44 protein-coding genes and 1 pseudogene (2 of these 45 cut by a window edge) are annotated in these 57671 nt (G+C 49.3%); 36 read left to right on the plus strand and 9 right to left on the minus strand.

Features of this window, described 5'->3' with window-relative positions; translation table 11 throughout:
• The 13 genes from dgt to ACO4R2_RS04005 form a co-directional block, all read left to right on the plus strand.
• On the plus strand, positions 1-1174 hold the 3' portion of the coding sequence (gene dgt, locus ACO4R2_RS03945; RefSeq protein WP_484769260.1) for a dGTP triphosphohydrolase. The gene continues 158 nt to the left of window position 1, outside the view; 1174 of the gene's 1332 nt are visible here — the last part of the coding sequence; its start codon lies off the left edge, out of view; it ends in the stop codon at positions 1172-1174.
• A 16-nt stretch (positions 1175-1190) separates the two neighbouring features.
• Positions 1191-2672, plus strand: coding sequence for an oligosaccharide flippase family protein (locus ACO4R2_RS03950; RefSeq protein ID WP_484769261.1), 1482 nt, complete (start codon positions 1191-1193; stop codon positions 2670-2672).
• 530 nt (positions 2673-3202) lie between these two features.
• Positions 3203-5017 carry an arginine--tRNA ligase gene (gene argS, locus ACO4R2_RS03955; RefSeq protein ID WP_484769262.1) on the plus strand — a complete coding sequence of 605 codons (1815 nt, stop codon included), beginning with the start codon at positions 3203-3205 and terminating at the stop codon, positions 5015-5017.
• Positions 5018-5038: 21 nt separating this feature from the next.
• On the plus strand, positions 5039-5716 hold the full coding sequence (locus ACO4R2_RS03960) for a ribonuclease H1 domain-containing protein (protein WP_484769315.1): 678 nt from the start codon (positions 5039-5041) through the stop codon (positions 5714-5716).
• Between the two features lie 70 nt (positions 5717-5786).
• A complete protein-coding gene (locus ACO4R2_RS03965; RefSeq protein ID WP_484769263.1) occupies positions 5787-7625 on the plus strand; it encodes an ABC transporter ATP-binding protein in 1839 nt (612 codons plus the stop codon).
• 115 nt (positions 7626-7740) lie between these two features.
• Positions 7741-8769, plus strand: a complete 1029-nt coding sequence (locus ACO4R2_RS03970) for an NAD-dependent epimerase/dehydratase family protein (RefSeq protein ID WP_484769264.1) — start codon at positions 7741-7743, stop codon at positions 8767-8769.
• A gap of 44 nt (positions 8770-8813) precedes the next feature.
• On the plus strand, positions 8814-9791 hold the full coding sequence (locus ACO4R2_RS03975; protein WP_484769265.1) for a phosphatase PAP2 family protein: 978 nt from the start codon (positions 8814-8816) through the stop codon (positions 9789-9791).
• Between the two features lie 85 nt (positions 9792-9876).
• The gene (locus tag ACO4R2_RS03980) at positions 9877-11265 is read left to right on the plus strand and encodes a C1 family peptidase (RefSeq protein WP_484769266.1); all 1389 of its coding nucleotides are present in this window, start codon (positions 9877-9879) and stop codon (positions 11263-11265) included.
• 81 nt (positions 11266-11346) lie between these two features.
• Entirely contained in the window at positions 11347-13176 is a 1830-nt protein-coding gene (locus ACO4R2_RS03985; RefSeq protein ID WP_484769267.1) for an ATP-dependent DNA helicase, read from the plus strand.
• A gap of 811 nt (positions 13177-13987) precedes the next feature.
• Complete coding sequence (locus ACO4R2_RS03990) at positions 13988-14752, plus strand: glycosyltransferase family 2 protein (RefSeq protein ID WP_484769268.1); 765 nt, start codon at positions 13988-13990, stop codon at positions 14750-14752.
• 98 nt (positions 14753-14850) lie between these two features.
• Positions 14851-15954, plus strand: a complete 1104-nt coding sequence (locus ACO4R2_RS03995; RefSeq protein ID WP_484769269.1) for a Wzz/FepE/Etk N-terminal domain-containing protein — start codon at positions 14851-14853, stop codon at positions 15952-15954.
• Positions 15955-16011: 57 nt separating this feature from the next.
• The gene (locus ACO4R2_RS04000; RefSeq protein WP_484769270.1) at positions 16012-17361 is read left to right on the plus strand and encodes a lipopolysaccharide biosynthesis protein; all 1350 of its coding nucleotides are present in this window, start codon (positions 16012-16014) and stop codon (positions 17359-17361) included.
• A gap of 75 nt (positions 17362-17436) precedes the next feature.
• Complete coding sequence (locus ACO4R2_RS04005) at positions 17437-18705, plus strand: glycosyltransferase (protein ID WP_484769271.1); 1269 nt, start codon at positions 17437-17439, stop codon at positions 18703-18705.
• A 287-nt stretch (positions 18706-18992) separates the two neighbouring features.
• On the opposite strand, the gene ACO4R2_RS04010 is transcribed toward ACO4R2_RS04005, so the two are convergent.
• The 4 genes from ACO4R2_RS04010 to ACO4R2_RS04025 all read right to left on the minus strand — a co-directional run bounded on the left by ACO4R2_RS04010 (position 18993) and on the right by ACO4R2_RS04025 (position 23127).
• Positions 18993-19802: a glycosyltransferase family 2 protein gene (locus tag ACO4R2_RS04010; RefSeq protein ID WP_484769272.1), complete on the minus strand. Its 810-nt coding sequence runs from the start codon at positions 19800-19802 to the stop codon at positions 18993-18995.
• Positions 19803-19808: 6 nt separating this feature from the next.
• A complete protein-coding gene (locus ACO4R2_RS04015; protein WP_484769273.1) occupies positions 19809-20861 on the minus strand; it encodes a hypothetical protein in 1053 nt (350 codons plus the stop codon).
• Positions 20862-20923: 62 nt separating this feature from the next.
• Positions 20924-22075, minus strand: coding sequence for an EpsG family protein (locus ACO4R2_RS04020; RefSeq protein WP_484769274.1), 1152 nt, complete (start codon positions 22073-22075; stop codon positions 20924-20926).
• Positions 22075-23127: a hypothetical protein gene (locus tag ACO4R2_RS04025; protein ID WP_484769275.1), complete on the minus strand. Its 1053-nt coding sequence runs from the start codon at positions 23125-23127 to the stop codon at positions 22075-22077. The genes ACO4R2_RS04020 and ACO4R2_RS04025 overlap by 1 nt, the downstream gene beginning before the upstream one ends.
• Positions 23128-24225: 1098 nt before the next feature.
• On the opposite strand from ACO4R2_RS04025, the gene secDF reads away from it, so the two are divergent.
• The 3 genes from secDF to ACO4R2_RS04040 all read left to right on the plus strand — a co-directional run bounded on the left by secDF (position 24226) and on the right by ACO4R2_RS04040 (position 32697).
• On the plus strand, positions 24226-27144 hold the full coding sequence (secDF, locus tag ACO4R2_RS04030) for a protein translocase subunit SecDF (RefSeq protein WP_484769276.1): 2919 nt from the start codon (positions 24226-24228) through the stop codon (positions 27142-27144).
• A gap of 142 nt (positions 27145-27286) precedes the next feature.
• Positions 27287-30211, plus strand: coding sequence for an excinuclease ABC subunit UvrA (uvrA, locus tag ACO4R2_RS04035; RefSeq protein ID WP_484769277.1), 2925 nt, complete (start codon positions 27287-27289; stop codon positions 30209-30211).
• 278 nt (positions 30212-30489) lie between these two features.
• Entirely contained in the window at positions 30490-32697 is a 2208-nt protein-coding gene (locus ACO4R2_RS04040) for a sodium-translocating pyrophosphatase (RefSeq protein WP_484769278.1), read from the plus strand.
• Positions 32698-32846: 149 nt separating this feature from the next.
• Here ACO4R2_RS04040 and ACO4R2_RS04045 read toward each other — a convergent pair whose 3' ends face one another.
• A complete protein-coding gene (locus ACO4R2_RS04045; RefSeq protein ID WP_484769279.1) occupies positions 32847-33626 on the minus strand; it encodes an Lcl C-terminal domain-containing protein in 780 nt (259 codons plus the stop codon).
• Positions 33627-33911: 285 nt separating this feature from the next.
• The gene (locus ACO4R2_RS04050; RefSeq protein ID WP_484769280.1) at positions 33912-35156 is read right to left on the minus strand and encodes an alpha/beta hydrolase; all 1245 of its coding nucleotides are present in this window, start codon (positions 35154-35156) and stop codon (positions 33912-33914) included.
• An 823-nt stretch (positions 35157-35979) separates the two neighbouring features.
• Here ACO4R2_RS04050 and ACO4R2_RS04055 point away from each other — a divergent pair.
• Positions 35980-36909, plus strand: a complete 930-nt coding sequence (locus ACO4R2_RS04055; RefSeq protein WP_484769281.1) for an acyltransferase family protein — start codon at positions 35980-35982, stop codon at positions 36907-36909.
• A gap of 124 nt (positions 36910-37033) precedes the next feature.
• Positions 37034-38479 (plus strand): lipopolysaccharide biosynthesis protein, encoded by a 1446-nt coding sequence (locus ACO4R2_RS04060; protein WP_484769316.1) that lies wholly within the window; start codon positions 37034-37036, stop codon positions 38477-38479.
• A gap of 50 nt (positions 38480-38529) precedes the next feature.
• On the opposite strand, the gene ACO4R2_RS04065 is transcribed toward ACO4R2_RS04060, so the two are convergent.
• Entirely contained in the window at positions 38530-39576 is a 1047-nt protein-coding gene (locus ACO4R2_RS04065; protein ID WP_484769282.1) for an acyltransferase, read from the minus strand.
• 215 nt (positions 39577-39791) lie between these two features.
• Here ACO4R2_RS04065 and ACO4R2_RS04070 point away from each other — a divergent pair, with 215 nt between their 5' ends.
• The 3 genes from ACO4R2_RS04070 to ispD all read left to right on the plus strand — a co-directional run bounded on the left by ACO4R2_RS04070 (position 39792) and on the right by ispD (position 44204).
• Positions 39792-41456: a uridine kinase family protein gene (locus ACO4R2_RS04070; RefSeq protein WP_484769283.1), complete on the plus strand. Its 1665-nt coding sequence runs from the start codon at positions 39792-39794 to the stop codon at positions 41454-41456.
• A gap of 168 nt (positions 41457-41624) precedes the next feature.
• Positions 41625-42596, plus strand: a complete 972-nt coding sequence (locus tag ACO4R2_RS04075) for a YqiA/YcfP family alpha/beta fold hydrolase (RefSeq protein WP_484769284.1) — start codon at positions 41625-41627, stop codon at positions 42594-42596.
• A gap of 72 nt (positions 42597-42668) precedes the next feature.
• Complete coding sequence (gene ispD, locus ACO4R2_RS04080) at positions 42669-44204, plus strand: 2-C-methyl-D-erythritol 4-phosphate cytidylyltransferase (protein WP_484769285.1); 1536 nt, start codon at positions 42669-42671, stop codon at positions 44202-44204.
• Between the two features lie 24 nt (positions 44205-44228).
• Here ispD and ACO4R2_RS04085 read toward each other — a convergent pair whose 3' ends face one another.
• Entirely contained in the window at positions 44229-44492 is a 264-nt protein-coding gene (locus ACO4R2_RS04085) for a hypothetical protein (protein ID WP_484769286.1), read from the minus strand.
• A gap of 35 nt (positions 44493-44527) precedes the next feature.
• Entirely contained in the window at positions 44528-44662 is a 135-nt protein-coding gene (locus ACO4R2_RS04090; RefSeq protein ID WP_484769287.1) for a hypothetical protein, read from the minus strand.
• A gap of 757 nt (positions 44663-45419) precedes the next feature.
• Here ACO4R2_RS04090 and ACO4R2_RS04095 point away from each other — a divergent pair.
• The 15 genes and pseudogenes from ACO4R2_RS04095 to hcp all read left to right on the plus strand — a co-directional run.
• Positions 45420-46931 carry a leucine-rich repeat domain-containing protein gene (locus ACO4R2_RS04095; protein ID WP_484769288.1) on the plus strand — a complete coding sequence of 504 codons (1512 nt, stop codon included), beginning with the start codon at positions 45420-45422 and terminating at the stop codon, positions 46929-46931.
• A 177-nt stretch (positions 46932-47108) separates the two neighbouring features.
• Positions 47109-48431, plus strand: a complete 1323-nt coding sequence (gene miaB / locus ACO4R2_RS04100) for a tRNA (N6-isopentenyl adenosine(37)-C2)-methylthiotransferase MiaB (protein ID WP_484769289.1) — start codon at positions 47109-47111, stop codon at positions 48429-48431.
• Positions 48432-48554: 123 nt separating this feature from the next.
• On the plus strand, positions 48555-49397 hold the full coding sequence (locus tag ACO4R2_RS04105) for a BRO-N domain-containing protein (RefSeq protein WP_484769290.1): 843 nt from the start codon (positions 48555-48557) through the stop codon (positions 49395-49397).
• Between the two features lie 140 nt (positions 49398-49537).
• Positions 49538-50410 (plus strand): cell division protein FtsX, encoded by an 873-nt coding sequence (locus ACO4R2_RS04110; RefSeq protein WP_484769291.1) that lies wholly within the window; start codon positions 49538-49540, stop codon positions 50408-50410.
• A gap of 35 nt (positions 50411-50445) precedes the next feature.
• A complete protein-coding gene (locus ACO4R2_RS04115; protein ID WP_484769292.1) occupies positions 50446-50703 on the plus strand; it encodes a DUF3098 domain-containing protein in 258 nt (85 codons plus the stop codon).
• A 20-nt stretch (positions 50704-50723) separates the two neighbouring features.
• On the plus strand, positions 50724-51605 hold the full coding sequence (locus tag ACO4R2_RS04120; protein ID WP_484769293.1) for an undecaprenyl-diphosphate phosphatase: 882 nt from the start codon (positions 50724-50726) through the stop codon (positions 51603-51605).
• Positions 51606-51674: 69 nt separating this feature from the next.
• Positions 51675-52460 (plus strand): tRNA pseudouridine(55) synthase TruB, encoded by a 786-nt coding sequence (gene truB / locus ACO4R2_RS04125; protein ID WP_484769294.1) that lies wholly within the window; start codon positions 51675-51677, stop codon positions 52458-52460.
• 83 nt (positions 52461-52543) lie between these two features.
• Positions 52544-53608: a tRNA preQ1(34) S-adenosylmethionine ribosyltransferase-isomerase QueA gene (gene queA, locus ACO4R2_RS04130; protein WP_484769295.1), complete on the plus strand. Its 1065-nt coding sequence runs from the start codon at positions 52544-52546 to the stop codon at positions 53606-53608.
• A gap of 33 nt (positions 53609-53641) precedes the next feature.
• Positions 53642-54052: pseudogene (gene folK, locus ACO4R2_RS04135) on the plus strand (2-amino-4-hydroxy-6-hydroxymethyldihydropteridine diphosphokinase); the annotation flags it as partial.
• Positions 54053-54184: 132 nt separating this feature from the next.
• Positions 54185-54553, plus strand: coding sequence for a GNAT family N-acetyltransferase (locus tag ACO4R2_RS04140; protein ID WP_484769317.1), 369 nt, complete (start codon positions 54185-54187; stop codon positions 54551-54553).
• Positions 54554-54563: 10 nt separating this feature from the next.
• Positions 54564-55145 carry a helix-turn-helix domain-containing protein gene (locus ACO4R2_RS04145; RefSeq protein ID WP_484769296.1) on the plus strand — a complete coding sequence of 194 codons (582 nt, stop codon included), beginning with the start codon at positions 54564-54566 and terminating at the stop codon, positions 55143-55145.
• A 27-nt stretch (positions 55146-55172) separates the two neighbouring features.
• Positions 55173-56051, plus strand: a complete 879-nt coding sequence (locus ACO4R2_RS04150) for a lysophospholipid acyltransferase family protein (RefSeq protein ID WP_484769297.1) — start codon at positions 55173-55175, stop codon at positions 56049-56051.
• A gap of 141 nt (positions 56052-56192) precedes the next feature.
• Positions 56193-56462 (plus strand): 30S ribosomal protein S15, encoded by a 270-nt coding sequence (rpsO, locus tag ACO4R2_RS04155; protein WP_009347848.1) that lies wholly within the window; start codon positions 56193-56195, stop codon positions 56460-56462.
• Between the two features lie 82 nt (positions 56463-56544).
• Complete coding sequence (locus tag ACO4R2_RS04160) at positions 56545-57213, plus strand: Crp/Fnr family transcriptional regulator (RefSeq protein ID WP_484769298.1); 669 nt, start codon at positions 56545-56547, stop codon at positions 57211-57213.
• A 171-nt stretch (positions 57214-57384) separates the two neighbouring features.
• A protein-coding gene (gene hcp, locus ACO4R2_RS04165) for a hydroxylamine reductase (RefSeq protein ID WP_484769299.1) crosses the window boundary here: on the plus strand, positions 57385-57671 show its start. 1363 nt of this gene lie beyond the right edge of the window; the window shows 287 of its 1650 coding nt (coding positions 1-287); it begins with the start codon at positions 57385-57387; its stop codon lies off the right edge, out of view.

The raw sequence follows: 57671 nt of genomic DNA on the forward strand, positions 1-57671 counted from the left end.
GCCGGGAAGTATCTTTGTTCACAACCGTCTGACCCATTCGCTCGAGGTGTCGAGCGTGGGGCGCTCTTTAGGTACTGACATCGGCAACGAACTTCTCCGCCGGCATCCCCATCTGGATCGCGCCGATATGGATGCTCTCGGTTCGATTGTTAGTGCTGCTTGTCTGGCCCATGATATGGGCAATCCGCCTTTCGGACATAGTGGCGAGCGCGCCATACGCAGTTTCTTCCTCGAAGGGCGCGGCACAATGCTCCGTGAGCAACTGTCGGCTGACACTTGGGCAGATATTACCAACTTTGATGGTAATGCCAACGCCTTTCGCCTACTTACTCATCAGTTCAACGGACATCGCCGCGGCGGCTTCGTTATGACTTATTCCACGCTGGCTTCTATTGTTAAATATCCCCGTTGCTCCCATTTGGCCGGTAAGCGTTCCAAGTTTGGCTTCTTTTATACTGAAAGCGAGGATTATCTGAAGATTGCCAACGAACTGGGAATCCCTCGCTCTGCTTCACATCCCGACACACTTTCTTATGCCCGCTATCCGTTGGTCTATCTCGTTGAGGCGGCCGATGATATTTGCTATGAAATAATGGACATTGAGGACGCCCACAAGCTGCGTCTGCTTTCGGACGAGCGGACGGAGGCTTTGCTTCTCGGCTTCTTTGATGAGCAAACCCGTCAGCGTCTTCAGCAGTCCTATGATGTGGTGACGGACTTCAATGACCGCATCGTTTATTATCGCTCCTGTGTTATCAATGCCTTGGAGCAAGCTTGCGTCCGCGTATTCCTCGACCACGAAGAAGAGATCTTGGCGGGAACATTTGAAGGAACGCTCATCGGACATTTGCCCGAGCCACTGAAAGAAGCCTACAAACGTTGCGAGGAAGTAGCCACCAGCAGGATTTATAAGGCCAAGGAAGTGACAGATGTGGACTTGGCCGGTTATCACATTATTTATACGCTCCTCGAACTTATGACCGACGCCGTTCTCTCCCCCGAAAAGGCCTACTCCCGCCTTTTGTTGAGCCAGGCCTCCCGTCAGTACGAACTTCACTCAGAGAATCTCTCCACCCGCATTATGGCCGTCCTCGACTACCTAAGCGGCATGACCGATGTCTTTGCGCTCGACCTTTATCGCAAAATCTCCGGCCAGAGTCTCCCTATGGTGTGAAACCTTTTTCCTATACATGAAGAAAGACACCTATAATCATGTTTTGAAATACACCGGCTTGTTGGGCGGCGTACAAGTGTTCTATATACTGATGTCTATAGTCCGAAACAAATTTACGGCTATGTTCATCGGAGCTTGGGGTATCGGATTGGTGGAGACCTATAACCGCGCCGTCGATCTCATAGCGAACATGACGAATTTCGGTATTGGATTCAGTGCTGTGCGCCGACTGTCGGAGCTTCACGAGCAGGGAAAGGAGGAAGCCATAAGGATGTATATCCGCCTCATACGTTCGTGGGCGCTCGTCACGGCTCTCCTCGGCACGCTGATATGCCTCTTGTCCGCTCCGCTACTGAGCTATTGGACTCTCTCCGACTTCCATACCACCAAAGGCTTTGTCTTGGTAGCTCCCATGGTGGGAATACTGGCCATCACGGGCGGAGAAGTGGCCATCTTGAAGGGGTTGCAGCGCCTCAAGCAGATGGCCGCCATCAGTGCCTTGGGAGCGCTGGTCACCATGCTCATAACCATTCCTGCCTACTGGTTGCTGGGCCTGCACGGCGTTATTCCCGTGCTGCTGTCTACTACGGCTGCTGTCTGCCTGCTGAATCTCTACGCCACAACCCGCGACTATCCCTACCGCGTTGGGCTTCGGAGCATGAAGCTCATGAAGAGCGGTGGCCATTTGCTGAAGTTGGGCGGGGCTTACATACTGGCAGGGACTATCGGCAGCGGAGCAGAACTCATCGTGCGCTCTTATGTCACCAATTCCACGAGCTTGAATCGCGCCGGTCTTTATGCCGTGGGTGTGACCCTCATTGTTTCCTACGCGCGCCTGGCTTTTGTGGCCATGGATGCCGACTTTTTTCCTCGACTCAGTGCAGCTGGCGATGACCGCAAGCGGCGCAACAACGCCATCAACCGTCAAATTGATGTACTGGTGCTGTTGATGACTCCGTTTCTCATAGCTTTCGCGCTGTTTCTCCCTATCATTGTTCGCGTGCTCTATACCCCCGAATTCCTCCCTGTGGTTTCGATGGTGCTTTGCGGCCTTTCGTTTATGTATTTCAAGGCTGTTTATACGCCCATCGCCTATCTGCCGTTGGCGCGGGGCCATTCGCGGCTCTATTTGTTGATGGAATTTCTTTACAACGTAGTGTTCACGGTGCTCGTCATAGTGGGGTATCACGTTCGCGGTATTGTGGGGGCAGGTATCGCCCTTTCGTTGGCCAATCTCTTTGATCTTATCAATATCTCGCTGGTTTATGCGCGTGTCTATGACTTTCGCTTCGAACGCCGCACACTGTTGCGTTGCATCGTGCAGTATGTCCTATTGGTGGCAGGTATTGGAGCGGCCACAGTGGCCAACTGGGGAGTGAAACTTCTCTTGGGCTTACCCGTGCTTGGCCTTAGTCTGTGGTTCGCTTGGAACTTGCTGAGAAAGAAAACGAATATAGTTGACAAAATTAAGAGTATAGTAAGGCGAAAAAAGCAGTAGTTTGCTTGCGGTTTTAGCCCACGAATTTTTACGAAAAGGGCGAATGTTCACGAATTTCTCTATCATATTCGTGGGTGTTCGCCCTTTTTGTGAAAATTCGTGGGAGAGAGTTTTGGACAAGTCCGACAGGTCGGAAGAATCTGAGAAAGGTGATGAAAAACAGGTTGTTTTTGTAAATAGAATTCTTAGTTTTAGCTTTTTGTGGCTGGCTCAAAATCGAGTGCGTGAGGCAGTTGTCGAAAAGAACGCAGCAGAAAAGCGTCCGTACAATAAGGCTGTCAGCTCACATCCTTATTGTGTCAGCCGACACAATAAGGATGCTGAAAAATACAATAAGGAAACCGACGGACGGGAGTGGAGAAAATTTTCGGGAAATACGCTAAAAATGATCGGAAAAAGGGAGAAAAGCTCCGATATGTGCCTTGTGTCGGTTGAGAGGGCTAACAATCTTCGTGAAAATCTTTGTGTTACCCACCGATAAAGCTATCTTTGTTCGCTAATAAGTATAGAAGAATAATCAATAAATCGGAATGAAAATAGAAACAGCACTGGTCGCTGCCGTGCAGAAAGCGGTTGAAACGCTCTACGGGCAGCAGATCGACGAGAAGCAAGTACAGCTGCAAAAAACTAAGAAAGAGTTCGAAGGCCATCTGACCCTTGTAGTGTTCCCCTTCGTACGCCTGGCGCGCAAGAAGCCAGAGGAAGTGGCACAGGAAATAGGCGAACAGTTGCAGCAAACCGACATAGTGGCGAGTTTCAACGTAGTGAAAGGCTTCTTGAACCTTGTCATCGCGCCCAAAGCTTGGATAGAGCTCTTGGCCGATATTGACGCGGCCGACAAGTACGGCTTCGTGCCCGTTACAGACCAGAGCCCGTTGATGATGATAGAGTATTCCTCGCCCAACACCAACAAACCGCTCCACCTGGGCCACGTGCGCAACAACCTCTTAGGATGGTCACTGGCTCAGCTTGAGGAGGCTAACGGTAACCGCGTTGTGAAGACCAACATCGTTAACGACCGCGGCATCCACATTTGCAAATCCATGCTCGCATGGGTGAAATATGGCAACGGAGAAACTCCCGAGACCAGCGGAAAGAAGGGCGACCACCTCATTGGCGACTACTACGTGGCTTTCGATAAGCACTATCGCGAAGAGGTCAAAGAATTGCAAGCACGCTATATGGCTGAGGGGCTGAACGAAGAGGATGCCAAAGCAAAGGCCGAACAAGAAGCTCCGCTCATCAAGGAAGCTCACGAAATGCTCGTGAAATGGGAACAAGGCGATGCGGAAGTACGTGCGCTTTGGGAGAAGATGAACAGCTGGGTGTATGCCGGATTCGATGAAACCTATAAGGCACTCGGCGTTAGCTTTGATAAAATCTACTACGAAAGCAATACCTATCTCGTTGGCCGCAAGAAGGTGGAAGAAGGCTTGGAGAAAAACCTCTTCATCCGCAAGGCGGACAACTCCGTTTGGGCAGATCTCACGGCAGAGGGACTGGATCAGAAACTATTGCTTCGTTCTGACGGTACGTCCGTTTATATGACCCAAGACATTGGTACTGCTGAGATGCGTTTCAACGATTATCCCATCGACAAGATGGTTTACGTTGTTGGCAACGAGCAGAACTACCACTTCCAAGTCTTGAGTATCCTGCTCGACAAACTGGGCTTCGAATGGGGCAAGAGTCTTGTTCATTTCTCCTATGGTATGGTTGAGCTGCCCAATGGTAAGATGAAGAGCCGCGAGGGAACTGTTGTCGATGCAGACGACTTAATCGCTGAAATGAAGCGTCAGGCTCGTCAGACCATTGATGCTGCCGGTAAGTTTGGCGAACGTACTGAAGAAGAGAAAGATGAAGTGGCTCGCATTGTAGGCCTCGGCGCGCTGAAATACTTCCTCCTAAAAGTTGACGCCCGCAAGAACATGCTCTTCAATCCAGCAGAGAGCATCGACTTCAATGGTAATACCGGCCCATTCATTCAATATACCTACGCCCGCATCCGTTCCATCCTTCGCAAGGCCGAAGCTGAGCAGATGCAGGTTTCGTGCAACTTTGCCGCTACGCCTGAAATCTCTACGAAGGAAGAAGCCGTTGTTCAGCATCTTAGCGACTTTGCCAGCGTAGTGCGCCAGGCCGGCGAGGAATTTGCCCCCAACGCGATTGCTAACTACTGCTACGAATTGGCAAAAGAGTACAACCAGTTCTACCACGACTATAAAGTGCTGGGCGAAACAGATGAAAACAAGCGTCAGTTCCGTCTGGTTTTGAGTCGCAACGTTGCCAAGGTGCTCCGCTTAGGCATGGGTCTGCTCGGCATTGAGATGCCGGAGCGCATGTAAAACCTTTTGACAAGCAGAGTTGTGGCAAAGGAGAAATACTATGTAGTTTGGCAAGGCCGCGAACCAGGTATCTATGAGTCTTGGGCAGATTGCCGCGCACAGGTGCATGGTGCGGAAGGAGCCAGCTACAAGAGTTTTCCAACACGAGCCGAGGCGCAGGCAGCGTATGAAGCCGGCGCACCCGCCCGTCCGCAACGGAAAAAGACCACAACAGTTGCAAAGACCCGCTCCGTTAGCGCGTTGCCCGACAACCCGCCCGAAGATCGCCACGACACCGTACTGAATCTCCCGCCCGAGGTGACGGCCAACGCGCTGGCAGTGGATGCTGCCTGCTCTGGTAATCCTGGCAAGATGGAGTATAGAGGTGTCGATCTGGCCACGGGACAAGAGGTTTTCCATTTCGGACCTGTTTGGGGAACGAACAATATCGGCGAATTTCTCGCCATAGTCCACGGATTGGCGTGGCTAAAGCAGCGAGGCGAAAAGAAGACTATCTACAGCGACAGCCGTAATGCGCTGCTCTGGGTGCGCGCGAAAAAATGTAAGACAACCTTGGCGCGGACAGCTCGAACCGAGGAACTCTACCAAATCATAGCACGCGCTGAGAAATGGCTGGCAGAAAACCGTCGCAATGTGCCGCTAAAAAAATGGGAGACCTCCAAATGGGGAGAGATACCTGCCGACTTCGGTCGGAAATAACTGATAAGCTCCGCAGCAGGTGCCGCCTGGCCGTGCGAATGGGCTTGATAACAAACGCTACAATCAACCAATGAAAGAATTTTTCGAGGTTCTGCGACGCTATGTTGCTCCTTATAAGGGCTACCTTTTAGGTTCCCTTCTGTTCAATATTCTCTCTGCCGTGCTCAACGTCTTTTCGTTTGTCACGCTTATGCCGATGCTTAAGATTCTCTTTCGTATCGACACGCAGACCTATGTTTTCATGGCGTGGGATGCAGCTGACAAAAGTTTCAAGGATGTGCTCGTCAACAACATGTACTACTACACGCAGACATGGATGGGAGAATTTGGCGCAAGTGCAACACTGCTGTTCCTCGGACTATTTCTTATCACGGCTACATTACTGAAAACGAGCACCTACTTTGCTTCGGCGGCCATCATGGTACCGATGCGCACGGGCATCGTTAGAGACATTCGCAATTCGGTGTATCACAAAATCACGGAATTGCCGCTCTCGTTCTTCAGCGAAGAACGCAAAGGCGACATCATCGCCCGCATGTCCGGCGACGTGAACGAGATAGAAAACAGCATCACAGGCTCGCTCGAGATGCTCGTAAAGAACCCAATTCTTATCCTCTGTTATCTCGGCGTGTTGGTGTACACCAGTTGGCAGCTCACTCTATTCACCGTCCTAGTGCTTCCGCTCCTGATTTGGGCAATGAGTACTATAGGGCGCAAGCTAAAAGCGAAATCGCTCGCTGCACAAAACAAATGGAGCGAGACAATGGCGCAACTCGAGGAAACCTTGGGCGGAATGCGCATCGTGAAGGCATTTACTGCTGAACAGAAAATGCGGAATCGTTTCGAGAACGTTACGGATGACTACCGCCGCCTAACAAATAAAGTGAGCATCCGTCAGGCCAGCGCACACCCCGTGAGCGAATTTTTGGGAACTGTACTCATCGTCATCGTTCTCTGGTATGGCGGAACGCTCATCCTTGATGGAGAGAACCCGCCCATTGATGCGCCGCAGTTTATCTTTTATATGGTGATACTCTACAGTATCATACAGCCGCTCAAAGACTTCTCGAAAGCCAGCTACAATATCCCCAAGGGCATGGCAAGCGTGGAACGCGTCAACAAGATACTCAACGCGGAGAATACCATCGTGGAAGCCCCTGCCCCGAAAGAGGTGAAGAAGCTCGAAAAGGAGATACTCTTCCGCAACGTAAGTTTCTCCTACAACGGGCGGCAGCAAGTGCTCCAGGACATTAACCTGCACGTGGGCAAAGGCCGCACGGTGGCACTTGTGGGCCAGAGCGGTTCGGGCAAGAGTACACTTGTCGATCTCCTGCCGCGCTATCACGACGTGACAGGTGGGGAAATCCTCATCGACGGAATAAATGTGAAGGATTTCCGCCTTAAAAGTCTCCGCGGACTTATTGGTAATGTCAATCAGGACGCTATTCTTTTCAACGATTCTTTCTTCAACAACATAGCCTTTGGAGTAGAGAACGCAACGATGGAACAGGTGGTGGAAGCCGCCAAGATTGCAAATGCTCACGACTTCATTATGGAGAGCGAGCAGGGCTACGATACCAACGTGGGCGACCGCGGCTGCCGTCTGTCGGGCGGTCAGCGTCAGCGCATCAGTATAGCCCGCGCAATTTTGAAAAACCCAGACATACTCATCCTCGACGAGGCTACGTCCGCGCTCGACACAGAGTCGGAGCGTCTTGTGCAAGAGGCGTTGGAGCGCTTGATGAAGACGCGCACCACCATCGCTATTGCGCACCGCCTTTCAACGATTAAAAACGCCGACGAGATTTGTGTGCTCTACGAGGGAAAGATTGTGGAGCGCGGCACACACGACGAACTCATCGCTCTGAACGGCTACTACAAGCGCCTCAATGATATGCAACAGCTTTAGAGGGAGGCGCAGCAGCGTTGGTGGGAGATAATGAACGGCAAATGCCGAAAAATCTCCGGCAAGTGTGGCAGGACTGACCCTTCCGACTGTTCTGAGAAAAGTTAAGACAAAGAAAATGACAGATACAAAAGAGAAAATACTCATCACAGGGGCGAGCGGCTTTATCGGAAGCTTCCTCGTGGCGCGCGGCCTTGAACTGGGCTTCGATGTGTGGGCAGCTGTCCGAAAATCCAGTTCGCGCCGCTATTTGCAAGACCCGCGCATCCATTTCCTCGAACTGGATTTCGATGACGACGACCTACTTGCTGCGCAGCTTGAGAAACACGTTGCCGAACACGGGGCATTTGCTCATGTGCTTCATGCAGCTGGTGCCACGAAAGCCCGTAGTGAGGCCGAATTTGTTCGAGTAAATGCTGAAGGCACGGTACGTCTCGCTCGACAGCTCCTGCAGACCAAAGCACTTCCCGCTTCCACAGGTCGTTTTGTCTTTTTCTCCAGTCTCTCTGTTTATGGTTCTGTTCGCGAGGAGGACAACCGCCCCATTTTGGAAAGTGATGAGCAAATGCCCGATACGGCTTACGGTCGGTCGAAGCAACAAGCCGAACAAGAGCTGGCTCATATCCCCGATTTGAACTATATCATCCTTCGCCCCACGGGAGTTTACGGTCCGCGCGAAAAGGATTATTTCCTGATGGCCAAATCTATCATTCAGCGCGTCGACTTTTCCGTTGGCTACAAGCCGCAGACCATTACTTTTATATATGTCCGTGATCTCGTAGAAGCCGCCTATCTTGCGCTAAGTCATGGAGAAAGCGGCCGCGCATACTTCCTCACCGACGGGCATAATTATAGTAGCCGTGATTTTAGCGATTTGCTCCAAAAAGAGCTCAAGATTCGCGGTGTACTACATATAAAAGCACCCATCTGGTTCTTAAAGCTGGTGTGCTGCATTAACGGCGGACTGGCGAATCTCTTTGGTAAAACCACTACGCTCAATATGGACAAATTCAACATCCTAAAGCAACGCAACTGGCAGTGCGACATACGCCCCGCCGAACAAGAGTTGGGCTATCGTCCGCAGTATCCGTTGGAGCGCGGCGTAAAGGAAACTGTGAATTGGTATATACAAAACGGTTGGCTCTAAAGCCATAACCACAAGCAAAGCCCTCGGGCTGAACAATGAAACAAATGAATCGGATAGCAATACCGAGAAAATCAGAAGCAGAAAGCTTCCGTCTGTTGCCCATCGAATGGGCCACTATTCTATATGCGCTCTTCACCACAGCGCTCTTATTCTTATTTTGGCAAAATATGCACGCGCCCGGCTTTCTCCTTGCTGAGCGCATCGCCGTGTTAGGAGGTGTTGCTGCCTTTGCCAGTCTCAATCGTTTGCTACCTTTGAAAAGCACAAGATTGCTCCGTACGCTATTCTCCCTCAGCCTACTTGCCTACTGGTATCCGGACACTTACGAATTTTGCCAGCTCTTTCCCAATCTCGACCACGTCTTTGCTCACGCTGATTTGGTGCTGTTCGGCTGTCAGCCCAGTTTGGCCTTCAGTGCAGCATATCCCTCATGTTTCTCCAGCGAATTATTCCACATGGGCTATTTCAGTTACTATCCCATGATAGCAGTAACTTGCCTATTGCCTTTCTTTGTGAAAGGAAAGAGCGAAGAGTCGCGTTTGGAAACGTATGAACACATGAGCTTCATTGTGATGGCTGGATTCTATCTTTACTATGTTGTATTCTTATTTCTGCCCGTAGCTGGTCCTCAATTCTACTTTCAAGCCATTGGTTTCGATAATGCTTCCAACGGCTATCTCCCAGCTTTGGGCGACTATTTCCGCTATCACACAGAGCTCCACAAGTCGGGCGAAAGCAGCGGCCTATTCCAGTGGCTCGTAGAGTTCACGCAGGGCGCCGGAGAACGCCCCACCGCCGCCTTTCCCAGTTCGCACGTTGGAATGAGTACAATAATGATGATACTCATCTTTAAGCAAAAGCGCGTTGTGGCCTATTGCTTCTTGCCTTTCTACCTTCTGCTCTGTGCTTCCACCGTATATATCCAAGCACATTATTTAGTGGACGTCATCGGCGGCTTAGTAACTGCTGTGCTCTTCTATTATATCTGTCAGAAAATATATAAGAAAGCGATGAGGCAATAAAGCCCTCTCCCGCGAGTAGAACTTTTCCCATTCGCTCAAGGGCTGTGTCATTCAATATCCCGAATTTCCTAACTACCAAAACAGTATGAAAAGAATTCTTACCTTAACCTTTGGCTTGCTGTCTGCAGTGGCTTTCGCCCAAAAGAACGGCGCCATTACAGAAAGCATGCTGCAACAAATCAAGCAGCAGAACCCACCAACCGCCACCGACCGCGCGTTGCGCAATGCTTTGGCAGCTAACGGAATTAACGACCTAACAAAGCGTGCCGATAAAGCACCTGTTGACGGCAACTTCACTTATCGCGTTCCCTCCAATGGAATCACCGATCAACAGTCCAGCGGTCGTTGCTGGCTCTTCACGGGACTCAACGTGATGCGTGCCCGCATGATTAAGGACTACAAGCTCGGAGAGTTCACTCTCTCCCAATCTTTCCTCTCCTTCTATGATCAGCTGGAGAAATCAAACCTCTTCTTGCAGTGTGTCATTGACTACGCCAAGGAACCGATAGACTCCCGCCAGAACACCTGGCTCTTCGAGCACCCTTTGTCCGATGGCGGCACGTTCAGTGGCGTACAAGATCTCGTGATGAAGTATGGTGTTGTTCCGGCCGAAGTATTCCCCGAGAGCTACAATGCTAACAACACATCGAAGATGGCAGAAATCATTTCCTTGAAGCTTCGCCAGTACGGACTTGAACTGCGCGACATGGTCAGCAAAGGAAAGAGTGCTACCGATTTGCAGAAGCGCAAAACAACGATGCTGGGCGAAGTGTACCACATCCTGCAAATCTGCCTCGGCACACCCGTTGAAAAGTTTGTTTGGACCCTCCGCACGGCCGACGGAAAAGCTGTCAGCACAGCCGAGTACACTCCCAAGCAATTCTATCAAGAATTTGTGGGTAAGGATCTCAAGAATGATTACGTGATGCTTATGAACGACCCGACGCGTCCTTACTACAAACTCTACGCAGTAGACCTCGACCGACACACATACGACGGACGCAACTGGACATATATCAACCTGCCGATGAACGAGATTAAGGCGATGGCCGTGAAGTCACTCAAGGATACCACCATGATGTATATGTCCTGCGATGTAGGTAAGTTCCTCGACAAAAAGACCGGTGTTCTCGACGTTGATAATTATGACTACGCTTCGCTCTTCAATACCACCTTCCCCATGAATAAGGCTGAGCGTATCCAGACCCATGCCTCTGCTTCCAGCCACGCCATGACGCTCATGGCCGTAGGGCTTGACGCAACTGGCAAGACCACAAAATGGATGGTAGAAAACAGCTGGGGCCCAACGTATGGCTACAAAGGACACCTTATCATGACCGACAAATGGTTGGATGAATACCTGTTCCGCTTGGTAGTGGACAAAAAATATGTCGACGCAAAGACGCTGGACATCCTTAATCAGAAACCAACCCTTCTTCCTGCTTGGGACCCTCTCTTTCAGGCAGAACAGTAAGAACACACCTTTTGCGGCTTTGGTCGCTTATATATATAATGAGTGGCAAGTGAGAACTTGTCACTCAATTTTATAAAGCTCATGAAAAATCCAGAACTGGAACGCGCTCGGCAGATAGTGGAATGGACAGGTACCAACCTGTTTCTCACAGGTAAAGCAGGAACAGGGAAAACCACCTTCCTGCGGCAGCTCCGCGAACGCAATCCCAAGCGCATGGTGATACTCGCACCCACCGGAGTCGCCGCTATCAACGCCGGCGGCTCTACTATCCACTCGTTTTTCCAGTTCGACTTCGGTCCTTACCTGCCCGGGCGGACGAAGATGGAGTATAAGTTGCGCAAAGACAAGGTGAAACTCATTCGCAGCCTTGACCTCATCGTCATTGATGAAATATCTATGGTTCGCGGCGATATGATGGATCGCATCGATGAGCTATTGCGCCACTATCGCACTCCCTTCCAACCATTCGGAGGTGTACAATTGCTGCTCATTGGCGACCTTCAGCAGTTGGCTCCCGTAGTGAAAGACGACGAATGGGAACTGCTGCGCACCAACTATCCTACACCTTATTTTTTCAGTAGCCGAGCACTCAATCAGAGCGGTTATGCCACCATCGAGCTGCACCATGTTTATCGTCAGAGCGACCCACATTTTGTAGAGCTCCTCAATCGTGTGCGTAGCAATACGGCAGATGCTGAAGTGCTCCGCCTTTTCAACGAGCGCTATGTGCCCGATTTCGAACCGCCCGAGGAAGCTGGCTATGTGCGCCTTGTGACCCACAACCATCAGGCCCGAGAACACAACGCCCAAGAGCTGGACCGCCTTTCCACAAAAGAGTATGTGTTTGAAGCCAGCGTGGAGGGCGTATTTCCCGAGTCTTCTTACCCGACCGACGAAGAGCTTGTGCTCAAACAAGGGGCGCAGGTGATGTTTGTTAAAAATGATGTGAAGCACCGCTACTTTAATGGAATGCTCGGTACAGTGGAGGAACTCACAGACAAGCGCATAGTGGTTTGTCCGTTCGATAATGATGAGCGCATCGAAGTGGACATCGACGCTTGGGAGAATACGCGCTACGAGATGAATCCGCGTACGAAGGAGGTGGAAGAACGCATTGTGGGAATGTTTAAGCAGTATCCACTCAAACTCGCGTGGGCTATCACCGTCCACAAGAGCCAGGGGCTCACCTTCGAACATGCTATCATCGACGTACACGCCGCTTTTGCCGCCGGACAAACTTATGTGGCACTGAGCCGCTGCAAGTCGCTCGAAGGAATGGTACTCAGTGCGCCCATTCCTCCGCGGGCTATCATCACCGATGCCAATGTAGATCGCTACCACCGCGAACTGCCTGCGCGCACCCCCGACGAATCTGGCATCCGCCAATTGCAGCGCATCCATTTCGTCAACCTAATAGCTTCTCTCTTCGACTTTCGCAGCATCGAGCATCTCCTGTCTCTCTTTCTGCGCCATCTGGAAGAGCATTTCTACAAGGAGTATCCCGCCACACTGGAGCGTTTCCGCAAAGAGCAGCTGGCTCTTCAGCACAATCTCTTCCCTGTTGCCCATCGCTTTCATATTCAGTATGAGCAGCTGGTGGCTTCTTCCGACGACTATGCCAACGATGCGCTTTTGCAAGAGCGCATCTCGAAGGGTGCCACCTATTTCCGCACACAAGTGAGTCCGCTCCAAACGCTTTTGGCAGATACAGATTTGGCTTCCAACAACAAAGAAGTGCTTAGCCGCTATATGGACCTCGATACTGAACTCAATGAGGCCATTCGCCAGCGCAAAGCCCTTTTCGATTATGTCCTGCGCAATGGTTTCCACATGGCTGACTATCAGCGGGCGCACGCACTGATCATGGCAGGCGAGAAGCCGAGGAAGAAGGAAGAGCATACAGAAGAGTGAGGGAGCCCCCTCCAGCTCCCCCATAAAGGGGGAGTGCTCGGCTACCACTTGTTTGTATTTCTGATTATCCCTATTCTGAACACTCCCCCTAATGGGGGAGTTGGAGGGGGCTCCCTCATTCGTGCCCATTCGCCTAATTCGTGCTCTTTCGTGAGCTAAAATTATCAACAGATTTCTTACTTTTACCCTCTCACAAACGCCTCGAAATTACACACGAAAGGGAGAGAGCGAACAAAGTCTCCTTCTTGCGCACGGATTTCCTTATTGTGTCAGTCAGCACAATAAGGATGTCGATTGACAAGATAAGGAAGCCAGCCGACACAATAAGGAAAATGACAGACGGAATAGGGGATACTGACGACCGAAAAAGGCTGTTTTCTTCTGAAAAGAGTAGGAAAAACAGACTTTCTTCGATTTTTGGTGGATTTTCTCTCACTGATTTTTTGAGAAAACCACTTTTCTCAACGAAAAAAGCGGTACAAAAATTCTCTTTTATTAAATGCGTTTGTTAATAAAAGCGTACGTTTTTACTGCGGTGGTAATCCTTTTTTTAAGCAGAAAAAGGTTGCTGGAGGATTGGAAAAAGCTGCGGAAGAAGCGCCTAATCCTATCCCGCCGCCCAAGCATAAGCGTAGCTTTTTTCCCTAAATAAGCAGAAAGGTAGAGCCTTTTTTGTATTTTTGTAGGCCTTTCCCAACTTTTGTGAAAATAAACTAAGGGAGGAATACACTAAAAAAGAAAAATATTACGTTCTTTAGGGTAACAGACACTACAGTCTCTGGCAAGCCTTCAGGCCATCCCAACAACCATTATGCTCAAGATATCCATCATCACAACAGTCTATAACAATGGTAGCACTATCGAGGACACAATCAAGAGTGTTCTCGCGCAGGACTATCCCAACATAGAGCACGTTATTGTGGATGGTGGGAGCACGGATAATACTTCGGCCATCATCGAGAAATATCGTGACCAGATAGGGCAGTATGTTTCCGAACCCGACAAAGGGCCTTACGACGGGATGAACAAAGGTGTGCGCATGGCCACGGGAGATGTTGTGGGAATCCTCAATTCCGACGATTTCTTCACCGCTCCCAATGTTGTGAGTCAGCTGGCTGCTGCTTTCGAGAAGTATGACTGCGACGCCGTTTACGGAGATGTTCACTACGTTCGCCCAGAGAATCTGAAGAAAATCATACGCTACTATTCTTCGCGTTATTTTCGCCCGTCGTGGATGCGACTTGGTTTCATGCCCGCGCATCCTTCTTTCTACTGCAAACGCTCTGTTTATCTGCAATACGGACTTTTCGATACCTCCTATAAGGTGGCAGCAGATTTTGAGCAACTGCTCCGCTTGATTTATGTACACCACATCAAGACTCACTACCTGCCGCTGGATTGCGTGACTATGCGCATTGGCGGTTTGTCGAGTTCGGGTGTACCCAGTCACCTACAGATTTTCAAGGATCACAAGCGCGCCCTGAAAACCAACGGAGTGAGAAGCAACAGTTTCCTACTGGCGTTGCGCTATATTTATAAGGCAGGCGAACTGCTGGTTAGCAAAATTCGCTATTGATACATACGGCAGAAGAGAGCAGGGAAAAGAAGAACCGCCTCCTGCATCTCGCGCCAAGCCACTACCGCATATTTCAAGAAGAATCAAAGATTTTGATTATGGAACAAAAGACAAAGGTTTCGGAAATAGATATCATCGGGATGCTGCAAAAGGTGCTCCGTCGTTGGAAGCTCCTCTGCATCTATGTGCTGGTGGGAGCCGTTGTCGGCATTGTTGTGGCTTTCAACACGCCAAAGTTCTTCACAGCCAACGTGGTGTTAGCCCCCGAAATGCTCAGTGGAAGTCTGGGACTCTCAGAGAGTTTGAGCGACATGGCCTCTTCCTTTGGTCTCGACTTGGGAGGAAAGGGCAAACAAAGCGTGGATGCCATCTATCCGCAGATATATCCCGACCTCTTTGCCTCCACTGATTTTATCATACCTTTGTTCAGCGTGAACGTAGTGACCAAGGACGGACAGAAGAAGACATACTTGGATCATCTCGTGCAAGACGTCAAAATTCCTTTCTGGCAGAAACCAAAACTTTGGGTACTGACAGCCATCAAGAAGATGAAGGAAAAGAACGCTGCACCAGGCACAACGGGTATCGGAAAGATGAATCCTTTCCGCCTGACAGAGGACGAGGAGCAGATCGTGGACATGGTGCGTGGCTCCATAGGGTGCCAGATTGATAAGAAGACCAATGTCATCAATATCAGTATAACAGATGCCGATCCGCAAGTAGCTGCCATCATGGCCGATACTCTTCAGGTGCGTTTGCAAAAATATATCACTCAGTATCGTACTAAGAAAGCGCACGCTGACGAACGCTACTACACGAAGCTCCAACAAGAGAGTCGCGAGGCTTATCTGAAGGCGCAAAAGAAATATGCTGATTTTGCCGACTCCAATCAAGATGCTACGTTGGCCTCGGTGCGTTCACAAGAAGATGAGTTGGAAAACGAAATGCAACTCAAATTCAACGTCTATAGCCAAATGCAGGCACAGGTGCAACAAGCCCGTGCAAAAGTGCAAGAGCAAACGCCGGCTTTCACCATTATAGAGAAAGCCACTGTGCCAAACAAACCGAGCAGCACACCAAGATCGATGATCTTGCTCTGTTTCCTGGTGTTGAGTGTCTGCCTCCACGTTGTTTGGGTGCTTATGATTTCTCCAGTTCGGCAAAAGAAGCGCGAGCCGGTTATAGAACTTGACGAAGAATAGTTGGGCATCGCTTTAACTCTACAACTATTCTGCAACGTTCAGTAAAGCAAAATTCAAATGTTAGGAAAGATAAAAGCACTGCTGGCAAGTAATGACAACCGTTCAGTAATGCTGCGGCGAAACATACTCCTGTCTGTTGTTCTCAAAATAATAGGTTTGGCCACTTCGCTCTTGATTGTGCCCGTCACGCTCCACTATCTGCAAAAGGAAGAATACGGTATCTGGATGGCTATCTCCTCCGTGCTCTATTGGTTTTCCTTTTTCGACATTGGGCTGGGTAATGGTATGCGCAACTACTTGACCAAATCCATCTCGACAGGTCATTTAGAAATGGGGCGCGCCTATTTGAGTACGACTCTCTGGGTGCTCTTTCTCATTGCTAGTGTACTGGGGCTGGTTTCTTTCTTTGGACTGAATTATATTGACCTTACAAAGGTGTTCAACACGCGGGCAGTGTCCGACGAAGTGCTGCATGGCGTACTGTTTACAGCTATTGCTTTCACGCTAGCAAACCTCGTGGTGCGCAACGTGGGCTTTGTGTTTGTGGCTTTGCAAAAGTATGCGCTCAACGACTTCCTGCTCATCTCGGGCAACATTATTTCGCTCATCGTCATCTTTGTGTTGAGCAAGACAGCAGAGCCGAGTCTCTTCAAGGTGGTACTCGTGTTTTCTGCCACTCCCGTATGTATCTTTCTCTTGGCGGCTATTCCGCTTTTCCGACATTATAAAGGTTTGCGTCCGTCCTATCGTGCTGTTGACCGCCGCTTGGCGGGTGGTATCATCAGTAAGGGGATGGGATTTTTTGTTATTCAGATCACCAGCTGCCTCGTTATCTTCGGTTCGTCCAATCTTTTTATCTCCCATTATTATGGTCCGGCTGAAGTCTCCGTGTATAATGTTGCTTACAAATACCTGAATCTTCTGGCTGTAGGTTATGCTGTAGTTTTAGCTCCCATGTGGAACGCTTACACCGATGCTTATGTGAAGAACGATTTCGATTGGATTCGCCATGCCTACAACAAAGCTTTCCGCATCTGGCTACTGACGCTCGCTGGCGGACTCCTTATGCTGCTGTTGTCGGGCTTATTCTATCATTTGTGGATAGGGAGGTCGCTGAAAGTGCCCATAGAGATGTCGATCAGCGTGTTCCTTTACATTTCATTCTTCAACCTGAATAATTGTGCCACATATCTCATCAACGGACTCAACAAAATACGGGTACAAATCTATACGTCTGTTGTCGTAACAGCCATCTATGTTGTGGTGATGTATTTCTTTGGTACGCGCCTTGAGCCACAAGGCATCGTGCTCGCTATGGCCGCTTGCTACGCCGTGATGAGCCTTATCCACTGCTATCAGTGCCACCTGCTCATCAATCGCCGCGCTCGTGGTGTTTGGAATAAATAGTTTCCAGCGCGTTGAAGCTGCTTATGAAGTCCTACTATTTAAACCTGTTTATTCATACCTCAAAACTTCCCTTCCATGCAACATAAAATCAGTGTTATAACAGTGGTCTACAATGATGTGAAAGGCATCCGTCAGACCCTCGAAAGTTTCTTTTCACAGACATGTGCAGAGAAAGAAATCATCGTGATTGATGGGGGAAGTCAAGACGGTACGGCCGATGTCGTGCGCGAGTATGCTGACAGTTTGGCGTATTGGTGTTCGGAGCGAGACGAGGGAATTTACGATGCCATGAATAAGGGTATCGCTCACGCCACGGGAGAATGGATCAACGTTCTCAATGCTGGTGATGTCTACGCCAATGAAGCTACGTTGCAACAGGTGGTGGATTTTATCGCAGAACAAGGCGCAGCGGCCGACGTGATTTATGGAGATAGCATTGCAGTAGGCCGCGACTACGACCAATTAGAGAAAGCTTCTACTGATGTAAGTCTAATGGACTACTATCCCATATATCGCCATGGAAGTTCTTTCATCCGCACGGAAGTACAACAGCAGTTTCTTTACGATTTGAGCCAGCGCGCTCGCTTGGGGTATGCACTGGATTGGCACATGATTTATCGTGTTTACAAAGCTGGTTATCGCTTCCAAAAAATAAATATCCCCATCGAGCGCTATCTTGTGGAAGGGGCATCGAGCAACGTATATCGTAATTTCTACTATAATTATAAAGTCACCTCCGAGGGACGTTTCAATTTGCGCCACTTTTTGGTGCTCGTAAAGAACACTATGCGCTATGCTTTTTCTCGTTCTTGGCTGTACCGATATTTGAAGGGTTTTGGAACGGAAGTGATGGTGAACGATGTTTTGCCCCATCTGCCGTGGCGTTTGCGCCGTGCATATCTGAAACTCTTAGGTATGCGAGTTGGCAAAGGCTCTTTTGTGATGAAGCGTACCTATTTTATGGCTCCGTGGCATATAGAAATCGGTGAGGGAAGCCATATAAACCGTGGTTGTACGCTGGATGCCCGTGCAGGCATTACTATTGGCAATAGCGTTTCTATTTCCCATCAAGTGAACATTATGACGGGCAGTCATGATGTGCGTAGTCGTCGTTTTGAAGGCGTATTTGAACCTATAACAATTGCCGACTATGCTTGGCTGGGTATAGGTTGTACGATTCTGAAAGGCGTGCACATAGGCAAAGGTGCTGTGGTGTGTGCAGGCGCTGTTGTAACAAAGGATGTCCCCCCTTATGCGATTGTGGGCGGTGTGCCCGCGCGTAAAATCGGAGAACGGCCGCAGGACTTGGATTATCATTGCTATTGGAACGAGCCTTTTACATAAGAATCTCTCCGACTTAGATTCTCATTTTCAGTAGAGACCTCTCCTGTGGCATCTCCTATGTTTTTCTTGTATAGCTTATGAAAAGTTTCAGCAAAAGAAGCTTGGCTGAAACTTCACCGAAACCTTTTCAACGTTTTCTTGGAGTGCATGCGCAGCCGCTATATATGTAGTTGTAAATACCCTTATTGCGTTTGAAGATACAATAAGGATGTCAGCTGGTAGCCTTATTGTGTCAGCCCGCGCGCTTATTGTATGGGAGGTTGCAATAGAGGCGCTGACGGATTCTCCTATTCGTATTTGCGTGTGAAGAGTTTGCGGAGCGTGGCAGCTACGCGTGTGAGAAAGAACGGGAAGTTGTAAGCGAAAGGTCGGCGCAGGAATAGCGCGAGATAGCTAAAGGTTAGGCCGAAAGCCACTTGCAGACGGTAGCTGTAAGGATAGGTCTTATGAGATGCAGAATTATCGCGATTGCGAACGTAATAAATTGCATCTTCGCCCGACATGCGGATGGAGCGGATTCGGCGGGAGATGGTGAACATGAAAAGGGAGTCTTCTCCCAATTTGTATGCTTTGTTGAACCGTTCTGTGCCGATAACTTTTCTTGGAATCAGTTTGCAGCAAGAGCTGGAAAGGAAACTCCGCGCATTGAAGAAGGTGAGTTTTTGGCTACCTTGGAGGCGTTGGAAAACAGATGTAAGGAAGTAGTCCATTTTCTCGCCTGTGCTATCTCGGTACTGTATCACGTTGGCGTGGACAATGGCTTCTGGTGTGGCGCGTTGTAGTAATTCTTCGAGATAGTTATCGGTTACCCAATCATCGTCATCAAGAAAGGAAAGATACTCTCCCTTTGATTGGTCAATACCTATGTTGCGAGCGTTCGATACGCCCCCTACTTCGGTCTGGATGAGCTGGAAGTTGTGAAGAGGGTGCGCATGGATGTATTGCTGTATGCGTCCGAAGTACGGCTCGTTGCAACCATTCAGAACGATTACAGTTTCAAACTCTTTGGGCGCTAAAGTTTGGCGACAGAGAGAGTCGAGACATTCCCAAAGATAGTTGGCGGGCTGATAGGTGGGTACAATAACGGAAATCTTCATACTTAACTATTTTGTAGAGAGAATCTGTGTGTAGTCTGGGCGGAGCTTTTCAGCGGTGGCCACACACTGGAGTGAGGAATCCTCTGAGAGTTGTTTCAGTAGCTGGCACATTTGTCCTATGTTGTCGAATATAGGGTCGTAGTTGTAGAACTGCCGGCAATAGTTGAGCGAAGGATTGTGGAAAATGAGAACCTTTTTGTGGCTACTGACACATTCGAAACTCACGCCGCTCACTTGGAAGCGGAATTGGGGCGGATAGGCCAATAGGATAGTATCTGCTTGCAGGAAAAGCTGCTGATACTGCGACTGTGTGAGATAGTGGTTAATAAAACGGATATTACCTATTTCTGTTTTTCCTTCTGGGTGGTTTCGCAGGATGAGCAAGATGTTTTCTCGTTTCAGAAAATCCTGTAAATCGGCATCCTTGAGCAGCTGTTGCATAAACTCCCTATCTGGACTGGCCGAGGGATGAAAGACAACGTGCCGATAAGCCGACAAGTCGGGCAGTGCGTTAGTGGCGTTTGACACCTGAAAGGGAGGGATGCAGCCATGGGAGATGATGTCAACATTCTTTATTCCGTTTTCAAGAAAAGGCTGAGCCATCTCGGAATTGAACACGATGAAACGATTATGGCGAGCCAGCCGCTGGAGAAAGAACGTTTTCAGTTTGCTGGAATCAAAGCTTTGCGCATTGCCATGACAAATGATGTGCATATTGCGACAGAGAGGGAAAAGTCCCAGTGTGATTTCCTCACAACTGGATACAATGACGCTGCGATACTTCTGCGGGCGTATCTTCCAGCGGATGAAGAGCAGGGTGAGAATAAAGAGGAGGCGATTGAAAAAAGGTCGGTTGTCCCGTTGGTAAAGCCAGGAGGGAAGAATGGCTGCATACTCATCTTTGGCGTAGGGCAATTGATCTGCCAGTTCTTTATGTAGCACCAAGCGAACATTGCGATGGGTGGACTTGAGCGCATCAATATGAATATGGTCGAAATTAACGTGCCCCACTTGGTGGATATAATCTACATAAAGGATATCTTTCACAGCTTTAGCCATAAGCTTATTTTGATGTTGTGTATGTTCTTAACGTTCTTGAGTTTCTCTTTATTGTATCTGCCTTACTTAATCGTTTCGCTGTACACATCGAAGGTGATGCGCCGCAGATTATAGCTTTCTGTGCTGAAGATAACGTTGTCGTAGCGATAGATGACATTGTTGGTGGATTGGTATATCTTCAGCATCGAATAGATAAAGAGGAAGCAGACGAAGAGCCGTCGGTTGTTTTGCACCGCGAAACATTTGATCAAGTCGAGCCATATCACCCAATAGCCAAAGGCAAAGAGATAAGAGAAACGAACACTCAGGACCCGGAATTCGCTTAGGAAGAAGAAGAGTGCAAAATAGATGAGGAGCGCGTTGATAAAGAGGTCGGCATCTTTGCGTATGTCGTGGAGTTTGTTGTAGTAGATAAGTACCAATACCCCCGTGAAAAGGCGTTCCAGATAGCCAATACTGATTTGGAAACCTACGCCAGGTGCCATTTCCATATAAGCATCGATTTTTTGCTTTAGTGTAGGGTCGATGATGCTTGATGCAAAGCTCACTATGTTCATGAGCATAGGGACTCGCATGAGGTAGACAACGTTTCCGATAAGGAAAACGATGAGGAAAGTCCAGCGCCCCCATTTCCGGTGTAAAAAGAAATAAAAAGGGATGAATATCAACGAAGTGGAATGAAAGAGAAACGCCACGCCGCATATAAGGAAATAGGGGATAGGTCGGCGTGCCTCTAAATAGGGCAAGGCGTTAAGGAAGAGCATGATAGCGATAGAGTTTCGCATCAAGTCGGTGGACATCACCAAGCCGCCCATAGCCAGGTATATGATAAGTGCTAATGGCGTGTTCTCAACGTAGCGCGAGAGGAAGCGGGCGAACAAAACGAGGTTGATAGCTGCGCAAACGAACGAGAAAAAGAAATAGTTGCTCGAAATGCTCTTACACGTTAGCATCAGTATCATGAAGCCCGGTTCGTACTGCCAATCGGATATGTCTGTCTTGGGTAGTTCCCACCATTTCCAAGTAATGAATGCTCGGTAGTATTCTGTCCAGTCATAGAAACAGAATCCTCGGAAACCGAAGAAGAAGAGGAATACGCCCAAGGCTAACCATGTGAGGCGCTTGCGGATCTTTTCGTTTTTAGTATCATTCGACCACCAGGCCAAAATACTGAAAAAGACAATCAGTGCGAGGTAAGGGATTGAATACTCCATCAGCTTTGGCTTTTAGTGAATGAAACGCGCTCTTTGATGACTACAACCCACAAGCCGTCAAGTACTACAAATAAAAACATCCATATCAGAACGATGGTTAGTGGGGAAATTCCGCTCGGATGATTAGGAATCGTAGGGCTTGAAAGCTCCGCAAATACGGGGGCCGCATACTGCACGTCGGCTTGTGCCTTCTCCATTTGTTTCTGGCGTTGTTCGTAGCGTTGGTAACTGATTTGCATATCGTTTTCCAGCGTTGAGAGTTTTGTGCCAATAGTTTGCAGTGTCACATCCTGATTGGCGTCAGCAAAGGCAGTATAGCGTTCTTTTGCTTTCTCATATTCAGCTCTGCTCTCATGCAGAGCTTTCTGTGCGTTGCTTAAAGCGATGCGTTCTTTCTGCGTTTTATAGTCCACCACAAAGCGTTTCAACCTATTCTGAAGCGTATCGGCAAGTGAAGCAGCCACGCGCGGATCTTGATCAACTACTGTGATACACAGAATGCCCACTTTGCGACTATAGATACAAGCCACCGAACCTTGAATAAGTTCAACCATATCTTCTTGCTCATCGGTGAGGCGGAACGGATCGAGCTTATCTTTGCCGGACGTGGCTGTCTTTTTCTTCGGGATGAGGCTCATGAGGCTGCGTTTCGCCTGTGCGGTGAGTCCCAGTTTAGTGTCTTCCACAAGGTGGCGGTAGTAAGTTTTTCTTTCCCCTGTTTTTAGTGTGACAGGAACAGAGAAAAGTTTGATGATGAACGACTTTGTTGAAAAAATATCGGGATATAATGCTGGATACACCCCGTCTGCACTCGTGTTAGTATTGAGATCCACATCCAAGGCTTTAAGCGTATTCTCCACGTTCTCAGAGAGAGAGGATTTTCCTGTTTGCTCTGGAGCCAAGAGGGTTTGAGCTGTATAGTATCGTGGAGTTTGTATGGCAACGAATATGCCTATGAGCAAACCAAGTAGTAAGAAAACCACCAGACTGATACGATCTGTGATGATTTTCTTACATATATATTCAAAATCAAATTTGTTTTCTTCACTCATTTGAGTGTGTGCCAAAAAAATTACTATATAGAGCAAAAGTAATTTATTTTTCCCGTTATTCAAAACATCAGTTTAGATTTTCGTGCCTTCTGTCTTCTCCGAGAAAGAAAGTGCTCTTTTAGATTTTCCAGTATAGCTCCGTGTTTGTTCGTCTTTTATGTGAATATTTATGGACTAAAAATACCTATGATTATCTCAATTATAGTCAATAATATTCTTACTTTTTCGTTCTGAGAATGGCTCAAAAATTGGCGCGGAAGGGAGCGGATGAATCGTTTCTCCTTCTTGAGCGTGGATATCCTTATTGTGTCCGCCAGCGCAATAAGGATGTCGGCTGACAGAATAAGGAAACCAATGGATACAATAAGGATGCAGACGAGCAGAGTAAGGGTGTTTTTGAACGAAAAAGAGGAAAGAAGCGGGCCGTTTGTGTTGTTGAGCGGAGCGTTAGAGGAATTTTTCGGAAAAATAGGATAAACTGCTTGCTCGACAAAAGAAAAAAATTGGCAGAAAGCGGAGAAGTATGCTTTTTTAGGAGAAAAGCGAATGTCAAATAATGTGGCGGTTTTGCAGGCGTGTTTTTCTCTATCCGAAACCTATTGAAGGAATCAGCGCATGAGCATCAAGCGATGGGCGGCAGGGAGAAGCGAGAGGAGAGCTGGGAAGTGTTGGTGATTTACTGACTTATGGGCATAAAAAAAGGGATACCACTGTATCCCAACCTTGTTAACCTTAAATCTAATACTATGAAAAACACGTTGCAAAGGTAAGGTGGTTTTCTTTATCCTGCAAGTGCCTGAGTATATTTTCTTTCTACAAAATGCTATTTTTAAAGAAATTTAGCAGAATGAGTATCTGTTTGCTTCGCATATTAAGCTCCTTTCACAAAAATATTTAAGCTATTGGAGGAGCAGAAGGAGTGCGTGAAGGAAGGATACAGAGGTGCTGACAAATACACTCATTAATATATATAAAAGCTATAATTTCAACGCGGTAAACCTTTTGTATTGTGAAAAAAACGTATATTTGCACGCTAATTGTACCTATTCTGGCACAAGCTTCAAGCAAATTCAATAAAAAACTAAATCAATAAAATCAATGCAAAACAAAGGATTTGTAAAAGTCATTGCAGTCCTGCTTACGCTGATTTGCCTCTTCTACTTCTCTTTCTCTTTTGTGGTGCGCCACTACGAGAGAAATGCGGAGTTTATGAACGCGAAAGTGGCAGGCTCGGGTGACCGCTACCTTGATTCAATGCGCAACGTGGTTGTTTATCCCGTTGTTGGCAAGACGCTCAAGGATTGCGAGGCCCTGCAGATTGGTCTGGGTCTTGACTTGAAGGGTGGTATGGATGTCATCCTCGAAGTTTCTGTTCCCGATGTAGTGAAAAACCTTGCAGGCGATAATGCTAATACGCCAGCTTTCAAAAAAGCTGTTGAATTGGCTTATGCCGACTACAAGCAAGGTAAGGGCGACTTCGTGGATATGTTCGTTCGTCATTACGACGAAGCCAACGGCTCAGGAAAGTTAGGTGCTGTATTTGCCACTGGCTTAAAGGCTAAGAATATCACATTCTCTTCTTCCGACAACGACGTTCGTAGCGCGCTCAACGAAGAGGTAAATGCTGCCGTTGAGAATGCTAACCTCGTGGTACGCCAGCGTGTCGATAAATTCGGTGTGGCTCAGCCCAATATCCAAATCCTTCGTGGTAAAGGCCAAATCGGTCAGATCATGGTCGAGATGCCGGGTATCAAGGAACCGGAGCGTGTACGCAAGCTGCTTCAGGGAAGTGCCAACCTCGAATTCTGGGAGACTTACAACCGCTCCGAGATCCAGAGTCAGCTGGCAAGCCTCGATCTCATCGGTACTGCTGCCGATACCACTGCAACTGATACTACAGCTACAGCTAAGCCCGCTGCCAAGACCAGCACGCCTGCCCTGAAGTTCAGCCAGCTTGTGATGAACGCTGGCGGCCGTGATGGCAGCTCCGTTGGTGTGGCTCGCCTGGCCGATACAGCCGCAGTAAATGCTATCATCAATAGTCCGGCTGCTAAGTCGAAGCTGCCGAAGGATTTGCGCCTGGCTTGGGATGTTAAGGCAAACAACGGATTAGTGACGCTCTATGCGCTCAAAGGCAACGGCAACAACCAGACACCGACTATGCAAGGTGCTGTGATTGCCGATGCAAAAGCCGACTTCAACCCCACAACTCACGCTCCTATCGTTTCGATGGAGATGACGAGCGACGGTGCCCGCGACTGGTCCACTATGACAGGTAAGAACGTGGGTCGCGACGTGGCAGTTGTCCTCGATGGCGTTGTATACAGTGCTCCGCGCGTAAATGGTCAGATTTCTGGCGGTAAGACTGAAATCTCCGGTGCTTTCACTATCGACGATACTAAGGACCTTGCCAACGTGCTCAACTCTGGTAAGATGCCCGCGCCTACGAATATCATCTCTGAAGAGACTATCGGTCCGTCACTCGGTGCTGCCTCTATCCAGGCCGGCCTCGAGAGCGCGATTATCGCCTTCGTTCTGTTGATGATCTTCATGTGCTGCTACTACGGTCTTATTCCGGGTATGGTGGCAAACCTCGCGCTGATTCTCAACTTCTTCTTCACGGCCGGTGTCCTTACATCGTTCCAGGCTGCCTTGACGATGAGCGGTATTGCCGGTATGGTGTTGTCGCTCGGTATGGCTGTCGATGCCAACGTGCTTATCTATGAGCGTACGAAAGAAGAGTTGGCCGCAGGTAAGAATATCAAGAGCGCGCTGGCAGCTGGTTACGGCAATGCCTTTAGTGCAATCTTCGACTCCAACCTTACTTCAATCATCACCGCCGTTATTCTGTACAATGTTGGTACAGGTCCGATCCGCGGTTTCGCCCTCACGCTGGGTATCGGTATTTGCGCAAGCTTCTTCACCGCCGTTTGGATTAGCCGTATCATCTTCGAACATTTCCTCAACAAAGACAAGTGGCTCCACCTGACGTTCGAAACGAAGCTCAGTCGCGGTCTGTTGCAGAATAGCAAGTTCAACTTCCTCCAGAATGCCCCTAAAGCTTATGCTATCTTTGGTATCGTTCTGCTCGCAGGACTTGTATCCTTGGGTGTGCGTGGTCTGAGCAAAGGTATCGACTTCACGGGTGGTCGCAACTTCGTGATCGAATTTGAGCAGAAGAACACAACGCCAGAGCAAGTGAAGGAAGTGGTTGCTAAGACCATTCGCCCGTTGGACAACAACGCCACTGTTAATGCCATCGAGGTAAGTACCACGCAGGGCAAGGCAGTGCGTCTGACAACCAACTATATGATCAATAGCGATGCGGCAAATGCTGATGAACAGGTAGAACAAGTAATCTGGAAGTCGCTTCATGACGCAGGTCTCATCAAGGCCGACTACAATACGTTCAAGAACCGCGACGACCACACAGGCGGCTCCATCGTGAGCGCACAGAAGGTGGGCGCCAGCGTAGCTTCCGAAATGACGAAGGATGCTATCTTGGCTACGGTGCTCTCCCTCATCGCCATCTTCATCTATATCCTCGTGCGTTTCCGCAACGTTGCGTTCTCCATTGGTTCTGTTGTGGCATTGACTATCGATACGTTGCTCATCATTGGTATGTACTCCCTCTGCTGGGGATGGGTTCCCTTCTCGCTTGAAGTTGACCAAACCTTCGTTGGAGCTGTGCTAACCGCTATTGGTTACTCAATCAATGATAAAGTGGTGGTATTTGACCGTATCCGCGAGAACCTGAATCTCTATCCGCAACGTGAGACGGCGAAACTCTTCAATGATTCTATCAACCAAACGCTGACACGTACGTTGATGACTTCATTGACCACGTTGCTCGTATTGCTTTGTATCTTCATCCTCGGCGGTGACAGCATCCGTAGCTTTGCTTTCGCAATGATTCTCGGCGTTGTCTTCGGCACGATGTCCTCTATCTTCCTCGCTGCTCCTATCGCAAACCGCGTGCTGGGCAAGAAGCGCACAGCTGCAGCAACGGCAGAATAAGATTCGGAAGACATATACATATATATAATATAGGAGTGGTTCTCTCGCAGGACCACTCCTATTGCTATCATAGGAGGATGAGAGCAGAGGTCAGCAGCAAGAAAAAAATTAGTATCTTTGCAAATCAAGCAAAAAGGCTCTTATGGAAGAAAAGATCCGCGTGAAAGGTGCACGCGTCAATAATCTCAAAAATATAGATTTAGAAATCCCCTTAGGTAAGTTTGTCGTGATCACGGGCCTTAGCGGTTCTGGTAAATCGTCGCTGGCTTTCGACACGCTCTATGCCGAAGGGCAGCGTCGCTATGTGGAGAGTCTGTCGGCTTATGCCCGTCAGTTTCTCGGGCGCATGAATAAGCCCGACTGCGACTATATTAAAGGACTTCCGCCCGCCATAGCTATCGAGCAAAAGGTGACGGCCCGCAACCCGCGCTCTACCGTGGGGACATCCACAGAAGTGTACGACTATTTGCGTATGCTCTTTGCGCGAGCTGGCCATACGATTAGCCCCGTCAGCGGGCAGGAGGTGAAGAAGCACAGTAGCGAGGATGTTGTCAGCTGCATGCTGTCCTATTCTCCTGGCACTCGTTTCACGCTGTTGGCACCCATAGTGTTGCGCCACGGCCGAACGCTCCGTGAGCAATTGGCTGTATATCTAAAGCAAGGCATCTCCCGCCTTGATGTCGATTTACCCAACGGTTCTTCCGACACCTTGCAGGGAGGAACGCTCATCCATATCGACGACCTCCTGGCAGACGAGGAAAAGTTTGGTGAGATAGAGGCAGCCTGGAACGCGCAGCAGGAAACCACGGCTACAGAAAGCGGAACGAGTGGCGTGTATCTACTCATCGACCGCCTCGCGGTGGATAATTCCAAAGATGTCCTAAACCGCTTCCGCGATTCGGTAGAAACCGCCTTCTTTGAAGGTGATGGCGAATGCTTGTTGCGCTTCTATCCGAGCCGCGCTCTGCACCGCTTCTCCATTCGCTTTGAGGCCGACGGCATTTGCTTTGAAGAACCCAACGACCAGATGTTCTCTTTCAATTCTCCAGCCGGGGCGTGTCCAACGTGCGAAGGCTTTGGCAGCGTGATAGGTATAGACGAAAAACTCGTCGTCCCTGACACGTCGCTCAGCATCATGGACGGAGCTGTGATTTGTTGGAGAGGTGAGAAAATGGGGATGTGGAAGCAGGAATTTATACGTAGGCAAAGCCCAAAAGGTTTTCCTATATTTAAGCCTTACTATGAACTTACCCAGCAAGAAAAAGACATACTCTGGCACGGAGACGCTGAAGAGCGTCAACGGGAAAAGACCGACCAAGTATTCATAGATGCCTTCTTCGACATGCTCCGCGAGAACCAGTACAAGATACAGTACCGCGTCATGTTGGCACGATACAGAGGCAAAACGATATGCCCTACCTGCCACGGCTCACGTTTGAAGCCCGCAGCAGCGTATGTACACGTGGGCGGCCGCAACATTATGGAACTGGTGCGTATGCCCATAAGCGATTTGCAACAGTTCTTCAACAATCTCCAGTTAGATGAAGCCGATGAAAAAGCATCTCGGCGTTTGCTGACCGAAATCCGCAACCGCCTGAACTTTTTGTCCGATGTCGGCCTCGGCTACCTTACACTTGATCGTCTTTCCAACTCTCTTTCCGGCGGCGAAAGCCAGCGCATCAATCTGGCCACCAGTCTTGGTAGTAGTTTAGTGGGTTCGCTTTATATTCTCGACGAGCCCAGCATCGGACTACATTCCCGCGATACGGGTCGACTTATACACGTGCTCAAGCAGCTGCGGGACTTGGGCAACACCGTCATAGTGGTGGAGCACGACGAAGAAATCATGCGTGCCGCTGACTATATCATAGACATCGGTCCAGAGGCTGGACGCCTCGGCGGACAGGTTGTGTTCGCCGGAGAAGTAGCTCCGCTCTTGTCCGTCCATACTGCAACGAACGACACGACTGTTCCGTCTGTCGCTATAAGCTCTCAAAGCCACACCGTCAACTATCTGCTCGGGCGCGAAAAGATTCTGTTGCCGAGCAGCCGGCGGAAATGGAACAACAGCATAGAGGTGAAAGGCGCTCGAGAGAACAACCTGCGCGGTATAGACGTGAAATTCCCACTCAACATAATGACCGTGGTCACGGGCGTAAGCGGCTCGGGCAAATCCACTTTGGTAAAAAAGATTCTCTACAATGCGCTGAAGCGTAAGTTGGACGAACCCAGCGACACGCCGGGCGAATTCTCCAGTCTCTGCGGCGACCTCACGACTATCAAAGGTGTAGAGTTCGTTGATCAAAACCCCATTGGCAAGTCCTCCCGCTCAAATCCCGTCACCTATATCAAAGCCTACGACGAAATCCGTAAACTGATGGCTTCGCAGCCTTTGTCCAAGCAGATGAACTTCACGCCCGCGTTTTTCAGCTTCAACGCCGACGGCGGACGCTGTGAAGAATGTAAAGGCGAGGGAACTGTCAAGGTGGAGATGCAGTTTATGGCCGATTTGGTGCTCACCTGCGAATCCTGCCACGGTATGCGCTTCAAGAAAGATGTGCTCGAAGTGCGCTACCAAGGTAAGAACATCCACGATATCCTTGAGATGACCGTCAACCAAGCCGTGGAATTTTTCACCCAGTATGGCAACGAAAAAATCTCCAAGCGCTTGCGCCCACTCCAAGATGTAGGTTTGGGCTACATCAAGTTAGGGCAAAGCAGTTCCACTCTTTCTGGCGGTGAAAATCAGCGCGTGAAACTGGCCTACTACCTAAGCCTGGAGCGCACCGAGCCCACTCTTTTCATTTTCGACGAGCCTACCACTGGTTTGCACTTCCATGATATTCAAAAACTCCTCCATAGTTTCAACGCACTCATTGAGCGCGGCCACAGCATTCTCATTATTGAGCACAACATGGACGTTATCAAAATGGCCGACTACGTTATCGACCTCGGCCCTGAAGGCGGACGCGACGGTGGACAGATTGTTGCTGTCGGTACGCCCGAAGAACTCGTGGCGCAGGGCAAAGGTTATACGGCGCAGTATCTCAAGGAAAAGTTAGAATAAGTGCTCACTTAGGCTGCATCCGATCCATTCTCTCGCTCTGTCAGCGGCTAACAGCCGTCAGAATTTCCTGAAAAATCATCACTCCCCTTATCGTACTAATCATCGCGATAAGGGGAGTTTTTTCTATCTAAAATCTCACGATTTGTCATGTAAAGATGCAAAAATATTACTTTTTTGTATGTTTTTTTGGGTGGATAAAAAATACTCCATATATTAGGCGTTCGAATCAATGAAAGCATACATGTTGATGAAAATATCAAACCTTAAATAAAACATTTATGACTGTAACTCCCCTTTTCTGGCTGGTGCCCATCGCATCAGTAGTGGCGTTGGCCATGGCCTGGTTCTTCTTCAAGAGTATGATGAAGGCCGACGAGGGCACACCCCGTATGCGCGAAATTGCAGAGCACGTCCGCAAAGGTGCAATGGCTTATCTCAAACAGCAGTACTTCGTGGTGCTCAAAGTCTTTTTAGTGCTCGTCGTTCTCTTTGCGTTCATGGCTTATGTCCTTAAGATTCAAAATCCCTGGGTACCTTTCGCCTTCCTCACGGGCGGTCTTTTCAGTGGTTTAGCCGGCTTCTTCGGCATGAAGACCGCCACCTATGCTTCCGCCCGAACCGCCAATGCTGCACGCAAGAGTTTGGACAGCGGTTTGCGTATTGCTTTCCGCTCCGGTGCGGTAATGGGATTGGTCGTTGTGGGCCTCGGACTGTTGGACATTGCCCTGTGGTTCATCGCCCTCTCTTTTGTCTACGGCTCTGACCACGTTGCGCTCGTCACCATCACTACCACGATGCTCACTTTCGGTATGGGAGCTTCCACCCAAGCCCTCTTTGCCCGTGTTGGAGGCGGTATCTATACGAAGGCAGCCGATGTAGGCGCCGACATTGTTGGAAAAGTTGAAGCCGACATCCCAGAGGACGACCCGCGCAACCCTGCTACCATTGCCGACAACGTAGGCGACAACGTGGGCGACGTTGCCGGTATGGGCGCCGACCTTTATGAGAGCTATTGCGGTTCCATCCTTTCTACAGCAGCTTTGGGCGCCACGGCCTTTGCTTCGGCTGGCGACATGCAGCTGCGGGCTGTCATCGCCCCCATGATTATTGCCGCTGTCGGCATCTTCCTCTCGCTCATCGGCATCTTCCTCGTGCGCACCAAAGAAGGGGCAAGTATGAGCCAGTTGCTCCGTTCGCTCGCCGTCGGCACCAATACCAGTGCAGTGCTGATTGCATTCGCCACGTTCCTCATCCTTTATGGCCTCGGCCTCGACAACTGGATAGGCCTGAGTTTCTCCGTCATCAGCGGTCTGACAGCGGGAGTTATCATCGGACAAGCCACAGAGTTTTACACCTCGCATAGCTATAAGCCTACCCAGACTATTTCCGAGTCCGCTCAGACGGGTTCTGCCACGGTCATCATCAAAGGTATCGGTACGGGCATGATTTCCACCTGTATCCCCGTGCTCACTATCGGTGTGGCCATTATGTTGAGTTATCTCTGCGCCAATCATTTCGATCTCTCCATGAGTGCTGAGAGTATCTCGAAAGGACTCTACGGCATCGGCATTGCAGCTGTCGGAATGTTGTCCACGCTGGGCATTACGCTTGCTACGGACGCTTATGGCCCTATCGCCGACAACGCCGGCGGCAACGCTGAGATGAGCGAGCTAGGCGAGGAGGTGCGCCATCGCACGGACGCACTCGATGCGCTCGGCAATACGACGGCCGCCACGGGCAAAGGCTTTGCCATTGGTTCGGCAGCACTCACCGCGCTGGCCTTGCTGGCTTCCTATGTAGAAGAAATAAAAATCGCCATGACGCGAGCCATGGAGGGCGGACAGCAATTCATTGATGCAGCCGGCAATGCCTTTGATCCTTCAAAGGCTTCGATGCCCGAAATGATGGAATACTTTCAGGTGACGCTGATGAACCCGCGCGTACTCGTAGGTGTATTCATTGGCGCGATGGCTGCCTTCCTTTTCTGCGGCCTCACCATGGGTGCTGTCGGCCGTGCCGCGGCCAAGATGGTCGATGAAGTGCGCCACCAGTTCCGCGAAATCAAAGGAATCCTCGAAGGCAAGGCCACGCCCGACTATGGTAGCTGTGTCGAAATCAGTACGCGCGCTGCCCAGCACGAAATGATTCTGCCCTCACTCTTAGCCATCATCATCCCCATCGTCACGGGCGTAGTCCTCGGCGTTGCCGGTGTACTCGGTCTCCTCGTTGGTGGCCTCTGTGCTGGCTTTACGCTGGCCGTCTTCATGGCCAATGCCGGTGGTGCGTGGGACAATGCTAAGAAATTCGTGGAAGAAGGAAACTTCGGCGGCAAGGGTAGCGACGTCCACAAAGCCACGATCGTAGGCGACACCGTTGGCGATCCGTTCAAGGACACATCAGGCCCAAGTTTGAACATCCTTATCAAACTGATGAGCATGGTCAGCATCGTCATGGCCGGCCTTACTGTGGCCTGCAATCTGATGTAGTGGTGCACGTATATAATCAATAAAAAGCCCGATACTACCAGTCTTTAAAAGGTAGTGTCGGGCTTTTTTATGAATTGCAGTAACGCATTAAATTGGGAGAATCATATACATCTCCTAATGACCTGTTTTGATTCTCCTGTTTCTTTTTTCTATTTGCGGACAGGTCGTATATAATATCCCACAAAGCGCTCCTCCGAAGTTACATGATAACCGTCTTTAGTAAAATATAATGCGAATGCCTCCAAGTTGTTTCTCTTGCTAAGTGAAGATGTCCAATACGCGCCAGATTTAAACACATAACAATGTTCTATCTCCAAGTGAATACCGGCAGCAGGCAAGAATATAGATTTTCCATTCTTTTTACTGACAACTTTGTATCCTGCTATACCATTCAGTATGGTCCATGTCCATTTACATTTATCAACCAATTCTTGAAATTCTGCTTGTGTTGGCATACGCCAAGGAGAACCGAGTCGGACTGTGGCAACATCATCCTTTGCTTCAAGTGTAGTTTTATTATCGGCAAATCCTTTCTCTCCTTTGGTAGGTGAATAGCCCATATCAGGATCAGTACAGTACTTGATTATCCATGTTTCTGAAACAGTGTGCGGATAAAAAGTCCAGTCAAATTCAGGGGTTTTTGACCATGTACTTCCCCATGACACAAAAGAGCCAAAGTCCTGAGGTTCACTGGCACCAAGATTACATGTAGCCCACTTTACACTAAGTCCCAAATCAACATAGGAGGAAGTATTCTCTGTTGCTTTCCCCGCCGTTGTACCTTTGGCTTTTGTGTTTTTCCCAGCTTGTTGATGCGTCGTTGTTTTGGCTTTTCTGGTCGGTTTTTGCTGGATGCTTCCATTTCCTCCGAACATAGGCAGAGACCATAATAACATAGCTGACAACAGCAATTTAATGTGACATTTCATAAGCATAATTTTTGTAGTAAATGAGTTTGAATATTTCAAAAATCCTAATGTAATAAAAGGTTACACAGGATATAGCCATGTAGGGAATTCACTTATTTTCATGCTGCTAAACGAAAGTATTTGAAATGTTTTGATGGCGCGATAAAGGTAACCATAAAAAATGAAAGAGAATTATCTTTGATAGGTTTTTTGATCATTCACATTAGGTTCTCGGGGAGAGCAGGAAAATTGCTTGATAAAGATAGTTGTAGGTATCTTTAGGAACGCATGGCATGATTAACATTCTTAGTGCCGTCCGATAAAGTCCACAATGGTTTCCACAACGGGTGCGGCGATGATTTGCCGAGCGGCGTAATCATCGGGGCGGGACATGTTCGGACTTTCCGCCATCAGATGGTTCAGCGTGGGCATCCAGCGAAAGTCCACGTTGGGTCTCTTCTCCAGTGCCTGCTGCCATAGTTGGAAGTCGGTTTGGCGCACCTGATAGTCGTGCCCACCTTGTATGAAAAGCATCGGCACTGTAAGCTGCTGCGCCGTTCGGAGTGGTCGGTATTTGCGGTCGAATTTCAGATACTCTTTAGGGAGCGGTGCGAGGGAGGCTCGGTATGCGCTGTCGATTTCAGTAGGCGTGATGTTGTTGAGGCGTCCCAGATAGTTTATTTGTTCTTTCATCACCTCGGCGAGAGGGCGCGCAGGAGCGGCGAGGGCTATTGTACCTGCCAAAGGCGTTGTGGCGCGTTGCGCTATGCGCGGCAGTAGCATTCCGCTGAGCGAATGCCCCACCACAAAGATGCGCCGTGCATTCACTTCGGGCAAAGCGCAGACCTGCTGGAGTGCCGCGAGCGCATCGTCCACAATTTCTTTGTCGTAGTCCATGTCGCCACTGATTTCTATGCACGCCGACCCATAAACAAGGGTGCGTTTGTCGTAGCGGATAGAGGCGATGCCGTGGAGTGCCAACGAATCGGCCAAATCGCGCAACAAAGCGTTCGGCCCGATAGTCTCGTTGCGGTCGCAAGGGCCGCTACCCGCCAGCAGTACGGCCAGCGCCACGGGTTTCTTTCTTTCGGTGGGCAGCGTGAGCGTTCCCGGTAGGAATATCTTACCGTTCTCAATCTGCACCTCGCGGTTCTCCACGCCTCCTACCGCCACTGTCTGCGGTCGCGTGGTAGGGCGGAAAAAGAGTCCGCAGAGCTGCCCCTCGCCATTCCAAGAGAGGAGCGCCATGAGCGACGTCTGCGAAAAATCCAGTCGTATCCCATCGACCTCTACTCCTCCTTCAACCACCGTCCGCTCCCATTCGCCACGGCCGTTCTCCGTGCCCGCCTGCCGCACAAGCTGTGCGTAGATTCCTCCTAATTGTTGCGCGGTGAGCGCCGCTTTCATCTCGGCATTGCAGAGCGCATATACGGAGTCGCCCTTTTGTTGTTGCAACCAGTCCAACACGCGTTGCGACCGCACGAAGTCTTGTGCCACAGCCGCCGATAGGCAGAGCAGTAGTCCGAATAAGATAGAGATGCGATGTATCATATCCTTTCTTTTTTTGTAGGCAGTTATTGTCTGCCTACTTTGCAAAAATAGGGATTTTTCTTCAGAAAAAGGTGGGAGAAGAGGAAAGCCCCCTCCATCTCCCCCATAAGGGGGAGTGCTCAGCTGCCTCTTGAGGCTGGAGCAGCTTTGTTGGTTCTCGGACAAGTCGGACTGGTCCGACCCGTCCGACAAGCTGTTCTCTCAACAGACTCTCCGATTTGTCCGACCAGTCCGACTTGTCCGAGAACATCTAAAACCTCCCGAAAATTTGACAAGATGCCTTTCTTTGAAAATTTGAGAAAGGCTCTCCTTTTTGCTTTCTGCCAAAATTTTTGCGGCATTTTTGTTTTCGCGGGCAGGAAAAATCGAGCGAAATCTTGAAAAAGCGGGAGTTTTCGTGAGATTTTCGATTTTTTCGTGCGTTTTTGCTGAAACCTCTCCTTATCCTTTTCGTCGGTTTCCTTATTGTGTCGGCTGGTTTCCTTATTCTGTTGGCCGACGCAATAAGGAAGTCAGCCAGCAGCCTTATTGTATCGGCGCGTAGGAGGGTGGGGCTGTTCGCTCTCTCTCTTTCGTGCGCGGATTTGTGGCCTTCGTGGGAGGGGAAAAGTGGGAATTTCGTTGATGTTTTAAGCCCACGAATGAGCACGAATAAGGCGAAGGAGCACGAATCAGTATTGAGCGTCGGACTAGTCGGACCTGTCGGACTTGTCCGAGAGCTATCGCAACGGTCTTAGCAAACAAAGGCTGATGCGCGACTGTTCCTATTGAAAAAATCTTAAATTTGCAGCAGCTTAGCAATAGCGCAGTAGCAATACAGCTTATGAAGTACAACAAAGACCTTGATTTTTTTAGGGCCATCTTAATAGGGTTGGTCATTCTGATACATATCGTCAATTTTGGCAATATCTACCCCGACATTAAGAACGCAATTCTCGCGTTTTTTATGCCCGCCTTTTTGGTGATAACTGGCTATTTGGTAAACATCGAAAAGACGCTCCGGCAGTTTGCCTTATATCTTTGGAGGATATGGTTGCCCTATATGGTACTCGTCCTGGGCTTTGCAGGGCTTTCGCTGTATCTGCCCGTCCGCGATGGTATCACGTCGTTCGATGTGCCCACGGTGCTCGATGTGCTCTTTGTGAAGTCGATTGGCCCCTACTGGTTTCTGCACGTCATGATGGTGTGCGGCATTCTCTATTATGCTGCTTTCCGCGCCTTGCCCAAACTCGATGTCACTGCCAAATACTCCCTCTTTGCCGCCCTCCTCATTGGCGTATCGCTCTTCACGCCTTTGCTGGACATTCATGCTGCATTCTATTATTTCTTAGGCGTGGGCGTGCGGCAATATATAGGCGATTTCTCGCGCATCTATAAGGCGAGTCTGTGGCCCATACTTCCTTTCGGTTTGCTCATCGTTCAGCGCGAGTATTGGGGCTGGGGAACAATCGCCATGCTCGTTTGCGTGGTGTCGTTTTTTTGTTTTGCCGCTTATTTCAGTAGTCTCACAACGAGGCGCACCAAGCAGGTCATCGACTACATTGGGCGAAACACTTTCCCGATCTATATCTTCCATCCCATATTTACAATGCTGTCGAAATACTACCTGCCTCTCTTCGGCTTCGACCCTACGGGATTGCTCCACGCCTTTGTGACCGTTGGCGTGGGTCTCGGAGGAACTCTTGCGCTCGCCCTCTTGCTCGACCGCACGCGCTTGTCCTATCTTTTCGGCCGTAAGAGAATTTTGCGATAACAAGGCAGCTGGGAAAGGATAGAAAGAATGTGCAGATAGGAAAAACAAACAAAATGCGGCTTCTCTCAAAGGCTTGCTTTGTGAGCTACATAGAAAAGCGTAATTTTGTCGGAAATAGTTATAAATAGAAATGTCAAGTCTGAAAGAGAAAACCGCAAACGGACTGCTATGGGGCGGTATAGCCAGCGGTTTGCAGCAGTTGCTGAACCTCGTGTTCGGTATCTTTTTGGGACGCTTGCTCACCGATGCCGACTACGGTATGGTGGGGTATCTCACCGTCTTTACTCTCATTGCCGGTTCGCTGCAGGAAGGCGGATTTATTTCGGCACTCAACAAGCGGAAAAACGTGACCCGCGCGGATTATAATAGTGTGTTTTGGTTCAACACGCTGATGAGTCTGTCGCTCTATACGCTCCTTTTTTTCTGTGCCCCGCTGATAGCTGATTTTTTCCATGAGCCAGATTTAACTCCCTTAGCTCGCTACGTCTTTGCGGGCTTTGTCATCTCGAGTCTGAATATTGTGCCGCGCGCTTACCTCTTCCGCGAACTCAAAGTGAAGCAGAACACGATCATCAGCTTTGTTGCGCTCCTCACTTCGGGCATTGTGGGCGTGACCATGGCGTGGCAAGGCTTTGCTTATTGGGGCATCGCCACGCAATCCATTGTTTACGCCGTCTGCACAACCCTCGGAACGTATTTGGTCACCCGCTGGTGGCCCAGTATCCATTTCTCGTTCCGTCCCGTCAGGGAGATGTTGGGTTATTCCGGCCGCCTGATCATCACCAATGTCTTTGTGATTCTCAACCAGCAGCTGTTTTCAATTTTGCTCGGTAAACTCTTCAATCGTCGCGAATTGGGCAAATTCACGCAGGCTAATAAATGGAACACAATGGGGCATAGTCTCATTTCGCAGATGCTTTACAGTGTGACGCAGCCCCTTTTTGCCAAGGTGGACGACCGCAAGCAGCAACGAGCTGCTCTGCAAAAGATGGTGCGTCTGACCGCATGCCTCACTTTCCCCGCCATGTTCGGTTTGAGCGTCATTGCACACGAGTTCATCATCATCACTATCACGGAGAAATGGCTCGCTTCGGCAGCCATGCTGCAACTCCTTTGCGTTTGGGGCGCTTTCGTTCCGATGCAAACGCTTTTCCAGAACTTCCTGCTGGCACGTGGGCATTCGGGGATTTATATGTGGGGAACAATCGGGCTGGCCATACTCGTGTTTGGTGCTGCATTACTGGTGAGCCCCTACGGATTAGAGTGGATGTTGCGCGTCTTTGTGGCGGTCAACATTCTCTGGCTCTTGTTCTGGCACCATTTTGTTTGCCGCCTGACGGGCTATGGACTGTTGGCATTTCTAAAGGATATGGCGCCCTATCTGGGGCTTTCCATTGTGCTTTGCATAGGGGCGTACTTCCTCTTCTCTGGCGTGACCCACCTTTGGCTGAGCCTGTTGGGCAAAGTCCTATTCGTAGGCACAACCTACTGTCTCACGCTGTGGTTGAGCGGCTCTGTAATCTTCTGCGAAAGCCTGCTTTTCCTCTGTAAGAAAGGAAAAGCGTCATAAAGTTTTGATAGCGTTTTTTTAGAGCCTTATTCGAAAGAAGAGAATAAGGCTTATTTCTTGTGATATTTCCCCCACAGTTTTTCGCCACTCTGCCAGGCCGCCACGCGCAATTGGTCGAGCAGCGTACAAGCCAAATAAACGGCACAGAGCATCAAGGCTACGCCTAAAAAGTTGAGGCCAAACGGTAAAGAGCTATCTATGTCCTTGACCCACTGAGCATATAGCGGACGGACAAGTGTGTTCTGATGTACGAGATAGACCGTGAAAGCGCCCGCCGCCAGCCAGTTGATGGGGCGCGAAAGGCTTGGACGCAGTTGTAGGCGGTCGAAAAGAATCAGCAGAACAATTGCTTCCAATATGTTGATAAGGAAAGAATAGGTGAGAAAGAAAGTTTTTGCAATTTGATAGAAGATAAGTGGTAACCAGCTCGCAGAAGCAAAAGTGAAGAAAGCCGGGATCAGTAGACACGCGGCATATACGATTACCAAGGTGCGTGTGCGCAAGGCTTTATAATCTACATGGAGGCGAATATAACGAGCCAGAACGTAGAGCCCCATAAAGAAGATGGCAGAATAACCCCACCGAAAATCATCGGAGAAGTGTGCAGCTAAGTCGAGCGTTGCGAAAGTGAAAAACGCAATTAAAAAACCTCTAAGTTGTTGCTTTCCTGCCGTCTCCACAAAAGCATTGAGGGCGGGCGCAAACAGATAGAGAAGCAGATACGACCATACAAACCAATAGGAGGTAAAGCTTTTTGCAATAGCTATCAGTCCGCCCGTGGGCATACCCTTGAGTAGCAAAACCGTCCCCGAAGAAAGCAGGGCGATGAAGAACACCTGGAAAAGCAGTTTTACAGCTCCTTTCAGCGAGGCGCGTATGCCAAACCATCCCGAAATAAGGACGAAGACATCCACACCTATGATGGCCCAATGTTCCACCAAGATGCGCACGCCCCAAACCTCCGGAAGCGTCAGAATGTCCTGTCGCTGCGGCCATCCGAAGCAGAAATAATCGGCATGAAGGGTGAGAATCATAAACATCGCCATGAAGCGGAGCAGCTCCATATTGGCCAAACGCGGTTTCTTCTGTATTGTCATGAATTTGTCTTTTTTAGAAATCGTTGGAGTACTTTTCCGGCAAAAATAACCAAAAAAGTCCAAAAGTCAGTATATTTGCCTTGAAGCGCCTGCGGCACTTCGGCGAGAGGAGAAAGCTGAGTCGGACTGGTCTGACCTGTCTGACTGGTCGAAGAATAAGCTATCTGCTCCTCCTCCCAAAGCCTCTTCCGCCGCCAAGGCTAAAACTAAACATTATGCTAACAACCCTCAATATCCGCTGTAAGAATACTGGTAAGTCGCACAAAGTGCCAGCTGGTTACAATCTGGAACAAGTCTATGAGATGCTGGAACTGCATCTGCCCTACGGATGTACTTCCGCAAAAGTCAATAACAAAGTGGAGGGGCTGCACTACACCCTCTTCAACGATAAAGACATCGAATTTCTCGATATTACTTCCGCTTCGGGAATGCGCACCTATACGCGCTCACTCTTCTTTGTGCTCTACAAAGCAGTAGTGGAACTCTACCCCGAAGCCCGCCTGCGCGTCAGCACTCCTGTCAGCAATGGCTACTACTGCCGTTTAGACGGCATCAGCTCTGGAGTGACGGACGAGGTGGTGGACGCGCTGCGCAGTAAGATGCAGGAGATCATCGTTGCTGACCTGCCGTACCACCGCATCACCTGTCCAACGGAGGACGCTGTACGACTCTTCCGCGAAAACGGACAAGAAAGCAAAGCCGAACTCTTGGAAGGCTACGGCTCGCTCTATACCAATTATTACACGCTGGGAGAAACGCCCGACTATTTCTATGGTTCGCTACTGATACGTACAGGACAAATTACGCTTTTCGACGTGATATCCTACTACGACGGTATTCTGCTGCGCCTGCCCGACTCCGAACATCCGCAGCAACTAAAGCCGATGGTCGACCAGCATAAGATGTTCTCCGTTTTTCAAGAGCAACACAACTGGCAGCATATCTTAGGCGTCTCCACCATTGGCGAACTCAACAAAGCCAATGAGGAAGGGCGCACCAATGAACTGGTGAACGTGAGCGAAGCTCTGCAAGAGAAGAAAATCTCCCGCATGGCGGATCGCATCGCAGAGAACCCAAACATCAGAGTAATCCTCATTGCCGGCCCCTCAAGTTCGGGGAAGACTACCTTCTCCAAACGCCTTGCCGTGCAGCTCATAGCGAGTGGCAAGAAGCCCGTCGCCATCAGTCTGGACGACTATTTCGTGAATCGCCATGACACGCCGCGCACGCCGGAGGGCGAACTGGACTACGAGAGTGTCAACGCGCTCAACATTCCCTTACTCAACAGTCAGATCCAGGCACTCATTGCAGGAGAGGAAGTGGAACTGCCGCGCTACAACTTCCAAACGGGACTGAGCGAGAAGAGCGGGAAACGTCTAAAGCTAAGTCCAGAAACGCTCATCATTTTTGAAGGCATCCACGCCCTTAATCCCATGCTCACTTCCGACATTCCCGCGGAGAGCAAATTTAAGATCTACGCTTCGGCACTTACGACAATCTTGCTCGACGACCACAACTACATTCCCACAACAGACAACCGCTTGCTCCGCCGCATTGTGCGCGATTATAAGTACCGCGGCTATTCGGCCGAAGACACTATCAAGCGTTGGCCGATGGTGCGCGAAGGTGAGAGCAAATGGATCTTCCCGTATCAGGAAGAGGCCGATGAAATGATGAATACAGCGCTACTCTTTGAGCTCTCCGCACTCCAGCAACAAGCTCTCCCGCTGCTCGAGCAAGTGCCCGAAAGTGCGCCCGAATACTCCGAAGCCTACCGCCTGCGAAAGTTCTTGAGTTATCTGAAGCCCATATCCACAAAGGGACTACCTCCCACATCGCTCCTCCGCGAATTCTTGGGCGGCAGCACATTCAAGTACTAACAACCTACAGATTTATTCTGCTCTCCCATGCACGGGCTTTGTCCGCTCGATTTCATAGAAAAACGGCCGACTGCTCCCGCTACGCAGAGCTTCTCCCAAAGCGAGAGACGAACACAATACTTGTTCCTCTCGCTTCTTTTCTCTAACTTCGCTCGAAAATAAAGAAAGATGGATTTCAAACAAACTTTCGATTATTTCGCAGGAAAGAAAATCTTATATGTTCATGGCTTCGGCTCGAGCGGTGCTACACATACTGCCGCACTGCTGCAACAGAAAATGCCGGAAGCCCAAGTACTGCACCCCGACATCCCGTTAGTGCCCGCTGAGCAACTGCCTTTTCTCAAGGCCCTTTGTGAAGCGGAAAGGCCCGATTTGATTATCGGCACATCCATGGGTGGAATGCTCGTGGAGAAGCTGCGCGGCTTCGACCGCATCTGTGTCAATCCAGCAATGCACATGGGACAAACGATGGGTACAACGATAAAATTCGGTGAATACCCCATTGCCACGCCCCGCGAAGATGGAGTGACGAAAATAAACGTTACGAAAGCCCTCGCAAAGGAGTTTGATGAGGTTTGCGCTCTCAACTTCGAGGGGTTGGACAGCGAAGATGCCACTCGCGTGGTGGGACTCTTCGGTACACGCGACCCCTTTGTGAATTGCTTCGCCGAATTTAGTGAACACTATCCCTCTTCGGCCTATTTCGAGGGGGAACACCGCCTCACGGACGACGTTCTGCTCCATTCCGTCATGCCGATTGTTCGCCGCTTCTGGGAACGTCAGGCCGCATTGGACTCTCCCGCCGTTTTCATTGATTATGCTACGCTCCGCGACGACTATGGCAAGCAACGCTCCTCGGCACGCTTGGCCTTCGAGACCTTGAGTCAGCGATACAATGTCTTTTGTGTGGCACCGCAGGATGCACAGCCCCAGCAGTGGTTGCAGGAAAATATCGGTGTTCCGGCGTGGAATCATCTCTTTCTCACGAACCATCGCGAACGCCTTTATGGCGACTATCTCATCACCTTGGACGCGCGCGACGAGGATACTTTCCTCGGTACGACGCTCCTCTTTGGCAGTCCGCAGTTTAAGACTTGGGACGCTCTTCTCGAATATTTTGACCAATTGGGAGGACAATAACTCGACCGCCTCCTTTCTGTCGCCAGTCAGCTCTGTCTGCCTGGTCAGCCCGAACCTCTCACTCCAAAACAAATGCGCAATATAGCAATCATCTTAGCCGGCGGCAGCGGAAAACGCTTCGGCGCCGATATGCCAAAGCAATTCTTGCTGATGGCGGGAAAAAGGATCATCGAACATTCCATTGAGGCTTTCGAACGCAATGCCCATATCGATGAAATTTGCGTGGTATCGAATCCCGATTTTCTGGAAGAAACCCAGAAGATAGTGGCTCAGGCCCACTACCAGAAGGTGCGCCATGTGATTGCGGGTGGGCAAGAACGCTCGGATTCAACGATTAACGCCCTTCGTCTCTATAAGGCCGAAACGGCTAACCTCATCTTCCACGATGCTGTGCGCCCACTCGTCAGTCAGCGCATCATCGATGATGTTTGCCACGCGCTGAAAACGCAGCGCGCCGTCAATGTCACCATTCCGTCGGCCGATACGCTCATCGTGCGACAAGGCGACTATGTCAAACAAGTGCCCGACCGCCGATGGATAGAACGGGTGCAAACGCCGCAGGGATTCCATGTGGGCACGATTGTGAAGGCCTACGCTGAGGCTCTCAAAGACCCCGCCTTCAAGGCAACCGATGATTGCGGCGTCGTGACGAAGTATCTGCCCGATGTGCCCGTATTCCTCGTGGCGGGAGAAGAACGAAATCAGAAACTCACTTATCGGGAGGATTTGTCAGTGCTGGAGAATTTATACAACCGCAGTCTCTGCCAATCGACCGAAACCGCGCCCTCTTCCGCTGCTCCTTCCACTGTCTCCACACCCGATTCCTATCTCCGTGAATACCGCCAGCGCGAACTGCGCCCACTGCAACTGAAAATGCTGGAGATGCTCACGACCATCACCGACATTCTCGAACGCAACAACATCCCTTATTGGCTCGAGGGCGGAACCCTACTGGGAGCCATGCGCCATGGAGGTTTCATTCCCTGGGATGATGATGTCGACATCGACATTCTGGCAGCCGACACGGAACGCATGAAGGAAGCGTTGCGCCGCGAGTTGCCCCCAACGATGATCTTACCCGATCCGCCAGCAAAGACTCCTATCTATAAGGTGCGCGACTTGAACAGTTTTTTTGTTGAGTTTGCGGACGATTTCCGACAGGACTACGCCAAGGGCGTTTATGTAGATATTTTCCCGAAGGTGGAATGTCCCTCTTTCCCGCGCGGTTTCACCAAACGCATCGCTAAAGGCTATTGTCGTTCCAACTCGATTCTCCATAAGCAGCACTACTACAGTTGGCGCTCCGTTGCCGAACTGTTCTATTTTGGCACAAAGCGCGCGATCTGTGGGGCTATTTGGCACACGGCTTCCCTCTTCTTCCCGAAAGGCAAGTATGTTTCGATGATGCTGAAAAATAATGGTTGCGGTCTGATGCACCGCAAGGACAAACTCTTCCCCTTGAAAAAGGTGAGATTTGAAGACCGCGAATTTTTTGCCCCTGCCGACCCCGATTTCTTCCTCCGAGAATGCTTCGGAAATTGGCGAGAACTGCCGCCCGAAAACCAGCGACAAGTGCATTCTATCTACTACGATGTGGAGCTGCTCTAAAGGCTGCCCGTCCGCATCTCCCTCTTACTGCTGGTTAGGTCCTCCCATCCAGCGACCGCAAAAAGCTTCTGAAGAGTCAGAAGCTTTATTTTTTGCCGTAGCCTTTTCATGAAGAAACCCACGAAAAGGATGAAGCGCCCTTAAAGACTTTCTTTTTCTGAAGTTGTAGTGAAGTTTTTCTTCTTGATAATAATTTTGGAACCAATGTTTTATGTTCACAAAGAAGTTTCTAAATCTTTTCCCAAATATTTTTGGAGGAAATACATCTAATGATATAGTTTCGCGCAAATATCCTTATTGTTCTTGGAAGTATAATAAGGCTGTCAGTTGATAGCCTTATCGTGTCTGCCCACGCCCTTATTGTGTTTGAGAATTCCATAAGCTTCTTCGCTCGTATCCTTATCGCGTTCGTCCACGCCCTTATTGTGCTTGAGAATAGAATAAGCTTCTCCACTCATACTCTTATTCTATCCGCCCACACCCTTATTGCATCCACTCTCCCCAGCAATACAGCGTACTCACCCACTGTCCCCGGAGGGGACACACCATGCTTAACCGCGGGTGATGCCCGAAGGGCGAACCCGTGGATAGGTGATGCACAAACCTCCGACGCAGGAAGCGTCGCACAGCACCCACTTCCCCCTCCCAAGAGTTTATTTTTTCGTTGTCATATCGTTACGTTGTCACACTTTGAGCATAACCGCTTGATAATGTATTTATTGCGGGCGTGACGACGCGTGACAACGGTGTGACAACAAAGAGCAATTGTTGTCACGCGTATAAGCTCCTCTCTATCAGCATCTTCCCCTCTTCCGTGACAACGTGACAACAAAAATCGAGTTTTTTCTATAGGAGGAGAGAGAGAATACTCCCTCAACGCTTTCAGTGCGACACCTCCGGTGTCGGAAGTTAGTGTTGCTATCTGTCCACTTCTTCACGGGTTCGCCCTTTGGGCATCACCCGCGGTTAAGCATGGTGCGCCTCCGCCGGAGGCGTAGGTTACTTTATATAGATGTGGTTTAGGAGGTAGTGTAGAATCATTAAAAATAGCCTAAATAGTGTTGGTTCATCACTCTGGTATTTCTTCTACTCCTTTTTTCTTTTCAAGAAAGTCTTGGAATCTTGTGTAAATCATTGACTTTATCCTTATCTTTGTCCAATAGAGTCTTATCTGCCTCTTAATCAGCCGAAATACTCATATCTAAAATATCTATTATGAAAAAGTCTTTACTTTCTGTCTTTTTTCTATTGCTGTCCACAATCGTGTCGGCACAGACCATTACGCTTAAGAGCTCTATGCCTAAGGATGAAGCACTACGCCTTTCGATTGCTGCTCGCGGAGGTAGCGTGAAGATTGGAACAGGTGACGGCACAACAAGTGTCTATTCGGTTTCGGAGAATCTCGAAACGCCTACATTCCTGCCACTGAAAGCTACAGCCAACAAACCTACCATTACGATTGAAGGCGATGTTTTAGGACTCGAATGCTCCTCGCTTAAACTCTCTTCTATCGACTGTTCTCAAGCGGCATCGCTGACAGTGCTAAAATGTGATATCAACGAACTTTCTTCGCTTGATGTATCGAAGAACACAAAGTTGAAGCGTCTCTATTGTAACGACAACGAGCTCACGGCGCTCAACTACGGTGGGGGAGCTGAACTCCTTCTGCTCTATTGCCAGGAGAATCAGTTGTCTTCGCTTGATCTTTCTCAGGCAACTCATCTCACAGAACTGGCCTGCTATCGCAATCAATTGAAGAGCATAGAAGTCTCCCATTGTCCTAATTTGAAAGTACTGAATTGCAGTCGCAACAAGATCGCAAAGCTCAATGTGAGCAAACTGTCGCAGCTCAAGATGCTCTATTGCGAACAGTGCAAACTGGATGAACTTGACGTGACAAATAATCCGCTTCTTACTCATCTATATTGTGGTGATAACAAGCTTAAAGTGCTTGATGTGAGTAAACAAACGGCACTGGAAGAACTCAACTGCAAGCTCAATGAGCTCAGCACGCTCGACCTCTCTCAAAATACGGCACTCGAGGAGCTTTACTGCTTCAGCAATCAGCTCAAGGAACTGAGTGTAACCCACTTGGAAAACCTCATGACGCTGAGCTGTGGCGACAATCAGTTGCAGACACTCGACCTCTCTCATAACGCTGCACTCGAAGAAGCAAGTTTGAGCTATAACAAACTTACAGCCTTGACCATCGCAGGTAATGCTTCCCTCCACTCATTAGCCTGCGATCACAATCAAATCAGCGAACTCTCAGCAACGGGTTGCAGTGGATTGCGTGCGCTCCTCATGGACCACAACAACCTTAGCGGAGATGCCTCGCTGCGTCTGATCCAGAGTTTGCCAGAAGTGGACGAGGGCTATTTGATGCTGTTCAATCATGCGGAAGATCCTACCCCCGATATGAACTGTATAACAGATGAGGGGCTTCGACAAGCTACGGCGAAGAAGTGGTACGTTTTGAACGGTGAGGAACTTGTTAAGACGGGTATAGGAGAAATTCAATTCTCTAAAGAAACGAATCAGCCTGTTATTGCTTCCGATGGTCGTTCCGTGAGCTTTACGGGAGGGAGTACCAGCTGGAGGCTCTATGCTACCAATGGTATGTTGTTGCAGGAGGGCTTCGGAACAAGCGTACGTTTCCCCTCTCTCCCCAAAGGCGTATATATATTGAGCTACGGCCAGTTCTCCAAGAAATTCATAATGAAATAGGAGAGAAGAGATACACAGCAAGATGCTTAGTGCAGCTTGCAAGTTGTGTAGGTCTGTTCCTTATAAATTTAGAGTCTTCCCTAACAGGCACCCGAGAGGGCACTGTTAGGGTTTTTCGTTGTCTTGGGTGGAACTGTGCAATCAAGTGGCTCAGAAAAAAGTAGTATCTTTGCAGCCATGAAGCATTTATATATAGAAACTTACGGTTGCCAAATGAATGTGGCCGACTCTGAGGTGGTGGCTTCTGTCATGAAGATGGCGGGGTACGAACCCACTGAAAATATAGATGAGGCCGACGCTGTCTTCCTCAACACTTGCTCAGTGCGCGACAAAGCTGAGCAACGCATCATTCATCGCCTCGACGAACTCAACGGCTTGCGGAAACATGGGCGCCAGCTTATTATCGGTGTGCTGGGATGTATGGCAGAGCGCGTGAAGGAGGGACTTCTCAATGAGCATCATGCAGACCTCGTGGCGGGACCTGATGCCTATCTGACGCTGCCCGACTTGGTGGCGCAGGCGGAAACAGGGCATAAGGCGATGAATACGGAACTCTCGCTCACGGAGACCTACCGCGATATCGTTCCCGAGCGCGTTTGCGGCAGTCAGTTGAGTGGTTTTGTGAGTATTACCCGCGGATGTAACAATTTCTGCCACTATTGCATCGTGCCCTATACTCGTGGGCGTGAACGTAGCAGGGATTTGGAGAGTATTCTCCAAGAAGTGAACGACCTCCATGCTCGCGGTTTCAAAGAGGTTACGCTGCTCGGGCAGAATGTCAATAGTTATCAATGGGTGAGTGCCGACGGAGAGCGAACGCTCGGTTTCCCCGAATTGCTCCGTGCCGTAGCGCGCGCCGTCCCCAGTATGCGTGTGCGGTTCACAACCTCTCATCCGAAGGATATGAGCGACGATACGCTCCGCGTCATAGCAGAAGAACCCAACGTGTGCCGCCATATCCACCTTCCCGTGCAGAGCGGATCGGACGTGATACTAAAACGTATGAACCGCAAGTACACCCGCGAATGGTATTTAGATCGCGTAGCTGCCATTCGCCGCATCGTCCCCAACTGCGGTTTGAGCACCGATATCTTTGCGGGCTATTGTGGAGAAACAGAGGAGGATCACCAGCAGAGCCTTTCGCTGATGCGCGAGTGCGGTTATGATAGTGCATTCATGTTCAAATACAGCGAGCGACCTGGTACTTACGCCTCTAAACACTTGCCCGACGATATTCCAGAAGAAACTAAAATCCGTCGCCTTAACGAACTCATCGCGCTTCAGAACGAACTGAGCGCCGAGAGCAATAAGCGCGACGAAGGAAAAGAATTTGAAATCCTGGTGGAAGGTGTGAGCAAGCGCAGCCGCGACCAACTCTTCGGGCGAACGGAGCAAAACAAAGTGGTCATCATCGACCGCGGAACGCACCACATTGGCGACTTTGTGCGCGTTCGCATAACGGAAAGTAGCAGTGCCACGCTGAAGGGTGTGGCGATATAAGAAGTCATTTCGACCCAATCATTATTACAATCACAGATAATAATGATTGGGTCGAAATGTAAATAGATAAAGCTATTTCTGCAAGGTGCACGATAAAAGAGGAAATTAGAAAGACGAAAAAATATGAATAAAAAGCAATCCATACAGCTGTTTGAAGAAAAAAAAGTACGTACTTTTTGGGACGAAAAACAAGAGAAATGGTACTTTTCCATTGTGGATGCTATTGCTATATTGACGGATAGTATAGATCCTGCTGCTTATTGGAGAAAACTGAAACAGCGTCTAAAACAAGAAGGGAATGAAACCGTGACAAATTGTCACGGTTTGAAAATGCGTGCCGCAGATGGTAAAATGCGACTAACAGATGTGGCTGATACAGAACAACTTTTCAGGCTGATACAGTCTGTCCCTTCCGTGAAGGCGGAACCATTTAAGTTGTGGATTGCACAAGTGGCACGTGAGCGTTTGGATCAGATGCAAGATCCAGAGTTATCGATAGATCAAGCGATGAGTGATTATAAACGTTTGGGATATTCCGATAATTGGATCAATCAACGTTTGAAGAGTATCGAAATACGAAAAGAACTTACTGATGAATGGAAGAAACGTGGACTACAAGAGGGATTGCAATTTGCATCTTTAACAGATATTATTTACCAAACATGGGCAGGTAAAACAGCTAAAGAGTATAAGAAGTTTAAGGGATTAAAGAAAGAGAATCTACGTGATAATATGACTAATACAGAGTTGGTTCTTAATATGTTAGCAGAGTTGTCGACAAAACGTATTTCGGAAACAACTAATCCAGAAACGATGAATGACCATAGTAACGTGGCTCGTCAAGGAGGAGAAATTGCACGTAATGCACGTCTTGAATTAGAAGCAAAAACTGGTGAAAACGTAATATCTCCTTTGAATGCAAAACACGGACTTTTGTTGAATGAAAAGAATACTCAAAAAGATTAAGGATTTAGTCCTATATGATTTTCTGAAAATCATATAAATATACACATTCTTTTGCCGGTTTCCTTACATATTTATATTTTTGCATCAATTTCCCTTTAGTGGGTCCTTATGTAGATTCGTTTAGACGAAAAATACAAACTATGAGCAAAAGAAAAAAGCATATTGGCGGCCGCTTTGCAACGGTGACGTCCTGCATTAGTACAACGATGGTGCTCATCTTGATGGGTATCGTGGTTTTCTTCGTTCTCTTCGCTAATAATTTCAGCCGTGATGTTCGCGAAACAATGCCTGTGGCCGTAGTGGTCAATAACGATTTGTCGCAACAGGATTTGTACCTCCTTCAGCGGTATTTGCGCGAACAGCCCTACACGCTGCGCACCAGCTACGTATCTAAAGAGAAAGGAACGAAGCAAGTGTCGGAAGTGATGGAGGATTCGCCCGAGGCTTTTTTAGATTATAATCCGATTCCAGCCGAGTTTGATGTGTATTTGAAAGCAGAATACGCCAACTTGGACAGCCTAAAACATTTTGTGCCCATCTTGAAGCAACGCGCTGGCATAGCCGATGTGGTGTATCCCATCGAGGAGATGCGCAGTCTTGACAAGACGATTCCCACGGTGAGCCTTGTTTTGCTCGTGCTGGCCGTACTCTTAGCATTTGTTTCCTTCGCGCTTATCAACAACACGATACGCATGAGCATCTATGCCCGCCGCTTCACCATTCACACGATGAAGCTTGTGGGAGCTCGCTGGAGTTTCATCCGCCGCCCATTTATGTGGAAAGCCTTTGCGATAGGTCTGATTTCAGCCCTTATTGCCAGTGGGCTTATCAGCGTGGGCATCTATCTGCTGTGGATGCAGGATCTCTACATTGGTAGTCTGATTACGCCAATCATTGTAGGCGCTACGATAGGCACTATCTTTGTGAGCGGCTTGGTGATGACCTTGGCGTGTGCCTACATTTGCGTGAACCGCTATCTGCGCATGAGTGAAGGACAGATGTACCTCAAATAAATTTTCGGAAAAATCAAAAAAACATATTTCCAACAATGGAAAAGAAACACGTATTTGCGTTTGATCGCACCAATTTCATTCTGTTAGCCATCGGTATGGCTATCGTCATCTTGGGCATGATACTCATGTCTGGAAAAGGCTCTGATGCCACACATTTTAACCCCGATATTTTCAGCGCAATGCGCATCAAGGTAGCTCCCGTTGTTTGCCTCTTCGGCTATCTCTTTATGATTGTGGGCATCATCCGCCGTCCGAGTGACAAAGAGGATAATACTACTTCAGTGGAGAAGTAAACACGTTAGGAGTTATCATTATGTTTGACATATCTCTACTTACAGCTTCGGCCGATATGAATTGGTTCGAAGCTATTGTGCTTAGTATCGTTGAGGGTTTGACGGAGTTTTTGCCCGTTTCCTCAACAGGCCACATGATTATCACGGAGGGGCTCTTCCACATGGAGAGCACGCCGTTTGTTAAAGCCTTCACCGTTATCATTCAGTTTGGTGCAATCTTGAGCGTCGTATGCCTCTATTGGCGTCGCTTCTTCAACCCGCCCGTTGAAGTAGGGAAAAACACCTCTTGGTGGGGACGAATCTGGCCTTTTTATTTGAAACTCATCGTGGGCGTACTTCCCGCAGTTGTCGTGGGGCTCAAATTGGGCGATTTCATTGACGAAAATCTCGGTAGCGTAAATACCGTGGCGGCGATGCTCATCATTGGCGGTGTGTTTATGCTTTATTGCGACAAACTTTTCAATAAAGGCAGTGAACAAACGCCGCTCACCTATAAGCGCGCCTTGATGGTGGGTCTCTATCAGTGTATCGCCGCGTTGCTACCCGGCACCTCTCGTTCGATGGCGACCATCGTGGGCGGTATGCAACAGAAGTTGACGCGCAAGGCAGCCGCCGAATTTTCGTTCTTCCTCGCCGTCCCAACGATGTTTGGAGCAACGTGTAAGAAAGTCTACGACCTTTTGAAAGACGGAACTGGCGATGCTCTCTTGCAGGGTAATCATCTCACGCTCTTGCTGGCGGGTAATGTCATCGCCTTCCTTGTTGCCATTCTGGCCATTAAGTTCTTCCTCAACTATGTGACGAAGTACGGTTTCAAAGCCTTCGGATGGTATCGCATCATTGTGGGCTTACTCATCTTCGGAATGGCTCTCTGCGGCTATCCGCTCACGATGGCGGATTAGAGAATAGGCCCTTCGGAGCATTTCCCAAAAGTATATTAGCACATTATTATTCCTTATCATATTTCTGCCTTGAACTTCTTCGACGGAAAAATTCTGGCTTTCGACAAGCCTTACAGAGCCACCTCCTTCAGCGAGGTGGGGCATCTTCGCTGGTTGCTGACTAAGCGCATGACGGGACATAAAATCCGGGTGGGTCATGCTGGTACGCTCGATCCCTTAGCCACTGGTACACTCATTATTTGTACCGGTAGAGCCACGCGAATCATCGAGTCGTTGCAAACTCATACCAAAGAATACATTGCTGAGGTGCGTTTGGGGGAAACAACGGCCAGCTACGATCTGGAACATCCCGTGGATCAGACCTATCCCACAGAACACATCACCGAAGCTATGGTGCGCGAAGTGCTGCATAGTCTCGAAGGCGATATTATGCAAATTCCCCCCGCTTATTCCGCTTGTAAAATCAATGGAGATCGCGCTTACCAACTGGCGCGTAATGGCGAGGAAGTGCCTCTGAAAGCCAAGTCCGTCCGTGTGGAAGAAATAGAACTTTTAGAAATGCGCCTGCCCGATTATCTGAAAATCCGCGTTGTTTGTGGGAAAGGCACTTACATCCGTTCTATCGGTCGCGACATCGGCGAACGTCTTGGCAGCGGTGCCCACCTGCTTTCGCTGCGCCGTACTCGTGTGGGCGACATCCGCGCGGAAGATTGCTGGAAGATGGAAGACTTTGAGCGTTGGTTGGAGGGGCAGACTCTCGAAACCGAGCCACCATCTGGCCCAATACCTTCCGAATTTCCTTTCCTTACGCCTGCCAACTGTCTGGGCGAGGAACCCCTCACCACTTTAGGTTAAAAACACACTCACAATAATAGAAACAAAACTCCCATCCGTAACCATGAAGAAGCGGGCAGGAGAAAAACATAAACAGAAAAGATATGAAACTCTCTCAATTCAAGTTCGACCTCCCTCAAGAGCAGATAGCTCCGGATCCGAACCCTCATCGCGACGATTGCCGCATGATGGTGCTTCACCGCAAAACGGGAAAAATTGAGCACAAGCAGTTTGGCGACATTTTGAGCTACTTTCAGCCCCACGACCTTTTTGTTTTCAACGACACAAAGGTGTTTCCCGCCCGCCTCTATGGACGTAAGGAAAAAACAGGAGCCCGCATCGAAGTGTTTCTGCTTCGCGAATTGAACCATGAGCAACACTTCTGGGACGTGCTTGTAGACCCAGCGCGCAAAATCCGTATTGGCAACAAACTCTATTTTGGCGAAGCGGAGGACATCGTGGCCGAAGTTATCGACAACACTACCAGCCGCGGCCGTACACTCCGTTTCCTCTACGAGGGGGAGCATGAAGATTTCAAGCGTTCCCTCTACGCTCTCGGCGAAGCTCCCATCCCTCGTTTCACCGGACACGTTAGCACCCCCGAGAATCGAGAGTCAGACATTGAAAACTTCCAGTGCATCTTTGCTCGTCATGAGGGCGCGGTGACTGCACCTACTGCTGGTATGCACTTCTCCAAAATTCTGATGAAGAAGATGGAGATACAAGATATTAACACGGCTTTCCTCACGCTCCATTGCGGACTTGGCAATTTCCGTTCTACAGACGTTGAAGATCTGACCAAACACAAGATGGAAAGCGAAGAGATGATAGTGGGCGCGGAATGCTGCGCCGCTGTCAACAAAGCTAAGGACGAAGGTCGCCGCATCCTGGCTGTCGGTACAACGGTACAACGCGCTTTGGAAGTATGTGTGGGTCCAGACCGCCGCATCCGCGAGTTTGAGGGACATACCAATAAGTTTATCTTCCCACCTTATGATTTCCTTGTGGCCGACTCTATGGTTGTCAATTTCCACTTGCCCGAATCCACAATGGTCATGCTAACTACGGCGTTCGGTGGCTACGAACAAACGATGACAGCCTATGAGGAAGCTATCAAAGAAGGCTACATGTTCGGTCCTTTCGGCGATGCAATGCTGATTGTAGACTAAGAGCAGAGCACCGCGTAAGACATCCACGAGGCTATGAGTACTGTCTATATAGGTCTGGGTTCTAATCTCGGCAACCGTCGGGAGAACTTGGAGCGCGCTGTGACACTCTTAGAGCAGCGGGTGGGCACATTGCTGCGCCTTTCTGCTTTTTGGGAAACTGCTCCTGTAGGCTTTGAATCAGAACATCAGTTCCTCAACGCCGCAGCTGCGTTCTGTACCTCACTCTCTCCCATTGAGTTGTTGCCACTTACGCAACAAATTGAGCGCGAGATGGGACGGACGCAGAAGAGCCTCAAAGGTGTGTATCACGACCGCACTATCGACATCGACCTCCTTTGTTCTGATGGCGAATCCGTGAATACGGCGGAGCTGCAACTTCCTCATCCTCATCTCTCCGAGCGGCGTTTTGTTTTAGAACCTTTGGCAGAAATTGCTCCCGAACTTTGGATTGACGGACAGGGTTATGTATCGGACTTGCTCGATAAGCTAAACGGTCACAACATCCGTCCACTCACGCCTGCCGATAAAGTCCTCTTCGAACAGTTCAATGCCTTGTTTCCCCAACTATCGAAACAAGTGCGCCCCCTCACTGCCGAAGAAATCATAGCTCTTTTGCAACGACCCGACACATGGGTTTATGTAGCCTTTGCTCCCGATGGGAGACTCGTTGGAACTATCACGCTCTGCTTAGCCGCATCCCCCACAGGCACAAAAGGCTGGGCGGAGGATTTGGTAGTAGACACATCCGTACGTGGAGCAGGATTTGGCAAAGCTCTCATCCTGCGCTCTGCTCGTGAAGCCTTTCGTCATGGCGCGGACTCTGTCAATTTCACCTCGCGTCCTTCGCGCATGGCGGCAAATAATCTCTACGTTAGTTTGGGTTTCGAACAGCGCGAAACAAATGTGTATCGTTGCAAGCAATATGATAGTCTGAAGCTGCACTAAATCCCTCCCTATGCCTCACACCTCCAAGCAAAGCACGCTTTTCATAAAGAATATGGTCTGCCGCCGCTGCATCATGGCTGTCGAAAACATCTTGCAGCGCAACGCCATTGAGGTGCAGTCCGTCAGCTTGGGTGAAGTGGTGCTTTCCGCCCCCATCTCACCTGAGATGCGAGAGAAACTGAGTGCAGAACTTGAGGCGGTGGGTTTTGAACTTATCGGCGACCGCCGTTCGCAGCTCATCGAGAGCATCAAGCGGGAAACGATAATCTACGCTCGAGCAGAAAGCGGTCTTTCCCATCTTCGGCTCTCCGATTTTCTGCAAGAACGCCTACATCTCGACTATCATTACCTCTCCGATCTCTTTTCTGCTGTAGAAGGGCAAACGCTGGAGAAATTTTTCATTGCCCATCGCATCGAACGCGTCAAGGAACTTCTTGTCTACAACGAACTCCCGCTTTCCGACATTGCGGTGCGCCTGGGCTATTCCTCTACAGCTTATTTGAGCACACAGTTCAAGAAACAAACAGGACTCACGCCCACGCGTTTCAAGCAACTCACATCGCAGCGCCGCCGTGCACTCGATGAGCTTTAGGCCTCTTTTCTCAATCCTTATCATGTTATGAAGAATCTTCTCTATAAGTTTGGTTTTGGTTGCGTATGGCTTTTTTCATGCCTACCTTTAGGGCTGCTCTACGTTCTCTCCGACCTCTTATTTTTTCTCGTTCGCTATGTGGTGCGCTACCGCCTTGCTGTGGTGCGCCGCAATGTTGCACGCTCCTTTCCTGAGAAGACGCCAGCGGAGAGAAACCGCCTCATCAATGGTTTCTACCATTATTTCTGCGACTACATTTTTGAAACGCTCAAGCTCTATTCCATGTCTGTGAGCGAGATACGCCGGCGCATGGTTTTCACCAATATCCCCGAGGTGGAAGCCCTCCTCCGCGACCACGACTTTGTCTTCATTTATCTCGGCCATTATGGCAACTGGGAATGGGTTTCTTCCCTCGGTGTCTGGTTTAGTGAGGGCATTTATCCGTGCCAACTTTACAAACCCATCCGTAATCACTTCCTCGACGAACTCTTTCTGAAGCTTCGCCGCCATTTCCGTTCTCACAACATTGATAAGAACCTCGTTCTGCGCGAGATTCTTCGCCTCAAGTCGGAAGGGAAAAAGGTGGTTTGTGGCTTTATCTCTGATCAGAGTCCCAAGCCCGTCGACATCCATGAATGGGTAGATTTTCTCCATCAGGACACCCCTTGCTTCACAGGTGCGGAGCGAATTGGCAAAAAACTCAACGCCGCTTTCGTCTACCTTGATGTAGAGCGGAAAAGTCGCGGCCACTATGAAGCTACCTTTGAGCTGATGAGCAACACCCCTCGCGAAATTCCCGATTGGCAGCTCACGGCCGATTTCATGCAACGCTTAGAAACCACCATTCGCCGCCAACCCGAAATTTGGCTTTGGAGCCACAAGCGTTGGAAGCACCAACGCTCATAAATCATACATTTGGACAGCATAGAGATAAGAAAATCAATTATTTCGCCGTATTTTTCTTGTTGCTCCAATAATTTTATCTAACTTTGCACCCGCTTTCCTCGGAGAGCACATTTATAATATCATTTAATTTCATTACAAACTATGTACTTAGATTCTGCTAAGAAACAAGAGATCTTTGGCAAGTACGGAAAGTCTAACTCTGATACTGGTTCCTGCGAGAGCCAGATTGCATTGTTTTCATACCGTATTGCCCACTTGACGGAACATGTGAAGGCCAACCGTAAAGATCATAGTACTGAACGTGCCCTCGTTATGTTGGTTGGTAAGCGTCGCCGCCTCCTCAATTATTTGAAGGATCGCGACATTGAGCGCTACCGTGCCATCATCAAGGCTCTCGGTCTTCGCAAGTAATTCCGATTTCTTGCACAAAAGCTTCGAAACGTCACTCCTTGCGAGCGGCGTTTCTTTTTTTTATCCTATTGTTCAACGCGATATGGAAAATTCTCAACTCATTGAGGCTCTTCGCCTCTGTCCTTTGTTCAAAGGCTTCTCCAGCCAGGAAATGGCGGAACTCCTTTCTCAGATTCATTACAAGCTGGTGGACTATTCACCGAAAGATATTTACGTTCTGGCTGGTATGCCTTGTCGCCATGCCGATATCGTTGTCAGCGGACAGATGACAGCCCGCATGGTAGGACTTTCGGGAAAGTTTGTTGAAGTGGACCATCGAGGACCAGGTAGTTTGATGGCTCCTGCTCTTATCTTTGTGCCAGATAGTCAGATGCCCGTGAGTGTGGAGACCGAAGAACCTACGCGCATTTTCCGTATGACACCTGCCGAACTCAAACGTCTCATCGACAGCAACGAGCGTATCCGCACTAATTTCATTCTCGTTCTGTCACAAATCAATTATTTCCTTACTCAGAAGATGCGCGTGCTGGCACTTTTCAGCGTGCGCGAAAAAGTGGTTTCTTTGCTCAAGCAGATTGCCAGCAAACAGCAGTCGGAGGTCATCACGCTCACGCGCTCTCGTCAGCAGATTGCCGACTCCTTTGGCATACAGAAGTTCTCCCTCCTCCGCGTCTTAGCCACGCTCGAAGAGGAAGGAGCCATCCGCGTAGAAGGAAAAACCATCCGCATCGTGGATCGCAGCAAACTCTGATTTGTCCGTCTCTTAGGTGGCTCATCGGCCGTAAGCTGGTGAGCCATCACCTTATCTCAGTACTAAAAAAACTAAAATTCTACACGCAGATAACATTTGTTACCATTGCCCGGATGAGGGTTTCATATTTTTGCGGCCATTAACGCATAACTATTTAAATTATTCTGAAGTATGGAACCCCAAATGTTTTGTTATCAGTGTCAAGAAACCGTGAAAGGTACAGGCTGTACGCTTCGCGGCGTGTGTGGTAAACTCCCACAGACCTCTACTTATATGGACCTCCTCATTGCCGTTGCTCGCGGCGTGGGCTCTGTTGATCATTTGCTCCGCACTGCTGGCGTAGCCACTGAGCAGGCCGTGGGCGATTTCATCGTCGACGCGCTTTTTGCCACTATCAGCTGTGCCAATTTCGATGATGAAAGTATCATGGCAAAGGTCGATACAGGCCTTCTCCTCAA

Source organism: Alloprevotella sp. (assembly GCF_057240785.1).

Excerpts from the sequence above, each read along its gene's own strand:
- ACO4R2_RS03950 (WP_484769261.1), top strand. The coding sequence starts at position 1,191 with ATGAAGAAAGACACCTATAATCATGTTTTGAAATACACCGGCTTGTTG.
- argS (WP_484769262.1), top strand. The coding sequence starts at position 3,203 with ATGAAAATAGAAACAGCACTGGTCGCTGCCGTGCAGAAAGCGGTTGAA.
- ACO4R2_RS03965 (WP_484769263.1), top strand. The coding sequence starts at position 5,787 with ATGAAAGAATTTTTCGAGGTTCTGCGACGCTATGTTGCTCCTTATAAG.
- ACO4R2_RS03970 (WP_484769264.1), top strand. The coding sequence starts at position 7,741 with ATGACAGATACAAAAGAGAAAATACTCATCACAGGGGCGAGCGGCTTT.
- ACO4R2_RS03975 (WP_484769265.1), top strand. The coding sequence starts at position 8,814 with ATGAATCGGATAGCAATACCGAGAAAATCAGAAGCAGAAAGCTTCCGT.
- ACO4R2_RS03980 (WP_484769266.1), top strand. The coding sequence starts at position 9,877 with ATGAAAAGAATTCTTACCTTAACCTTTGGCTTGCTGTCTGCAGTGGCT.
- ACO4R2_RS03985 (WP_484769267.1), top strand. The coding sequence starts at position 11,347 with ATGAAAAATCCAGAACTGGAACGCGCTCGGCAGATAGTGGAATGGACA.
- ACO4R2_RS03990 (WP_484769268.1), top strand. The coding sequence starts at position 13,988 with ATGCTCAAGATATCCATCATCACAACAGTCTATAACAATGGTAGCACT.
- ACO4R2_RS03995 (WP_484769269.1), top strand. The coding sequence starts at position 14,851 with ATGGAACAAAAGACAAAGGTTTCGGAAATAGATATCATCGGGATGCTG.
- ACO4R2_RS04000 (WP_484769270.1), top strand. The coding sequence starts at position 16,012 with ATGTTAGGAAAGATAAAAGCACTGCTGGCAAGTAATGACAACCGTTCA.
- ACO4R2_RS04005 (WP_484769271.1), top strand. The coding sequence starts at position 17,437 with ATGCAACATAAAATCAGTGTTATAACAGTGGTCTACAATGATGTGAAA.
- ACO4R2_RS04010 (WP_484769272.1), bottom strand. The coding sequence starts at position 19,802 with ATGAAGATTTCCGTTATTGTACCCACCTATCAGCCCGCCAACTATCTT.
- ACO4R2_RS04015 (WP_484769273.1), bottom strand. The coding sequence starts at position 20,861 with ATGGCTAAAGCTGTGAAAGATATCCTTTATGTAGATTATATCCACCAA.
- ACO4R2_RS04020 (WP_484769274.1), bottom strand. The coding sequence starts at position 22,075 with ATGGAGTATTCAATCCCTTACCTCGCACTGATTGTCTTTTTCAGTATT.
- ACO4R2_RS04025 (WP_484769275.1), bottom strand. The coding sequence starts at position 23,127 with ATGAGTGAAGAAAACAAATTTGATTTTGAATATATATGTAAGAAAATC.
- secDF (WP_484769276.1), top strand. The coding sequence starts at position 24,226 with ATGCAAAACAAAGGATTTGTAAAAGTCATTGCAGTCCTGCTTACGCTG.
- uvrA (WP_484769277.1), top strand. The coding sequence starts at position 27,287 with ATGGAAGAAAAGATCCGCGTGAAAGGTGCACGCGTCAATAATCTCAAA.
- ACO4R2_RS04040 (WP_484769278.1), top strand. The coding sequence starts at position 30,490 with ATGACTGTAACTCCCCTTTTCTGGCTGGTGCCCATCGCATCAGTAGTG.
- ACO4R2_RS04045 (WP_484769279.1), bottom strand. The coding sequence starts at position 33,626 with ATGAAATGTCACATTAAATTGCTGTTGTCAGCTATGTTATTATGGTCT.
- ACO4R2_RS04050 (WP_484769280.1), bottom strand. The coding sequence starts at position 35,156 with ATGATACATCGCATCTCTATCTTATTCGGACTACTGCTCTGCCTATCG.
- ACO4R2_RS04055 (WP_484769281.1), top strand. The coding sequence starts at position 35,980 with ATGAAGTACAACAAAGACCTTGATTTTTTTAGGGCCATCTTAATAGGG.
- ACO4R2_RS04065 (WP_484769282.1), bottom strand. The coding sequence starts at position 39,576 with ATGACAATACAGAAGAAACCGCGTTTGGCCAATATGGAGCTGCTCCGC.
- ACO4R2_RS04070 (WP_484769283.1), top strand. The coding sequence starts at position 39,792 with ATGCTAACAACCCTCAATATCCGCTGTAAGAATACTGGTAAGTCGCAC.
- ACO4R2_RS04075 (WP_484769284.1), top strand. The coding sequence starts at position 41,625 with ATGGATTTCAAACAAACTTTCGATTATTTCGCAGGAAAGAAAATCTTA.
- ispD (WP_484769285.1), top strand. The coding sequence starts at position 42,669 with ATGCGCAATATAGCAATCATCTTAGCCGGCGGCAGCGGAAAACGCTTC.
- ACO4R2_RS04090 (WP_484769287.1), bottom strand. The coding sequence starts at position 44,662 with ATGAGTGGAGAAGCTTATTCTATTCTCAAGCACAATAAGGGCGTGGAC.
- ACO4R2_RS04095 (WP_484769288.1), top strand. The coding sequence starts at position 45,420 with ATGAAAAAGTCTTTACTTTCTGTCTTTTTTCTATTGCTGTCCACAATC.
- miaB (WP_484769289.1), top strand. The coding sequence starts at position 47,109 with ATGAAGCATTTATATATAGAAACTTACGGTTGCCAAATGAATGTGGCC.
- ACO4R2_RS04105 (WP_484769290.1), top strand. The coding sequence starts at position 48,555 with ATGAATAAAAAGCAATCCATACAGCTGTTTGAAGAAAAAAAAGTACGT.
- ACO4R2_RS04110 (WP_484769291.1), top strand. The coding sequence starts at position 49,538 with ATGAGCAAAAGAAAAAAGCATATTGGCGGCCGCTTTGCAACGGTGACG.
- ACO4R2_RS04115 (WP_484769292.1), top strand. The coding sequence starts at position 50,446 with ATGGAAAAGAAACACGTATTTGCGTTTGATCGCACCAATTTCATTCTG.
- ACO4R2_RS04120 (WP_484769293.1), top strand. The coding sequence starts at position 50,724 with ATGTTTGACATATCTCTACTTACAGCTTCGGCCGATATGAATTGGTTC.
- queA (WP_484769295.1), top strand. The coding sequence starts at position 52,544 with ATGAAACTCTCTCAATTCAAGTTCGACCTCCCTCAAGAGCAGATAGCT.
- ACO4R2_RS04145 (WP_484769296.1), top strand. The coding sequence starts at position 54,564 with ATGCCTCACACCTCCAAGCAAAGCACGCTTTTCATAAAGAATATGGTC.
- ACO4R2_RS04150 (WP_484769297.1), top strand. The coding sequence starts at position 55,173 with ATGAAGAATCTTCTCTATAAGTTTGGTTTTGGTTGCGTATGGCTTTTT.
- rpsO (WP_009347848.1), top strand. The coding sequence starts at position 56,193 with ATGTACTTAGATTCTGCTAAGAAACAAGAGATCTTTGGCAAGTACGGA.
- ACO4R2_RS04160 (WP_484769298.1), top strand. The coding sequence starts at position 56,545 with ATGGAAAATTCTCAACTCATTGAGGCTCTTCGCCTCTGTCCTTTGTTC.